Origin of the sequence: Escherichia sp. E2748 (assembly GCF_005781125.1) — a bacterium.
Taxonomy (GTDB): domain Bacteria; phylum Pseudomonadota; class Gammaproteobacteria; order Enterobacterales; family Enterobacteriaceae; genus Escherichia.
This window is the reverse complement of the sequence record NZ_VATP01000005.1, coordinates 1-57,671: the sequence shown is the minus strand read 5'-3', so window position 1 is coordinate 57,671 and position 57,671 is coordinate 1. Positions and strand designations below refer to the sequence as shown.

54 protein-coding genes (1 of these 54 running past the window's edge) are annotated in these 57,671 nt (G+C 49.9%); 18 read left to right on the top strand and 36 right to left on the bottom strand.

From position 1 onward, the window contains the following. From cpoB to cydA, 11 genes are all read right to left on the bottom strand, one after another. Window positions 1–511: the 5' portion of a cell division protein CpoB gene (gene cpoB / locus FEK42_RS08045; RefSeq protein WP_130209908.1), read on the bottom strand. The gene continues 278 nt to the left of window position 1, outside the view; the window shows 511 of its 789 coding nt (coding positions 1–511); the start codon lies at window positions 509–511; the stop codon falls past the left edge of the window. 9 nt (window positions 512–520) lie between these two features. Continuing rightward, a complete protein-coding gene (gene pal, locus FEK42_RS08040) occupies window positions 521–1,042 on the bottom strand; it encodes a peptidoglycan-associated lipoprotein Pal (protein ID WP_001295306.1) in 522 nt (173 codons plus the stop codon). A gap of 34 nt (window positions 1,043–1,076) precedes the next feature. After that, a complete protein-coding gene (tolB, locus tag FEK42_RS08035; RefSeq protein ID WP_010352214.1) occupies window positions 1,077–2,369 on the bottom strand; it encodes a Tol-Pal system beta propeller repeat protein TolB in 1,293 nt (430 codons plus the stop codon). Between the two features lie 132 nt (window positions 2,370–2,501). Beyond that, window positions 2,502–3,794 carry a cell envelope integrity protein TolA gene (gene tolA / locus FEK42_RS08030; protein ID WP_131161679.1) on the bottom strand — a complete coding sequence of 431 codons (1,293 nt, stop codon included), beginning with the start codon at window positions 3,792–3,794 and terminating at the stop codon, window positions 2,502–2,504. 63 nt (window positions 3,795–3,857) lie between these two features. Further along, on the bottom strand, window positions 3,858–4,286 hold the full coding sequence (gene tolR / locus FEK42_RS08025; protein WP_000090097.1) for a colicin uptake protein TolR: 429 nt from the start codon (window positions 4,284–4,286) through the stop codon (window positions 3,858–3,860). 3 nt (window positions 4,287–4,289) lie between these two features. Continuing rightward, complete coding sequence (tolQ, locus tag FEK42_RS08020; protein WP_000131310.1) at window positions 4,290–4,982, bottom strand: Tol-Pal system protein TolQ; 693 nt, start codon at window positions 4,980–4,982, stop codon at window positions 4,290–4,292. Beyond that, window positions 4,979–5,383 (bottom strand): tol-pal system-associated acyl-CoA thioesterase, encoded by a 405-nt coding sequence (gene ybgC, locus FEK42_RS08015; RefSeq protein WP_001098372.1) that lies wholly within the window; start codon window positions 5,381–5,383, stop codon window positions 4,979–4,981. The genes tolQ and ybgC overlap by 4 nt, the downstream gene beginning before the upstream one ends. A gap of 149 nt (window positions 5,384–5,532) precedes the next feature. Continuing rightward, window positions 5,533–5,826, bottom strand: a complete 294-nt coding sequence (ybgE, locus tag FEK42_RS08010) for a cyd operon protein YbgE (RefSeq protein ID WP_063096546.1) — start codon at window positions 5,824–5,826, stop codon at window positions 5,533–5,535. Continuing rightward, window positions 5,826–5,939 carry a cytochrome bd-I oxidase subunit CydX gene (cydX, locus tag FEK42_RS08005; RefSeq protein ID WP_000270283.1) on the bottom strand — a complete coding sequence of 38 codons (114 nt, stop codon included), beginning with the start codon at window positions 5,937–5,939 and terminating at the stop codon, window positions 5,826–5,828. Before cydX ends, ybgE begins: the two co-directional genes overlap by 1 nt. A gap of 14 nt (window positions 5,940–5,953) precedes the next feature. Beyond that, window positions 5,954–7,093: a cytochrome d ubiquinol oxidase subunit II gene (gene cydB / locus FEK42_RS08000; RefSeq protein WP_135404561.1), complete on the bottom strand. Its 1,140-nt coding sequence runs from the start codon at window positions 7,091–7,093 to the stop codon at window positions 5,954–5,956. A gap of 15 nt (window positions 7,094–7,108) precedes the next feature. After that, a complete protein-coding gene (gene cydA, locus FEK42_RS07995) occupies window positions 7,109–8,677 on the bottom strand; it encodes a cytochrome ubiquinol oxidase subunit I (RefSeq protein WP_010331061.1) in 1,569 nt (522 codons plus the stop codon). Between the two features lie 1,378 nt (window positions 8,678–10,055). Here cydA and glmS point away from each other — a divergent pair. The 8 genes from glmS to cobO all read left to right on the top strand — a co-directional run bounded on the left by glmS (window position 10,056) and on the right by cobO (window position 18,816). Beyond that, window positions 10,056–10,505, top strand: coding sequence for a methylaspartate mutase subunit S (gene glmS / locus FEK42_RS07990; protein WP_135492043.1), 450 nt, complete (start codon window positions 10,056–10,058; stop codon window positions 10,503–10,505). After that, the gene (gene glmL, locus FEK42_RS07985; RefSeq protein ID WP_135492042.1) at window positions 10,505–11,893 is read left to right on the top strand and encodes a methylaspartate mutase accessory protein GlmL; all 1,389 of its coding nucleotides are present in this window, start codon (window positions 10,505–10,507) and stop codon (window positions 11,891–11,893) included. Before glmS ends, glmL begins: the two co-directional genes overlap by 1 nt. Window positions 11,894–11,911: 18 nt before the next feature. Next, on the top strand, window positions 11,912–13,357 hold the full coding sequence (locus FEK42_RS07980) for a methylaspartate mutase subunit E (protein WP_135492041.1): 1,446 nt from the start codon (window positions 11,912–11,914) through the stop codon (window positions 13,355–13,357). After that, window positions 13,357–14,598, top strand: a complete 1,242-nt coding sequence (locus FEK42_RS07975; protein WP_135492040.1) for a methylaspartate ammonia-lyase — start codon at window positions 13,357–13,359, stop codon at window positions 14,596–14,598. Before FEK42_RS07980 ends, FEK42_RS07975 begins: the two co-directional genes overlap by 1 nt. Before the next feature lie 3 nt (window positions 14,599–14,601). Then, the gene (locus FEK42_RS07970; protein ID WP_130259802.1) at window positions 14,602–15,972 is read left to right on the top strand and encodes an acyclic terpene utilization AtuA family protein; all 1,371 of its coding nucleotides are present in this window, start codon (window positions 14,602–14,604) and stop codon (window positions 15,970–15,972) included. After that, entirely contained in the window at window positions 15,969–16,286 is a 318-nt protein-coding gene (locus tag FEK42_RS07965; protein WP_130214960.1) for a DUF4387 domain-containing protein, read from the top strand. Before FEK42_RS07970 ends, FEK42_RS07965 begins: the two co-directional genes overlap by 4 nt. A 265-nt stretch (window positions 16,287–16,551) precedes the next feature. Continuing rightward, window positions 16,552–18,204, top strand: coding sequence for a class I fumarate hydratase (locus tag FEK42_RS07960; RefSeq protein WP_135490974.1), 1,653 nt, complete (start codon window positions 16,552–16,554; stop codon window positions 18,202–18,204). 9 nt (window positions 18,205–18,213) lie between these two features. After that, a complete protein-coding gene (cobO, locus tag FEK42_RS07955) occupies window positions 18,214–18,816 on the top strand; it encodes a cob(I)yrinic acid a,c-diamide adenosyltransferase (protein ID WP_135492039.1) in 603 nt (200 codons plus the stop codon). A gap of 33 nt (window positions 18,817–18,849) precedes the next feature. On the opposite strand, the gene FEK42_RS07950 is transcribed toward cobO, so the two are convergent. The 7 genes from FEK42_RS07950 to hutU form a co-directional block, all read right to left on the bottom strand. Beyond that, complete coding sequence (locus FEK42_RS07950) at window positions 18,850–19,755, bottom strand: LysR family transcriptional regulator (protein ID WP_130209888.1); 906 nt, start codon at window positions 19,753–19,755, stop codon at window positions 18,850–18,852. Window positions 19,756–20,025: 270 nt separating this feature from the next. Further along, window positions 20,026–21,696: an aromatic amino acid ammonia-lyase gene (locus FEK42_RS07945; RefSeq protein ID WP_171022632.1), complete on the bottom strand. Its 1,671-nt coding sequence runs from the start codon at window positions 21,694–21,696 to the stop codon at window positions 20,026–20,028. A 50-nt stretch (window positions 21,697–21,746) separates the two neighbouring features. Further along, window positions 21,747–22,697 (bottom strand): formimidoylglutamase, encoded by a 951-nt coding sequence (hutG, locus tag FEK42_RS07940; protein WP_135492038.1) that lies wholly within the window; start codon window positions 22,695–22,697, stop codon window positions 21,747–21,749. Further along, window positions 22,697–23,908 carry an imidazolonepropionase gene (gene hutI / locus FEK42_RS07935; protein ID WP_135492037.1) on the bottom strand — a complete coding sequence of 404 codons (1,212 nt, stop codon included), beginning with the start codon at window positions 23,906–23,908 and terminating at the stop codon, window positions 22,697–22,699. Before hutI ends, hutG begins: the two co-directional genes overlap by 1 nt. Further along, complete coding sequence (locus tag FEK42_RS07930) at window positions 23,905–24,471, bottom strand: HutD family protein (protein WP_240783159.1); 567 nt, start codon at window positions 24,469–24,471, stop codon at window positions 23,905–23,907. Before FEK42_RS07930 ends, hutI begins: the two co-directional genes overlap by 4 nt. Before the next feature lie 25 nt (window positions 24,472–24,496). Beyond that, the gene (locus FEK42_RS07925; protein ID WP_130214974.1) at window positions 24,497–25,906 is read right to left on the bottom strand and encodes a cytosine permease; all 1,410 of its coding nucleotides are present in this window, start codon (window positions 25,904–25,906) and stop codon (window positions 24,497–24,499) included. Window positions 25,907–26,069: 163 nt separating this feature from the next. After that, window positions 26,070–27,767: a urocanate hydratase gene (hutU, locus tag FEK42_RS07920; RefSeq protein WP_135492035.1), complete on the bottom strand. Its 1,698-nt coding sequence runs from the start codon at window positions 27,765–27,767 to the stop codon at window positions 26,070–26,072. 763 nt (window positions 27,768–28,530) lie between these two features. Between hutU and FEK42_RS07915 the strand changes: the two genes are divergently transcribed. Together FEK42_RS07915 and FEK42_RS07910 are read left to right on the top strand one after the other, a co-directional pair. Next, window positions 28,531–29,127, top strand: a complete 597-nt coding sequence (locus FEK42_RS07915) for an RtcB family protein (protein WP_135492034.1) — start codon at window positions 28,531–28,533, stop codon at window positions 29,125–29,127. Between the two features lie 93 nt (window positions 29,128–29,220). Continuing rightward, window positions 29,221–29,415: a hypothetical protein gene (locus tag FEK42_RS07910; RefSeq protein ID WP_135492033.1), complete on the top strand. Its 195-nt coding sequence runs from the start codon at window positions 29,221–29,223 to the stop codon at window positions 29,413–29,415. An 89-nt stretch (window positions 29,416–29,504) separates the two neighbouring features. Here the strand turns inward: FEK42_RS07910 and FEK42_RS07905 are convergent, their stop codons facing one another. The 9 genes from FEK42_RS07905 to sdhC all read right to left on the bottom strand — a co-directional run bounded on the left by FEK42_RS07905 (window position 29,505) and on the right by sdhC (window position 40,754). Beyond that, window positions 29,505–30,662, bottom strand: coding sequence for a tetratricopeptide repeat protein (locus FEK42_RS07905; protein ID WP_171022633.1), 1,158 nt, complete (start codon window positions 30,660–30,662; stop codon window positions 29,505–29,507). Window positions 30,663–30,909: 247 nt separating this feature from the next. Further along, window positions 30,910–31,779, bottom strand: coding sequence for a succinate--CoA ligase subunit alpha (gene sucD, locus FEK42_RS07900; RefSeq protein ID WP_000025458.1), 870 nt, complete (start codon window positions 31,777–31,779; stop codon window positions 30,910–30,912). Next, window positions 31,779–32,945 (bottom strand): ADP-forming succinate--CoA ligase subunit beta, encoded by a 1,167-nt coding sequence (gene sucC / locus FEK42_RS07895; RefSeq protein ID WP_001048602.1) that lies wholly within the window; start codon window positions 32,943–32,945, stop codon window positions 31,779–31,781. The genes sucD and sucC overlap by 1 nt, the downstream gene beginning before the upstream one ends. Window positions 32,946–33,165: 220 nt before the next feature. Then, window positions 33,166–34,383, bottom strand: a complete 1,218-nt coding sequence (gene odhB, locus FEK42_RS07890) for a 2-oxoglutarate dehydrogenase complex dihydrolipoyllysine-residue succinyltransferase (RefSeq protein WP_000099822.1) — start codon at window positions 34,381–34,383, stop codon at window positions 33,166–33,168. 14 nt (window positions 34,384–34,397) lie between these two features. Beyond that, on the bottom strand, window positions 34,398–37,199 hold the full coding sequence (sucA, locus tag FEK42_RS07885) for a 2-oxoglutarate dehydrogenase E1 component (protein ID WP_130259811.1): 2,802 nt from the start codon (window positions 37,197–37,199) through the stop codon (window positions 34,398–34,400). Window positions 37,200–37,510: 311 nt separating this feature from the next. Then, window positions 37,511–38,227: a succinate dehydrogenase iron-sulfur subunit SdhB gene (sdhB, locus tag FEK42_RS07880; RefSeq protein WP_135492031.1), complete on the bottom strand. Its 717-nt coding sequence runs from the start codon at window positions 38,225–38,227 to the stop codon at window positions 37,511–37,513. 15 nt (window positions 38,228–38,242) lie between these two features. Continuing rightward, window positions 38,243–40,009, bottom strand: coding sequence for a succinate dehydrogenase flavoprotein subunit (gene sdhA / locus FEK42_RS07875; RefSeq protein WP_131161663.1), 1,767 nt, complete (start codon window positions 40,007–40,009; stop codon window positions 38,243–38,245). Further along, window positions 40,009–40,356 (bottom strand): succinate dehydrogenase membrane anchor subunit, encoded by a 348-nt coding sequence (sdhD, locus tag FEK42_RS07870; RefSeq protein ID WP_130209866.1) that lies wholly within the window; start codon window positions 40,354–40,356, stop codon window positions 40,009–40,011. Before sdhD ends, sdhA begins: the two co-directional genes overlap by 1 nt. Then, on the bottom strand, window positions 40,350–40,754 hold the full coding sequence (gene sdhC / locus FEK42_RS07865; RefSeq protein ID WP_165383175.1) for a succinate dehydrogenase cytochrome b556 subunit: 405 nt from the start codon (window positions 40,752–40,754) through the stop codon (window positions 40,350–40,352). Before sdhC ends, sdhD begins: the two co-directional genes overlap by 7 nt. A 380-nt stretch (window positions 40,755–41,134) precedes the next feature. Between sdhC and FEK42_RS07860 the strand changes: the two genes are divergently transcribed. The 6 genes from FEK42_RS07860 (at window position 41,135) to FEK42_RS07835 (ending at window position 48,041) form a co-directional block, all read left to right on the top strand. After that, window positions 41,135–41,242, top strand: a complete 108-nt coding sequence (locus tag FEK42_RS07860) for a hypothetical protein (RefSeq protein ID WP_130209864.1) — start codon at window positions 41,135–41,137, stop codon at window positions 41,240–41,242. A 204-nt stretch (window positions 41,243–41,446) separates the two neighbouring features. Then, on the top strand, window positions 41,447–42,730 hold the full coding sequence (gene gltA / locus FEK42_RS07855) for a citrate synthase (protein ID WP_064528891.1): 1,284 nt from the start codon (window positions 41,447–41,449) through the stop codon (window positions 42,728–42,730). Window positions 42,731–43,118: 388 nt separating this feature from the next. Continuing rightward, window positions 43,119–43,685: a fimbrial protein gene (locus FEK42_RS07850; RefSeq protein WP_130209862.1), complete on the top strand. Its 567-nt coding sequence runs from the start codon at window positions 43,119–43,121 to the stop codon at window positions 43,683–43,685. A gap of 89 nt (window positions 43,686–43,774) precedes the next feature. Continuing rightward, window positions 43,775–46,234, top strand: coding sequence for a fimbria/pilus outer membrane usher protein (locus FEK42_RS07845; RefSeq protein ID WP_167852514.1), 2,460 nt, complete (start codon window positions 43,775–43,777; stop codon window positions 46,232–46,234). 14 nt (window positions 46,235–46,248) lie between these two features. After that, window positions 46,249–46,983: a molecular chaperone gene (locus FEK42_RS07840; RefSeq protein WP_130209858.1), complete on the top strand. Its 735-nt coding sequence runs from the start codon at window positions 46,249–46,251 to the stop codon at window positions 46,981–46,983. Continuing rightward, on the top strand, window positions 46,980–48,041 hold the full coding sequence (locus tag FEK42_RS07835) for a fimbrial protein (RefSeq protein ID WP_138211791.1): 1,062 nt from the start codon (window positions 46,980–46,982) through the stop codon (window positions 48,039–48,041). Before FEK42_RS07840 ends, FEK42_RS07835 begins: the two co-directional genes overlap by 4 nt. Window positions 48,042–48,268: 227 nt before the next feature. Here the strand turns inward: FEK42_RS07835 and FEK42_RS07830 are convergent, their stop codons facing one another. The 8 genes from FEK42_RS07830 to FEK42_RS07795 are packed head-to-tail and all read right to left on the bottom strand — an operon-like array spanning window position 48,269 to window position 55,100. Further along, window positions 48,269–49,579, bottom strand: a complete 1,311-nt coding sequence (locus tag FEK42_RS07830) for a TRAP transporter large permease (RefSeq protein WP_130209854.1) — start codon at window positions 49,577–49,579, stop codon at window positions 48,269–48,271. Next, the gene (locus FEK42_RS07825) at window positions 49,579–50,040 is read right to left on the bottom strand and encodes a TRAP transporter small permease (protein WP_130209852.1); all 462 of its coding nucleotides are present in this window, start codon (window positions 50,038–50,040) and stop codon (window positions 49,579–49,581) included. Before FEK42_RS07825 ends, FEK42_RS07830 begins: the two co-directional genes overlap by 1 nt. Window positions 50,041–50,099: 59 nt before the next feature. After that, the gene (locus tag FEK42_RS07820) at window positions 50,100–51,068 is read right to left on the bottom strand and encodes a C4-dicarboxylate TRAP transporter substrate-binding protein (RefSeq protein ID WP_130259817.1); all 969 of its coding nucleotides are present in this window, start codon (window positions 51,066–51,068) and stop codon (window positions 50,100–50,102) included. Window positions 51,069–51,095: 27 nt separating this feature from the next. Further along, window positions 51,096–52,292 carry a UxaA family hydrolase gene (locus FEK42_RS07815; RefSeq protein ID WP_130209848.1) on the bottom strand — a complete coding sequence of 399 codons (1,197 nt, stop codon included), beginning with the start codon at window positions 52,290–52,292 and terminating at the stop codon, window positions 51,096–51,098. Next, the gene (locus FEK42_RS07810) at window positions 52,292–52,603 is read right to left on the bottom strand and encodes a UxaA family hydrolase (protein ID WP_001361279.1); all 312 of its coding nucleotides are present in this window, start codon (window positions 52,601–52,603) and stop codon (window positions 52,292–52,294) included. Before FEK42_RS07810 ends, FEK42_RS07815 begins: the two co-directional genes overlap by 1 nt. 14 nt (window positions 52,604–52,617) lie before the next feature. Then, complete coding sequence (locus FEK42_RS07805; protein WP_130259820.1) at window positions 52,618–53,373, bottom strand: SDR family NAD(P)-dependent oxidoreductase; 756 nt, start codon at window positions 53,371–53,373, stop codon at window positions 52,618–52,620. An 11-nt stretch (window positions 53,374–53,384) separates the two neighbouring features. Beyond that, the gene (locus FEK42_RS07800) at window positions 53,385–54,398 is read right to left on the bottom strand and encodes a zinc-binding alcohol dehydrogenase family protein (RefSeq protein WP_000646084.1); all 1,014 of its coding nucleotides are present in this window, start codon (window positions 54,396–54,398) and stop codon (window positions 53,385–53,387) included. A 12-nt stretch (window positions 54,399–54,410) separates the two neighbouring features. After that, complete coding sequence (locus tag FEK42_RS07795) at window positions 54,411–55,100, bottom strand: RraA family protein (RefSeq protein WP_240783092.1); 690 nt, start codon at window positions 55,098–55,100, stop codon at window positions 54,411–54,413. A gap of 259 nt (window positions 55,101–55,359) precedes the next feature. Between FEK42_RS07795 and FEK42_RS07790 the strand changes: the two genes are divergently transcribed. Then, window positions 55,360–56,073 (top strand): FadR/GntR family transcriptional regulator, encoded by a 714-nt coding sequence (locus FEK42_RS07790; protein WP_130209844.1) that lies wholly within the window; start codon window positions 55,360–55,362, stop codon window positions 56,071–56,073. Between the two features lie 39 nt (window positions 56,074–56,112). On the opposite strand, the gene FEK42_RS07785 is transcribed toward FEK42_RS07790, so the two are convergent. After that, a complete protein-coding gene (locus FEK42_RS07785) occupies window positions 56,113–57,261 on the bottom strand; it encodes a transposase (RefSeq protein WP_240783158.1) in 1,149 nt (382 codons plus the stop codon). 67 nt (window positions 57,262–57,328) lie between these two features. Here FEK42_RS07785 and tnpA point away from each other — a divergent pair. Beyond that, on the top strand, window positions 57,329–57,671 hold a 343-nt coding region (gene tnpA / locus FEK42_RS07780), incomplete at its 3' end, for an IS200/IS605 family transposase (protein WP_138211801.1).

Genomic DNA, 57,671 nt, shown 5'->3' with positions numbered 1-57,671 from the left:
TTTTGATGAAATTCTGAAATGCCACCATCGCGTCATCCTGGCGGGATTTATCCTGTACCAGCGCAATAGCTGCATTGTAATCAGTGTTTGCATCGCCGCTTTTCACCGGCGCACCAGCATTCGCAGTACCTGCATCAGCTGTTGGCGTCGTTGCCGCCGCCCCGCTTTGATCGCCGCCGGCTGATTGTGCCGCTGCACCACCGCTGCTAAGGCTATCGATCTGCAACAAGATCTGCTTCTGCCGCTCCACGACCTGATTCAATTGATACTGATTTTCCTGAATTTGACCACGCAGGGAATCAATATCGGACTGATTATCAGAGAGTTGCTGCTGGAGTTGGGTCAAAAGCTGGCTGTGAGCATTAGAAATACGCTCAAGTTGAGTGACGCGGTCTTCGACCGAGCCTGAGCCGACACTACTGATTGGTGCCTGAGCAAAAGCGGCCCAGGGGGCCGCTATACCAACCAGTAACGACAGACTCAATAGTTGATGTCTGAAGTTACTGCTCATGCAATTCTCTTAGTAAACCAGTACCGCACGACGGTTTTTGGAGTATGCCGCTTCGTCATGACCCAGTACTGCAGGTTTTTCTTTACCGTAAGAAACGATGGAGATCTGGTCTGCAGAAACGCCTTTACCCTGCAGGTACATCTTAACGGCGTTCGCACGACGTTCACCCAGGGAGATGTTGTATTCCGGAGTACCACGTTCGTCCGCGTGACCTTCTACGGTGACTTTGTAAGACGGGTTGCTACGCAAGAAGTTTGCGTGTGCATCCAGCATTTGAGCGAAGTCAGAACGGATATCGTATTTGTCCAGATCGAAGTAAACGATGTTGTTCTGCTGCAGCTGTTGCATTTGCAGACGAGCCTGCTCTTCGGAAGACATGTTGCCATTTCCGCCGTTCGCATCCATGCCAGTGCCGGCACCCAGCATGCCTTCGCTGCCGTCATTGCTGGCGTTCTTGTTGGAAGAACATGCCGCAATTGCCATAACAGGCAGAGCAATCATCAGCCCTTTCAGCACTTTGTTCAGTTGCATTTCAATGATTCCTTTACTATTCAATTAATTATTATCACAGATACGGCGACCAGGCAGGAAATTTGACCTGTCCATCAGTTGCCGGAAGACGCGCTTTGAAACGCCCATCTGTAGAAACCAAATTCAGCACGGATCCCATCCCCTGAGAAGAGCTGTAGATTACCATAGTGCCGTTAGGTGCCAGACTTGGCGTTTCATCCAGGAACGTTGAGGACAGAACTTGTACGCCTCCCGTTACCAGATCTTGTTTGGCAATGTGCTGCTGCCCACCATTGGAGCTAACCATTACCATAAATTTACCGTCGCTGCTGACATCCGCATCCTGGTTCTGCGAACCTTCCCAGGTAATACGTTGCGGCGCACCGCCGTTGATATTCACTTTATAAACCTGCGGACGACCGGCCTGGTCAGAGGTGAAGGCCAGGTTTTGACTGTCCGGGAACCAGGTCGGTTCGGTGTTGTTGCTGCGACCATCTGTTACCTGACGGATTTGACCAGAGGCTAAATCCATTACGTACAGATTCAGGCTACCAGTTTTCGACAGAGCAAAAGCCAGTTTGCTGCCGTCCGGCGAGAATGCAGGCGCACCGTTGTGACGCGGGAAGGAAGCAACCTGACGCACTGCACCGTTAGCCAGCGTCTGGATTACCAGCGCAGAACGACCGCTTTCGAAGGTAACATATGCCAGTTTAGAACCGTCCGGTGACCACGCCGGAGACATCAGCGGCTGCGGAGAACGGTGAACCACAAACTGGTTGTAGCCATCATAGTCAGACACGCGCAACTCATACGGGAACTGGCCACCATTGGTCTGAACAACATAGGCAATACGGGTACGGAACGCACCTTTAATGCCGGTCAGTTTTTCAAACACTTCATCACTGGCGGTATGGCCAGCGTAACGCAGCCATTGTTTGTTTACTTTGTATGAGTTCTGAGCAAGCACAGTACCCGGTGCACCGCCGGTATCAACCAGCTGATAAGCAACATTGTAAGAACCGTCCGGATTCGGAGTGACCTGACCTACAACGACAGCGTCAATGCCCAGCGCAGACCATGCAGCAGGTTGAACTTCCTGCGCGCTACCTGGCTGTTGAGGCAGACGAGCGCGATCTAACGGATTAAATTTACCGCTGTTACGCAAGTCAGCAGCAACGATGCCGCCAATATCTTCAGGTGCCGCACCTGGACCCGCCCACTGGAATGGAACGACACCAATAGGACGACCGGAATCTACACCACTGTCGATCACAATGCGGACTTCAGCATGCAGAACTGACGCCCACAGTATGAGAAAACCAAATGCTACTCGTAATGCCTGCTTCATCATATCTCCCTTATCTGGACAGATAGCCCACGATAATTTAGCAGAATGTTAACAAACTCAAATACACAAAACTACCAGAACCCTGCGACAACCGATGTCTGATGTTGACCGCCGTGACGACCAACATCGCGATTACGGTTTGAAGTCCAATGGTGCGTTCTTGAACACTTCATATACTGCCTGGCTTGGTGGTTTCGGGATCTTCGCAAGTTTAGCTGCTGCCAACGCAGCCTGACAAAGAGCGGGATCGCCACCTTCAGGTTTGATATCCAGTAACATGCCATCCGGTGCCAATTTTATGCGCAGCGTACAGGTTTTACCTGCATAGGACGATGCATCATAGAACTTACTTTCGATAGCAGATTTAATCTGCCCGGCATAGTTATTGATATCTGCGCCTGATGCGCCATTGTTTTTAGTATTACCACTCCCGGCAGGCGAAGCATTGTTCCCTTTCGCCCCTCCCCCCGTTTTCGGTGCATTCTTACCAGAGCTTAGCTCACCGAAAATATCATCTGCCTCCGCGGCAGCTTTTGCTGCAGCCGCTTTTTCAGCTGCTGCTTTTTCTGCTGCTGCTTTTGCCGCTGCGGCTTTTTTGTCTGCGGCGGCTTTTTCTGCCGCTGCTTTCTTATCAGCTGCTGCCTTTTCAGCAGCCGCTTTTTCTGCTGCTTTTTTGTCGGCTGCAGCTTTTTCAGCGGCGGCTTTCTTATCTGCAGCCGCCTTTTCAGCAGCCGCTTTCTGCTCAGCTTCGGCCTTCGCTTTTTCAGCAGCTTCAGTTGCCGCTTTCTTTCTTGCTTCAGCTGCAGCAGCTTCTGCCGCTTCCGCTTTCTTCTTCAGCGCCGCTGCAGCTTTGGCGGCTTCGGCCTCGGCTTTTTTCTGCGCTTCGGCTGCGGCTTTGGCGGCTTCTGCTTCTGCTTTTTTCTTCGCGTCCGCAGCCGCTTTCTTCGCTGCTTCTTCGGCAGCTTTGGCTTCCGCTTCAGCCTTCGCTTTAGCATCTGCCGCCGCTTTCGCTGCTGCCTCTTCCGCTTGCTTCTGCTTTAACTCGGCCTGTTTAGCGGCTTCTTCAGCCTGTTTCTTCTGTTCCTGAGCAGCTAACCGTTCTTTCTCAAGCTGCTTCAGGCGTTCCTGTTCAGCCGCTTGTTTCTCACGCAGTTCTTCAGCAGCCTGCTGTTCCTTCATCTTGCGCTGCTCTTCAGAACGCTTCGCGCTTGATTCCTGGCTTTGCATACGTTTGTACTGCTCAACTACCGCACCTGAATCAACCATTACAGCATCGATGGACGAACCACCGCCGCCTCCGGCTGAAGCTTCTATATTCTCATCGAACGAACTCCAGATCAGCGCTGCAAATAAGATGACATGCAGCACTGCTGAAATAATTATCGCCCGTTTGAGCTTGTCGTTTTGTTCGGTTGCCTTTGACACTCTCGGTTCCCAAAAACTGTTCGCCTGTTACCCGCTCTCTTAAAGCAAGGGAAACGCAGATGCTTAAATAGGCTGCGTCATTAAACCAACCGATTTCACACCCGCACTGTGTAACAAGTTCAGCGCTTTAATTATTTCATCGTAAGGCACATCTTTTGCGCCACCGATCAGAAAGACCGTTTTCGGGTTGGCCTTGAAACGGCTGGAAACTTCCGCCACCACCTGCTCTGGTGGTAAACGCTCCAGACGATCTTTCTCAACCACCACGGTGTACTGACCAATACCAGACACTTCAACAATCACAGGCGGATTATCGTTACTGCTCACCGCCTGTGATTCAGTAGCGTCTGGCAGATCGACCTCCACGCTCTGGGTGATGATGGGCGCTGTCGCCATAAAGATCAGCAACAGCACCAGCAGTACGTCCAGCAACGGTACAATGTTGATTTCGGACTTGAGATCGCGACGACCTCGTCCACGCGCTCTGGCCATGGCTTACCCCTTGTTGCTCTCGCTAACGGTAAACGCCTGGCGGTGCAGAATGGCGGTGAACTCTTCCATAAAGTTGTCGTAGTTCAGCTCCAGTTTGTTGACGCGCTGGTTCAGACGGTTGTAAGCCATAACCGCAGGGATTGCGGCAAACAGACCGATAGCCGTGGCGATCAACGCTTCTGCGATACCCGGTGCAACCATTTGCAGCGTCGCCTGTTTCACCGCGCCGAGCGCGATAAAGGCGTGCATGATCCCCCAGACTGTACCGAACAGACCGATATACGGGCTGATGGAACCTACCGTACCGAGAAACGGAATGTGCGTTTCCAGATTTTCCAGCTCACGGTTCATGGAAATACGCATCGCGCGCGACGCGCCTTCCACTACGGCTTCCGGTGCATGGCTGTTAGCACGATGCAGGCGCACAAACTCTTTGAACCCACTGTAAAAGATTTGTTCCGACCCCGAGAGATTATCTCGTTTTCCCTGGCTCTCCTGATAGAGGCGAGAAAGTTCGATTCCAGACCAGAATTTATCCTCAAACGCTTCGGCTTCGCGAGCCGCTGCGTTAAGAATACGGGTCCGCTGGATAATAATGGCCCAGGATGCGATTGAAAAACCAATCAAAATCAACATGATAAGTTTAACCAGAAGGCTCGCCTTCAGGAACAAATCAAGGATATTCATGTCAGTCACTGCTTAAACTCCGCGACAATAGACTTGGGAAGCGCACGAGGCTTCATTTTGAGTGGGTCAACGCAAACAATCAGAACCTCGGCTTCATTCAGCAGAGTATTCTCAGCGTTGACAATACGTTGCGTGAAAACCAAAGAGGTGCCACGCATTGATGTTATTTCAGTCTGTATTTCGAGCATATCGTCGAGCCGCGCAGGCGCGTAATATTCCACCGTCATCTTACGCACCACGAAGGCAACGCGTTCAGCCATCAGAGCCTGTTGACTGAAGTGATGATGACGCAGCATCTCTGTGCGTGCTCTTTCATAAAAAGCGATGTAACTGGCGTGGTACACCACACCACCGGCATCGGTATCTTCATAGTAGACGCGAACCGGCCATCGAAACAGCGTTGTATTCACTTTACATCCCAGTAATGCAACAAAAATTAGAACTTTTAAACGCTGCTACTATACGCGCGCGATTGAGGTTTGGGAATGAGGGCAAGTTAAGGGAGCGTAAAAATTTATGGACTGTTGAAGGTCCATAAATTTTTAAAGAGAATTCTGATTTAAAAGAAGAAGAAAATCAGCCCGACAATGAGAACGATATCGGCAAGCAGTGGGCAAAAAATCCCTTGCCAGAGAACCTTCTGCGGACGAAAACCCACGCCGTGAATTACGCCAGCACAGACGGCCCACATCAGCAATAAACCATGCCAGATTTCCAGTTCACTGGTCTTCGCGGCAAAACGTGATGGGTCCCAAAACATACATCCTGCTAACAGAAGCGCCATCACGAAGGAAAGCGCCCGCAGGGGGCGCTTGTCCATTACCGCATACAAAGTTGCGATAACCTTACTCATCAGCTGTCTTCTTGACCGGCTTTACCTGATTCGACGTGCTCAAGCGCCAGCGCGGTGATTACCCCAAACGAACAGGCAAGAAGCGTTCCCAGAATCCATGCGAAATACCACATTTTTAGCTCCTTACTTAGTACAGAGAGTGGGTGTTACGTTCAATATCTTCTTTGGTGATACGTCCGAACATTTTCCAGTAACACCAGGCGGTGTAGAGCAGAATGATCGGAACCAGAACCACCGCAACCCAGGTCATAACGTTAAGCGTCAGCTGGCTGGAAGTTGCATCCCACATTGTCAGACTTGCATTCATCATGGTGCTGGACGGCATCACAAACGGGAACATCGCGATACCGGCAGTCAGGATAATGCAGGCCAGCGTCAGGGAAGAGAACACAAACGCCCACGCGGCTTTATCCATACGTGCAGTCAGGATGGTCAGCAGCGGCAGAACCACACCCAGCGCCGGAATAGCCCACAGAATCGGCGTGTTGTTGAAGTTCGCTAGCCATGCGCCAGCTTCACGAACCACTTCTTTATTCAGCGGGTTAGAGGCAGCGTAATGGTCCATTGTCGATTTCACGACATAACCATCGATACCGTACATCACCCATACACCCGCCAGTGCGAAGCAGACCAGCGTCACCAGTGCCGCTACCTGTGCCGTTGCACGGGTACGCAGGTGCAGTTCGCCCACGGTACGCATCTGCAGGTAGGTCGCGCCCTGAGTAATGATCATCCCTACGCTCACCACGCCTGCCAGCAGGCCGAACGGGTTAAGCAGCTGGAAGAAGTTACCGGTGTAGTACAGACGCAGATATTCATCAACGTTAAACGGTACGCCCTGCAACAGGTTACCGAACGCCACACCAATCACCAGCGGCGGAACGAAGCTACCAATGAAGATGCCCCAGTCCCACATGTTACGCCAGCGGGTTTCTTCAATCTTGGAGCGGTAATCAAAACCGACCGGACGGAAGAACAGAGACGCCAGCACAAGGATCATCGCCACATAGAAGCCGGAGAACGCAGCGGCATAGACCATCGGCCAGGCAGCAAACAGTGCGCCGCCTGCGGTGATAAGCCAAACCTGGTTACCGTCCCAGTGTGGTGCGATGGAGTTAATCATAATTCGACGCTCGGTGTCGTTACGACCGAGGAAACGGGTGAGCATGCCCACCCCCATGTCGAAACCGTCAGTGACTGCAAAACCAATCAGCAGAATGCCAACCAGCAGCCACCAGATAAAACGCAATACTTCATAATCGATCATTTGACGACTCCTGTCTTAGCGTGCCGGCTGAGTAGTCGTGGAGGACTGCTCAAAGTGATAGCGACCGGTTTTCAGGCTGCTTGGGCCGAGGCGTGCAAACTTGAACATTAAGAACAATTCTGCCACCAGGAACAGGGTATACAGGCCGCAAATCAGCACCATCGAGAAGATGAGATCGCCTGCGGTCAGTGACGAGTTCGCCACAGCTGTCGGCAGCACTTCACCGATAGCCCACGGTTGGCGGCCATATTCAGCCACGAACCAGCCCGCTTCTACAGCAATCCACGGCAGCGGAATACCGTACAGCGCGGCGCGCAGCAGCCATTTTTTCTCGCCAATGCGGTTGCGGATGACACTCCAGAAGGAGAGCGCAATGATTGCCAGCAGCAGGAAGCCACACGCCACCATGATACGGAACGCGAAGTACAGCGGCGCTACACGCGGAATGGAGTCTTTGGTTGCCTGTTGAATCTGAGCTTCAGTCGCATCAGCCACGTTCGGCGTATAGCGTTTCAGCAGCAGACCGTAACCGAGGTCTTTCTTCATGCTATTGAACTGGTCACGAACCGCCTGGTCGGTAGAACCAGAACGCAGTTGTTCGAGCAGAGAGTACGCTTTCATCCCGTTACGGATGCGTTCTTCATGCTGAACCATCAGCTCTTTCAGGCCGATCACTGGCGTATCCACGGAACGCGTTGCAATGATGCCCAGCGCGTAAGGGATCTGGATCGCAAATTTGTTCGTCTGCTCATCCTGATCAGGAATACCGAACAGAGTAAAGGCAGCAGGCGCAGGTTGCGTTTCCCACTCGGCTTCAATTGCAGCCAGTTTGGTTTTCTGCACGTCGCCCATTTCGTAACCGGATTCATCACCCAGAACAATAACAGACAGAACGGCAGCCATACCGAAGCTTGCAGCGATAGCAAAGGAGCGTTTAGCGAAGGCGAAGTCACGGCCTTTCAGCATATACCATGCGCTGATACCGAGGATGAACATCGCGCCAGTGACATAACCAGAGGCTACAGTGTGAACGAATTTCACCTGAGCAACCGGGTTAAGCACCAGCTCGGAGAAGCTCACCATCTCCATACGCATGGTTTCGAAATTGAAATCGGACGCGATTGGGTTTTGCATCCAGCCGTTCGCAACCAGAATCCACAGTGCGGACAGGTTTGAACCGAGCGCCACCAGCCAGGTGACACACATATGCTGAACTTTACCCAGACGATCCCAACCGAAGAAGAACAGACCTACAAAGGTGGATTCGAGGAAGAAGGCCATCAGACCTTCGATTGCCAGCGGCGCACCGAAGATATCCCCTACATAGTGGGAATAGTAAGACCAGTTAGTCCCGAACTGGAACTCCATGGTCAGACCGGTTGCCACACCCAGAGCAAAGTTGATACCAAACAACTTGCCCCAGAACTTGGTCATATCTTTATAAATCTGTTTGCCGGAAAGGACGTAAACCGTTTCCATAATGGCCAGCAGGAACGCCATACCGAGCGTCAGCGGCACAAAAAGGAAGTGGTACATCGCGGTCAAGGCAAACTGTAAGCGCGACAGTTCGACTATATCTAACATCATGACTCCTTGCTCATCGCATGAAGACTCCGAGAGTGAACCCCGTTAGAAAGGGTCACACGCATGCCCCAATACAAAATTATTTGCTCGCCCCTATCGTTGCCATTTCATCAAAAGAGGAAAGACAATGATAAAAAAGTTACAAATATGTTAATGAATAAACCAAATTGATCCCGTAATTATATTACGCCGCAAAATCCTTACAATAAACAGGTTTTTATTGAGCAAATTTGCATTTTTCGACAGTGATCAATTTATAGTGAAATTGTCACCATCCCACCAATTTGATCTACGACAATTTATCGCGTTTTGCAGATTTTTTTCAAGAATTAAAAATTGATTTATATCAAAATCAACCAGATATGTTAACCATGTATAATCTATAGATCATTGGTAATTTTATTGTTAATTTATTGTAACCAAATAGCACAGTAAAATTACCACTATGGAAATGCATAGATAAAAAACCAGTATTTTATTTAACAGAACCGCCTTACCCACTTTTTATAAGACTAATTGGTTAGATTAGCCAATTTGTTGTCATTTTACATAACATATTTTTATCAAAGTTAATTGATTGTTGTCTTTATGAGCACCAACCTTTACCCCGGAATGTTATTGTTGCTTTGCTAATAATCACATTGAAGGATGGATTTGTAGAATTCAGGAAGAAGGGAAAGAGAGCTTTTAAGCTAAATTACATCTGATATAAGTATTTTTCCCCTTTTTATATTCAATGAACGGCTCAGTGCCCCAACATCAAACAACATGAGATTCAATAACTAAGTTTATCCTGTGTTGGTATATCTAAATTATTTTTATTAACCCAGCAGCAAGACGAGACAATGAAACGGTATTATATCTGGACGTTATTGAACACCAGCCCACTCGAAGTAATACGTTCCACTGCTCAAGAATAATCATTTGAGTAGAAGTGATTAATTAGGTCCAATGAATAGCACAACCCAAATGAGTTATTAACCATTTGTTACTTTAAACATTACCGTTACAATTCCATGTTAAGACGGCAGTAAATTGCATTAATAATGCGCACTAAACTTTATGAACTACTTTTATAACCAGTCTCCTCTTAAAAAATGCAAATCAGATGTTGATCACAAATATATCAATACATTAAATCAATATAATTTGAAAAATTAAAATCAATAACAGCCATATACGTAACCCATTGAAATAACCGTCATATTTAAAGCAATCACATAAACAAGCATTTTTCGAAAGATATTTTGAAAATAGATCAATTGCAACCAGACGACAGGACACAGACACTCCAGTGTTATTAATCATGTGCCACAGAAACGGCCATAAATACGACGTGTGTAACTTATTTTACTCTCTGTCTTACAAAGGATTACCCATGAAGAAAGCAACACTAGTGCTTGGCGTTATTGGTGCCGACTGCCATGCAGTTGGCAATAAAGTTCTGGATCGCGTTTTTACTTCTCATGACTTCAGAGTCATAAACCTGGGCGTAATGGTCAGCCAGGATGAATATATTGATGCTGCCATTGAAACTGGCGCTGACGCGATAGTAGTTTCCTCTATCTATGGGCATGGGGATATCGACTGTCTGGGTATGCGTGAACGCTGCATCGAACGTGGGCTGGGCGACATTCTGCTCTATGTAGGCGGTAACCTGGTGGTGGGTAAACATGACTTCGCTAACGTGGAAATCAAATTCAAAGAGATGGGTTTTGACCGCGTCTTCGCCCCCAGCCATGACTTAGAAGATGTCTGCCAGCTGATAGCCAACGATATCAACCAGCGTCATGGTGTTGAAACACGTATTTTCGAAGAGGCCATCTGATGCAAATCGTCTCTGTCGATATTGGATCGACGTGGACCAAAGCTGCCCTCTTTACCCGGGAGGGGGACGCGTTAACGCTGGTTAACCACGTTCTGACCCCAACCACCACGCATCATCTGGCCGATGGTTTTTTCTCAAGCCTGAATCAGGTGTTAAACGTAGATAACGCCCTCCCCCTGTTAAAAAACGGCGAAGTCGCATTGAAGTACTCCTCTTCAGCCAAAGGTGGACTGGCGGTTGCCGCAATGGGATTAGTGCCTTCTATTACCCTGGAATCCGCGAAAGTAACCGCTCACTCTGCTGGCGCTAAAATTGCGCAGCATTACTCCTACAAGCTGAACCGCCGTGATATTCAGGCGCTGGAAGAGTCACCACCCGATATCCTCTTATTCACTGGCGGCACCGACGGCGGAGAAGAGAGTTACGGGCTAAATAACGCCCGTGTGCTGGCGGAATCAAAACTCGATTGCGCCATTATATATGCCGGAAACAGGGACATTCAGGACAATATACAGGACATCCTCGGGCATAAAGATCTGACCATCGTCGATAACGTCCTGCCTGACCTTGAAAATCCCTCCCCTTTCGCCGCGCGACAGGCCATCTGCGACATTTTCCTCAACCGCATTGTTAAAGGAAAAGGACTGGATGTCATTGTTGATGAAACGGGCGAAGAGCCAATGCCAACGCCGTGGACAGTTTTTGAACTGGTTAAGGCAATCAGTAATGTCGATAGCCGTTGGAAAGAGTTCATGCTGATCGACATGGGCGGCGCAACCACCGATATGTATTCTGCCTGTGCCAATAATCTCTCACCCGACACCGTTTTACACGGCGTACCGGAACCCTTCGTAAAACGGACCGTTGAAGGCGATCTGGGAATGCGCGTCTCAGCAATGGTGGTTGGTGAAAGCGCAAAAGACTTAGTTAATGTGATCTTTTCTCAGCACCCCACGCAGCAGGACGCTTTTTATCATTATCTCCGTCATTTGGTTGCACATCCCGACCATTTACCCACTAACGCAGAAGAAAAATATTTCGATACTGTGCTGGCCGGACTGTGCGTAGGTTACGCCACTGAACGCCATGCCGGCACCAAAAAAGAGGTCTGCACCTGCGTCGGCAATGTCGATTTACAGATGGGACGCGACCTGACCACCGTGCGCAAAGTCGTTGGTTCCGGTGGATGGCTGTCGCGCGCCAGCCAGTTTGATATTCATCGTTGGTTGAAATACCGCGAGTTAAACGACGACGGCAAACGCATTCTCTTACCGACCGAATTTGAATATTACCGCGATTCACGGGGGCTATTTCCACTGCTGGCAAACGTCGCCAGAGTCGATCCGCAGGCCGCCGCGCGTACCAGTATTCAATGCTTAACCCTATAACAATTAAGGTAGCAATCAATGGAACTTCGAAATAAGAAATTAACCCATGACGAATTCATGACCGAGCGGCAACAGGTACTGAAAACCTGGGAAACTGGCAAGGATGTTGAAAACTTCGAAGATGGCGTTAAATATCAACAAACTATTCCTGATCACAAACGCTTCTCCCTTGCCCTACTGAAAGCAGACCTAGAAGGTAAAACGCTTAGCCAACCGCGCGCAGGCGTGGCGTTGATGGACGAGCACATCGAACTACTGAAAACACTGCAAGATGAGTGCGATTTGCTACCGAGCACCATCGATGCCTATACCCGTCTGAATCGTTACGAAGAAGCCGCGGTAGGGATTAAAAAATCCATCGAAGCCGGAACCTCTAAACTGAACGGTTTACCGGTGGTTAACCACGGCGTCGCAGCATGCCGTCGTCTGACCGAAACCTTGCAAAAACCGCTACAGATCCGCCATGGCACACCAGATGCGCGGCTGCTGGCTGAAATCTCAATGGCCAGCGGCTTCACCAGCTATGAAGGCGGCGGCATTTCCTACAATATACCGTATGCCAAACGCGTAACGCTGGAAAAATCGATCCGCGACTGGCAGTACTGCGACCGTTTAATGGGGCTGTATGAAGAGCACGGAATTCGCATCAACCGTGAACCGTTTGGCCCGCTTACAGGTACCTTGATTCCACCGTTTATCTCGCACTCTATTGCGATAATCGAAGGCTTGCTGGCACTGGAACAGAGCGTGAAATCTATCACCGTCGGTTATGGTCAGGTCGGAAGCCTGACGCAAGATATTGCGGCGATCCAGTCTCTGCGGGAACTCGCTCACGAATACTTCCAGAATCATGGCTATGCAGAGTACGAATTAAGTACGGTGTTCCACCAGTGGATGGGCGGTTTTCCGGAAGACGAGTCAAAAGCGTTCGCGATTATCTCCTGGGGCGCGGCGGTTGCTGGAATGTCGGGCGCGACCAAAGTAATCACCAAGAGTCCGCATGAAGCCTGGGGCATCCCTACCGCTGCCGCCAACGTGCAGGGACTGAAAGCCTCCCGCCAAATGCTCAATATGGTTAGCGATCAGAAATTCCCACCGTGTCCTGCGGTGGAACTGGAAGTTGAGCTGATTAAGAGTGAAGTTCGCGCCGTGCTGAATAAAGTGTTCGAACTGGGGAATGGGGATATCGCGCGCGGTACGGTGCTGGCATTTGAAGCGGGTGTACTGGATGTGCCGTTTGCGCCAGCCGCCTGCAACGCGGGCAAAATTCTTCCGGTTCGCGACAACACTGGCGCGATACGCGTGCTGGAAGCCGGCGCCGTTCCGTTGCCAAAAGACATTCTCGACCTTCACCACGATTACATTGCTGAACGCGCACGCTTTGAAGGACGCCAACCGACATTCCAGATGGTTGTTGATGACATCAATGCTGTATCCCACAGTAAATTAATAGGAAGACCATAATGAAAATAAAACAGGCCCTGTTCACCGCTGGCTACTCCTCATTCTATTTCGATGACCAGCAGGCGATAAAAAACGGAGCGGGCCACGACGGATTTTTTTATACCGGGGAGCCGGTTACGTCTGGTTTTAGCGCAGTACGTCAGGCTGGGGAGTGCGTTTCAGTTCAGTTGATTCTGGAAAATGGCGCGGTCGCGGTTGGTGACTGTGCTGCGGTACAGTACTCCGGGGCAGGCGGTCGCGATCCGCTGTTCCTCGCCGAGCATTTTATTCCGTTCCTTAATGACCATATCAAACCGTTACTGGAAGGCCGCGATGTGGATGCGTTTGTGCCGAACGCCCGTTTTTTCGACAAGCTGCGTATTGACGGCAACTTGCTGCATACCGCCGTGCGCTATGGATTATCGCAGGCGCTGCTTGACGCTACCGCGCTGGCAACGGGCCGTCTGAAAACTGAAGTAGTTTGCGATGAATGGCAGTTACCGCGCGTGGCGAAATCCATTCCTTTATTTGGTCAGAGCGGCGACGATCGGTATATCGCCGTCGATAAGATGATCCTTAAAGGGATCGACGTACTGCCCCATGCGCTGATTAATAACGTCGAAGAGAAGCTGGGCTTTAAGGGCGAAAAACTGCGCGAATATATCCGCTGGCTGTCAGATCGCATTCTGAGCAAACGTACCAGCGCTCGCTACCACCCTACGCTGCACATCGATGTATACGGCACCATCGGTCTGATCTTCGACATGGATCCCGTTCGCTGCGCGCAATACATCGCCAGCCTGGAAGAAGAAACACAAGGTCTGCCGCTGTACATTGAAGGTCCGGTCGATGCCGGTAACAAACCTGACCAAATTCGCCTGTTGACTGCCATCACCAAAGAGCTGACGCGCCTCGGTTCCGGCGTGAAAATTGTCGCCGACGAATGGTGTAACACCTACCAGGATATCGTTGATTTCACTGATGCAGCCAGTTGCCACATGGTGCAAATCAAAACGCCTGATCTGGGCAGTATTCACAACATCGTCGATGCGGTTCTGTACTGCAACGGCCACGGAATGGAAGCCTATCAGGGTGGCACCTGTAACGAAACCGATGTCAGCGCCCGAACTTGTGTCCACGTAGCTCTTGCCGCGCGTCCCATGCGGATGCTGGTAAAACCGGGGATGGGGTTTGACGAAGGCCTCGACATCGTGTTCAACGAAATGACTCGTACTATCGCGCTGATGCTGGCTAAGGATTAACAGATGGCTCGTTCTTTTAAAGTCTTATCACCTACTGCGATCCTCGGTTACGGCTTCCCTGAAGAGAGCTTCCGCAAAGCAATGGCGGAATCTCCCGATCTGATCGCCGTTGATGCCGGTTCTTCCGATCCTGGCCCGCACTATCTGGGGGCGGGTAAGCCTTTTACCGACCGCGCGGGAGTTAAACGCGACCTGCGCTATATGATCACCGCTGGCGTGCAAAATAATATTCCAGTGGTGATCGGGACGGCAGGTGGTTCTGGCGCAGCCCCGCATTTGGAGTGGTGTCGTCAAATTATTCACGAGATTGCGCAAGAGGAAAAACTTTCGTTTTCGATGGCGCTGATCCCGGCGGACGTTGACAAAGCCATCGTTCACCAGGCACTGGATAACGGCAAAATCATGGCGCTGGATTTTGTCCCGCCGTTAACGCACGACGCGATTGACGAAAGTACCTATATCGTCGCGCAAATGGGCATCGAGCCCTTCCAGCGGGCGCTGAAAGAAGGCGCACAGGTGGTGCTGGGCGGCCGGGCTTATGATCCGGCCTGCTTTGCCGCGCTACCCATCATGCAAGGCTTTGACGAAGGGCTGGCGCTGCACTGTGGGAAAATTCTCGAATGTGCAGCAATTGCCGCGACGCCAGGCTCCGGCTCTGACTGTGCGATGGGCATCATCGACGATAATGGCTTCACGCTGAAGACGTTCAATCCGCAGCGTAAATTCACCGAAACATCCGCAGCCGCGCATACGCTGTATGAGAAATCGGACCCGTACTTCCTGCCGGGACCAGGTGGTGTTCTGAATCTGAAAGGCTGCACCTTCAAAGCCGTGAACGACGGTGAAGTTTATGTCAGCGGTTCTAAGCATGAAGAAACGCCATATGCCCTGAAACTGGAAGGTGCGCGGCAGGTGGGCTTCCGCTGCCTGACCATCGCAGGCACTCGCGACCCAATAATGATCGCCGGGATCGACAAAATCATTGAAGATGTCAAAGCCAGCGTAACGCGCAACCTGTCGCTGACCGATGACAGCATTCGAATGACATTCCACCTGTACGGTAAAAATGGTGTCATGGGCGACCACGAGCCCATGGAAACTGCCGGACATGAACTGGGGATCGTCCTGGATGTGGTCGCGCCGACGCAAGAAATCGCCAACAGTGTTTGTTCACTGGTGCGCTCCACTATGCTGCACTACGGTTATGAAAATCGCATCGCCACTGCGGGCAACCTGGCGTTCCCGTTCTCCCCTTCTGATATCCAGAGCGGACCCGTATACGAGTTTTCTATCTATCACCTGATTGAAGCCAACGACGCACTGCGGTTTGATTTCCATATTGAACAGGTGACGCCAGAAGGAGTTCAGGCATGAAACAGTCAATTGTCTCACTGGCGCAAGTCATTCGTTCAAAAAATGCCGGACCCTACGAACTGGTTTTAGATATTTTATTTAAAACGAAAGAAAACTATGAGCGAGTTAAATCATCAGGGCAATTAACTCCAGAGCTGATTGCGCGCTTATATCATGTTGAACCTGACTTTATTCATCGTATTGTCTGGTTTGATCCTTCTAATGCAGTAAAAATCGTCATGCCACGAGATATTATCTCTGGGAATGTAGGCGATAATGATGTTTATGGTGCGCAGCAGCACGCACCTTTATTAAGCATTCATTTTGATATTTAATACTGTTTAGATTATCAACCCCATAAATGTACCTGCACAGATTCCTTTATGTCAGGTGCATTTATCTAAACATATCAATAAAATAGATTACAAAGCACGCCAGCATTTTCACAGCTGGAATAACTGGTGGCCTACGTTCCCCTAAAAACCATACAACCATCACTCGTAATTAAACAAAAAATACTTAAGTCAATACCGAATCTCTGCTGGAAAAACGACCTGCCTTATCATTCGGTAAAAAATAACCACAATGTGAGAACACATCATGTCCAAACCATTTATCTGGCAAGAACCGTTTTTACAATATAAAGACGCAACGGAATATAAATTAATCAGCGATCAATATATTACAGTAACGGAAATAGACGGCGAAGAAGTGATAAAAGTCGCTCCGGAAGCATTAACGTTGCTTGCCCGGGAGGCATTTTATGAAGCCTCTTTTTTCTTACGTCCCGTTCACCTGCAACAAGTCGCCAGCATTCTGAACGATCCGCAGGCCAGCAGTAATGACAGATATGTGGCCTTGCAGCTACTGCGCAATGCCGAAGTCTCAGCAAAAGGGATATTACCCAACTGCCAGGACACCGGCACCGCCACCATTGTCGCCAGTAAAGGGCAACACATCTGGACCGGGGGCAATGACGCCGAAGCCTTAAGCAAAGGTATTTACACCACTTTCCAGGAAAATAATCTGCGCTTTTCACAAAATGCGCCACTGGATATGTATACCGAAGTCAATACACAAACCAATCTTCCGGCGCAGATTGATATCAGCGCCGTCCCCGGCGACGAGTACCATTTTCTGTGTGTCAATAAAGGGGGTGGCTCCGCCAATAAAGCTGCGCTTTACCAGGAAACTAAATCTCTCCTGCAACCAGAAAAACTGACTGCGTTTTTAATCGAAAAAATGAAATCGCTGGGAACTGCCGCCTGTCCGCCCTACCACATCGCCTTTGTCGTCGGGGGACTTTCTGCCGATCAGGCGTTAAAAGTCGCCAAACTAGCGTCGACAAAATACTACGATAATCTGCCCACCAGCGGAAACGAGCAGGGACAAGCCTTCCGCGATGTTGAGCTGGAAAAAACCTTGCTCGACGCCAGCCAACAATTTGGCATTGGTGCTCAGTTTGGTGGCAAATATTTCGCTCATGATATTCGTGTTATTCGTCTACCGCGCCACGGCGGCTCCTGCCCAATCGCTATGGCACTCTCCTGTTCCGCCGATCGTAATATTAAAGCCAAAATTAACAAGCACGGCATCTGGCTGGAAAAACTCGAACATAATCCGGGGCAATATATTCCAGCCTCAATGCGGGAAGACAATCACACACATAACGTACAGATTGATCTAAATCGTCCATTGCGTGAGGTAATGCAGGATCTCGCCACCTTACCGATCGGCACCCGTGTGTCGTTAAGCGGCCCCATCGTAGTGGCGCGTGATATCGCCCACGCCAAAATAAAAGAACGACTGGATAACGGCGAACCGATGCCGGATTACCTGAAAAATCATATCGTCTATTACGCTGGCCCCGCGAAAACACCGGAAAATATGGCCTGTGGTTCTCTTGGACCTACCACGGGCGGTCGAATGGACGGTTATGTCGACGCCTTCCAGGCGGCTGGCGGCAGTCTGGTAATGTTATCGAAAGGCAACCGCAGCCAGCAGGTTACTGATGCCTGTCACAAACATGGCGGCTTTAATCTGGGAAGTATCGGCGGTGCAGCGGCGTTACTGGCGCAAGAATATGTCAAAAGCCTGCATTGCCTGGAATATCCGGAGTTGGGCATGGAAGCAGTGTGGATGATGGAGGTTGAAAACTTGCCCGCGTTCATTCTGGTGGATGATAAAGGCAATAATTTCTTTAGTCAGTTTGAGCAGCAACACCGTTGCGCCAATTGCCCCGCCGAGCATTAAGGAAAGTGAATGGAAGCGCGGATTTCAACTGAACGGCATATTCAGCGCCAGCAGAAACTGAAAGCACAGGTCGACACACGCATCGCGGCGGCGACGGAGAAAAAAGGAATATTGATTGTTTTCACTGGTAACGGAAAAGGAAAATCCACCGCCGCTTTTGGTACCGTGACGCGCGCCGTAGGTCATGGCAAAACGGTTGGCGTTGCGCAGTTCATCAAGGGACAGTGGGACAACGGCGAGTATAACCTTCTCCATCCACTGGGCGTTGAATTTCATATTATGGGAACAGGTTTTACCTGGGAGACACAGAATCGGCAAGCGGATATCGACGCTGCGAAAGAGGTCTGGTCTGAATGCAAGCGAATGCTGGCTGATGAGCGTTACGATTTAGTGCTGCTCGATGAGCTGACCTACATGCTGGCTTACCATTATCTGGATACCGAAGAAGTGATCGCTTCGCTACAAAATCGCCCGGCGCAGCAAAATGTCATTGTCACCGGACGCGGTTGCCATAGTGAAATAGTAAAAATGGCGGATACGGTAAGCGAAATCCGCCCCGTCAAACATGCTTTTGATAACGGTATTCAGGCACAGCCTGGTATCGACTGGTAATGACTGCGCCTGGCATCTCACCAGGCGCAGATTTTACATCTCTTCCGGTACGACCGATTTTGCCAGCAACCACTCACGAAAGAGTTGCAAGTGCGGATAATCAGCCTTCTCTTCCCGCCACGTCATAATAAAGCGATTGCCGGTACGAATAGGCACATCACACGGGATCACCATGTCACCGCTATCTAAATCGTGTTGAATTGCAAACCGGGGCAACAGCGCCACACCGAGATTAGATCGCACGGCGGCAATCAGCATTGAAAGTAAATCAAAACGTGGCCCGTTATTCACCAACGGACTACTAACGCCAGACAATGCAAACCACTCTTCCCAGCCAGTAATACGGGTGCTTTGATGCAGCAGTGGTAGCTCACTTAATAGCTCTGCAACAGACAGTTTTTGGTCAGGAAGTGAAAGTAAACTGCCGCTGCATACCGGCAGGATCTCTTCCTCAAAGAGATATTCTACCTCCGACCAGGGCGCACAAAAATTTTCGCGCATAATGACGGCATCGTATTCCCGATTAAGGAAATCCCCGTTATTAGCTAATGAGTGAATATTGACAATAATATCGGGATACAATTTATTGAACTCACGTAAATTGGGGATCAACCAGTGCGTGCTGAAAGTAGGATTGACAGCAAGCTCAATAACCTGAACTGTAGGCTGCCAGGTCATGATAGTATTTGTGTCACGTTCAAGCTTATTCAATGTTTCTTTAACAATGCCCAGATAATGCTTTCCGGCATCATTAAGAAATATTCTTTTTTTAGAATGCGCAAATAATGATATATGTAAAAAATCTTCCAGTGCGCTAACTTGCCTGAATACTGCGCTTTGGGTTAACGCTAACTCCTCTGCCGCTCTGGTATAACTTTCATGGCGTGCGACCACCTCAAAAGTTACCAACAGTTCCGTTTTGGGTATTTTTCCTCTCATAATGCCGTCCCTTAAAAATAGTTTAAACTATCAAAAAACCATTACTTATTACTAAGTAATGGCAACCAAAGCAGCAATAGATATTTTATAAAAATCATGATCGATATTTATAACCCAGCAAGCCCGGCGTGACAATTGTCTCAATCAGATAATAATAATCCGAAAAGCAAAACGCCCTTCGGATTATTATGATTCAAGTTAAGTGAAGATTATTAAATTGATAGCAATCATCATATCTATGGATATTATGATAAACAATCAACAAAAATTTTATTTTTGATTTATAGCATATCCTTCTAAGAATTTTTGCGAAGCTGCAATATCTGGGGTAAAGACCCGATCCTGGTCGACAAACGGCACGACTTTTCTGTATTCGGTAAACATTGCTTTGGTGGATTTTCCTAATGCCAGTTGTGGAGCGGCCTGCAACCGTAAATCGAGAGCCTGTGCGGAATGCATCAGTTCAATGCCATAAATCACGTTCAGATTATCGACAACCTGTTTCAATCTTCTGGCCGCGTGGTCATTATTGGCGCCGGTATCTTCTATACCTCCGGCAACCGGTTGAATATCGAAAGAAACAGGATTGGCGAGATCGACGTTTTCTGCATGCAGCGCGACAAACGGAATATGCAGTGAACCGAAGCCGTGACCTTTATTACCGGGTGCCGACAGGAAGCGCGTTAAACCGGTAAAGTGCTCATCTTCCAGGTGCAGCGAGCGACGCATACTGTTATGCGAAACATGTACCAACGCCACGGTCAGACGTTGAGTAGCAAGCGCTACAGGTAACGATTCGAAGTTCGCCGTCGGGAAGATCCCGCCGCTGATTGCGCCATCTTTAACAAAATATTGCGCGACCTGGCTGGAGTCCTGATATGCCTTGTCAGCATTCAGCACCGTTGCCGGGTTGTCATCGGAACTGTTGATTTGTACGGTTATGACCTCTTCAGCATCATGCAAAGCGCGTACTGATTCAGCAATGGTATATACCGTAGTTCTGAACGATAACGGATCTTGCAATGCACGTTTGTCATCTTTATGCCATAAATATGAACCGTTTAACGCATCGCGAATCTCTTTTGCAGAGTCAGCCAACTGCGGGAAAGGACGCACGGCAATTGACTGCGGCAGTACCGGTGCGACGTTACCATTCAACGCTTCCAGACTCATAGCGAAAACCACCGGGCTGACATTCAACAACTGACGTGCCGAACGAACTGCTTCGATAGCGTAGGCTGTCCCGACGCTGTTGTTCGACAAAATCGCCAGCATATCTTTACCCTGCGGCACCAGTGGCTTAAGTCCCACTTTCGCCAGCGCGTCACCACCGCTCATTTGCACGCCATTTACTCGGGCTTTCCATTCCCCCATCATCACCAGACCAACGTGCGAAGCGAGCATAATATCCGCTGCGCCTATGCTTCCCCGCGCCGGAATTAACGGTGTAACGCCGCGATTAATAAATTCGGCATACAACTCGGCAATATAAGGCTGCGCGCCGGTTTGCCCATGCAGCATGGTATTTAAACGTAATACCATTGAAAGGCGTGCCAGATAGTCCGGTAACATCGGACCAACGCCCGCAGAATGGGCGCGCAGCGCGGCAGCATTAAATTTTTTCGACGCGTCAATCACCTCAGGCGTTAAATTTCCTTTGGCATCAAATATCGGTTGGTCTTTATTTAGCCCCACGCCTACGGTTAAACCATAAACGGGTGTTCCAGAATGTGCGGCGGTCATCACCAGATCATAACTTTTTTCCATTCTGTCCAGAGCTTTCGGCGCGATTTTGACGTCGTTATCACCTAACGCAATTGACCAGGCCTGGTCAATTGAAAGATGTTCGCCATCCAGAGTAATGGTTGATTTCGCCATCGCGATGGAGCAAACGCTCCAGAGCACAACGGTGAAAGTGACTCTTCGTATCAATCCTTTCATTGTGTTTCCTTATCATGATGAGTTTAACAACGGGTTACTGCGACAACGTTTTAATTTGTTCTATCTGTTTTCCCCCGCCGGACAATACTGGTCACCAGGCGAGCGGCAACTTTCGCCGTCAAATTATCGCGGTCCAGTTCCGGGTTAAGTTCAGCAATATCCGCAGCAATCAACTTCTCGCTATTGGCGATTAAATTCACAATGGCTTCAGTAATATTTAACGGCACGCCTAACGGTGATGGCGCAGAAACGCCGGGTGCCTGATAACCAGGTAAAACATCGAGACAAATCGTTAAATAAATGGCGTCACACGCCTGAATATCTGCCGAGAGCGCATTAACGACCTCATGCAAACCACGTTCAAATTGCAGAGATTCGTCCAGCCAATAACGCACACCGAGATAATCAGCGCGATCAAATAACGCCTGAGTATTGGCAAAACGACTTATTCCCAGCACGCGATAATTAAACGGTTTGCCATTCTGCGCGTTCCACTCTTGCATCTGACGAAACGGCGTACCTGAATTGGCTTTTTCCGCCATCCGTAAATCAAAATGCGCGTCAAGGTTCACAATCAGTAACCGCTGAATATCAGGACGCGACTGCATAATCCCCTGAAACGTTCCCCACGCCACTTCATGACCACCGCCCAGAACCACCGGTAAACTGCCGCGCGCAATGGCTGTAGATACGTTGGCCGCCAGACGATTTTGTGCGGACTCCAGCGCGTGGTCCTCGCTTTGTACATCGCCCATATCGAAAATAGCGCCTTCACAGAGCACCGGCATATTTCCCAACATGCTGCGCAACGCGCCCGGTCCGCCTGCTGCACCCGCTCGCCCACCATTACGTTGCACCCCGTCATCAACGGCAAAACCAATCAGCGTACAACCGCCGTGGCTTTGTTCACTAAACGGTTGCACATGCTGATGCCAGCGAGTGCTGATGCCGGTTTCCTGCGAGTCAACACGCCCACTCCACGGCAATAATGTTTGCTTCATTACCAACTCCTTTTTCCGCCGACAATAAGCCCCTGGCAAGGCTGATGCCCAAACCAGTAAGCCAGTTCACGTGGATGGTTAAGATCCCAGACCGCCATATCCGCCCGTAATCCCGGTGCAAGTTCACCCCGGTCAATAAGTCCAAGTGCCTTTGCCGCATTACACGTAACGCCCTGAACGGCTTCCAGCGGCGTCATGCGAAACAGCGTACAGGCCATATTGATCATCAATGGCAATGACATATTGGGAGACGTTCCGGGGTTATGGTCCGTGGAGATAGCAATCGGCACGCCCGCTGCCCGCAAAGCGGCAATCGGCGGCAGATGGGTTTCGCGCAGGAAGTAATAAGCACCGGGGAGCAGTACCGCCACCGTTCCAGCCATTTTCATGGCGGCGATCCCCGACTCGCTAAGGTATTCCAGATGATCGCAGGAGAGTGCAGAAAACGCCGCCGCCAGCGCCGCGCCTTGCTGGTCAGAAAGCTGTTCGGCATGCAGTTTTACAGGCAATCCATAGTGTTGCGCTTTACTGAAAACGCGCCGTACCTGGTCTGGGCTAAAGGCAATGTTTTCACAAAAAGCGTCAACCGCATCAATCAGCCCCTGTTCATGTAAGACGCCCATCCAGTCGCAAAGCGCCGTAATGTAATCATCACTGCGCCCGGCAAACTCTGGCGGCAAGCTGTGCGCCCCAAGAAACGTAGACTGAATACGTAATCCTGTAGATTCCTGTAAGCGGCGGATAACGCGCAAACAGCGCGCTTCATCTTCCAGCGTCAAGCCATAACCAGATTTTATTTCCAGCGTACTGACGCCTTCACGCAACCAGTTTTGTAGTCGCTGCGCCGCCAGTTCAAACAGTTGTGTTTCGCTGGCCGCCCGCGTGGCATTGACGGTAGATAAGATCCCGCCGCCCGCTCTGGCGATATCTTCATAAGCCACGCCTTGCAGCCGCATCTCAAACTCATTCGCCCGCTGGCCGCCATACACCAGATGCGTATGGCAATCCACCAGACCGGGGGTCAGCAACTTACCCTGCAGGTCGTGTTCCTCTGTAATGTCCGCCATCAGTTCGCGAGGGATCTGCGTGGTCTTGCCAAGCCAGACAATAGTGTCGCCACGGCTGATTAATGCACCATTTTCAATCACTCCCCAATCGTTAGCGGAAAGCGTCGCCAGCGTGGTATTTCGCCAGAGCGTTAATGCACTCATAAGGATTTTTCCCCTCGTAGATAATAAAGCCACCAGCCCGCCAGCTCACCGACGGAGACTTTTTTCCGTGGTACGAAACGCCAGGGCTTGCCATCAGTCGCAACCAGCCATAACAACATATTTGCCGCGACAAACACCCTTTTCTCGCCGCTTACCCACTCCCCTTCACACAGCGTGAACAGGCCCGCTTGCGCAAGTGACGGAGGAAGCCAGTCAACGGCACTTTGCACCCGCAACATCCCCGTATCGCCTTCCCGCGCCATGACATTGAGATCGCGAACTGCACCGCCCATCAGCTGGCAATCTGGCCTGGCTTCTCCGGGAAAAATTAAGGCGGGATCGTGACGTTGCAGGTTGATTATCGAATCGGCAAACGTCAGCCTCACCCCTTCCCCATCGAGAATGGCGAGGCCACGTACCACGCCAGGCCACGTCGAAAAAGGGCCGTCCTGGCTGACATTGGCCATACTGATGCGTAACAGCCAGTTTTCATCATCAGGCCAGGCATGCAGTTGTCGCGTAAAACCCCCGCCGTTGCGCCACGGTTGCAAGGGCTTATCCATTGCAGATATCAGCATTGGTTCCATATTACGACTCGGGATAAATAGTCTGGGCAGGAACGCTGGTAGTACGTTTTGCCCACGGGTAATAAATAACGGCAGTCATTAACAAGCCGATAATCCAGGAAATATCCGCCCCGCCCATCAGTACAGAAATGGGTCCCTGATACAGTTTTTGATTCAGGAAGGGGATCTGCACCAGCACACCAATTCCGTAGCAAACCAACGCGGTTTTGTTATATGCGCCATAGCGTCCCTCCGGGGTATAAAGTGCTGGAATATCGGTTTTACCTTGTGAGATGAAGTAGTAGTCGATGAGATTGATGGCGCTCCACGGCACAAATACCGTCAACAGCAGCAGAACGAAGTTTTTGAAATTATTCAAAAAGTCTGCGCTTGCCGCCAACGCGACGACCATCGACAACAGCACGAAGCCCACAACGTAGGCAGCACGAACACGCTGTGAAACCTGGCTGCGATTGTTAAAGGCGCTGACGGTCGCCAGAATCGACATAAAGCCGCCGTAGGCATTCAAACAGTTAACCGTCAGTTTGCCGCAAACAATTACCGTATAAATCAGAATGGCAAACGTTGGTCCGGCTAAATCGCCCATAAAACCAACCTGATCTTTCAGGAAGTTAGCACCGCAAGCAGCAACAAGAACGCCAAAAGTCATGGCACATTGCGCGCCAAGCGTGGTTCCCAGAAAGGTGGCAAAGAAGATTGATTTTGCTGGTGTATCAGAGGGTAAATAGCGGGAATAATCAGAGGCGTATGGTGCAAACGTTAATTGCCATCCGGCTGAGAGTGCAATCGTTAATAAGAACACCGATAAGCTAAATGGCTTTTGACCAAATGCCGCAGCCACGTCGTAGTGACCGCTAAGTTGAGTGGCAAGGTAAATAAACCCCAGAATACTTAATATCCCTGCAACACGGCCAACGACGTGAATAAGTTTATAACCGACCAATGCGATCATCGCGGTAAGCATGCCGAAAATAATAATTCCGGTCGATGCTGACTCAAAACCAAATATCCGGTTAATCGCCTGACCGGATAATACCGTTCCAGTTGCAGCAAACCCGAGATACATAATAATCACCATCAGTAACGGTAGCGCCGCTCCTTTGACGCCAAAGCGGATACGACTGGAGATCATCTGTGGTAATCCCAGCTTTGCCCCCTGCGACGAGTGCAATGCCATAACTGCGCCACCAATAATATTACCGATTAATAAACCAATTATTGCTGACATGGCTTCAGAGCCAAAAATAATCGCTAACGCGCCGTCCACCACGGCGGTAATTTGTAAGTTAGCACTTAGCCACAAAGTAAACTGGCTGGAGGGCGCGCCGTGGCGAGCGGACTCAGGAACGGCGTTAATCGTATTTGATTCTAATACTGGTTTTTTACTGCGGATAGGGCTGCTTGATTCCATGAAAAAGTCTCCTGCAAAATGAGAGGTCATTTTTTGAAACAGCAATAGAGGGTCGAGAGATATTTCTCTCGACGATGTAATGAATATTTTTGATAATTATTGTTATACAGGCGGATAACTTACCGCCTGTATTAGCGCAAATATTAAATAACAGCGTTAATATTTAGCGAATCATCGGCAATTTCAGACCATAATTTTTGGCACATTCAATTGCCGCTTCATAACCCGCATCCGCGTGACGCATAACCCCGGAAGCACAGTCATTCACCAGCACACGCGCCAGACGTTTTTCGGCTTCTTCGCTACCATCGGCAACAATAACCATCCCGGCGTGTTGTGAATATCCCATCCCGACGCCGCCGCCATGATGCAGAGACACCCACGTTGCTCCACCTGCGGTATTGAGCAGACCATTGAGCAACGGCCAGTCAGAAACCGCGTCACTGCCATCGAGCATGCTTTCAGTTTCGCGGTTCGGGCTGGCGACAGAACCGGTATCAAGATGATCGCGACCAATCACAATCGGTGCTTTTAGTTCACCGTTGCGCACCATTTCGTTGAATGCCAGCCCCGCCAGGTGACGCTCACCAAGCCCCAGCCAGCAAATACGTGATGGAAGCCCCTGGAAGGCGATACGCTCACGCGCCATATCCAGCCAGCGATGGGTCAGTACGTTATTGGGGAATAGTTCTTTAATTTTGGCATCGGTTTTATAGATATCTTCCGGGTCACCAGACAGCGCCACCCAACGGAATGGGCCTTTGCCTTCACAAAACATGGGACGAATGTAAGCAGGAACGAAGCCCGGGAAATCGAAGGCATTTTGCAGACCTTCGTTGAAAGCCACCTGGCGGATGTTGTTACCATAATCGACAACCGGGATCCCCATCGCCTGGAAGTCCAGCATCCCCTGAACATGCGCCACGCAACTCTGTGCCGCTTCTTTTTGCAGTCTGGCGTGCTGTTGTGGATCCTGCTGTGCAGCACGCCATTGTTCTACGCTCCAGCCCATTGGCAGGTAACCATAGACCAGATCGTGAGCGGAGGTCTGGTCGGTCACCAGATCCGGTTTGATCGCTCCCTGATGCGCACGTTTCACCAGCTCAGGAACAATTTCCGCCGCATTGCCCAGCAGCGCGATAGAAACGGCTTCTTTGCGTTCGGTGTGGTATTTAATCAGCGCCAGTGCATCATCAAGATCTTTCGCTTGTTTATCGACATAACGGGTACGCAGACGGAAGTCGATGCTACTTTGCTGGCACTCGATATTTAATGAACAAGCCCCCGCCAGAGTCGCCGCCAGCGGTTGTGCACCGCCCATACCACCGAGCCCCGCGGTCAGGATCCATTTTCCACTTAGCGAATTGTTGTAGTGCTGGCGACCTGCTTCGACAAAAGTTTCGAACGTCCCCTGCACAATGCCCTGACTACCAATGTAGATCCACGAGCCAGCGGTCATCTGGCCGTACATGAACAGACCTTTGCGATCCAGTTCATTGAAGTGATCCCAGTTGGCCCATTGCGGCACCAGGTTAGAGTTGGCAATCAGCACGCGTGGCGCGTCAGTATGAGTTTTAAACACGCCCACGGGTTTACCGGACTGTACCAACAGCGACTCATCAGGCTCGAGATTTTTTAGTGATTCGAGGATCTGGTCGAAACATTCCCAGTTACGCGCCGCGCGGCCAATGCCACCGTATACCACCAGATGCTGTGGATTTTCGGCTACGTCGGGATCAAGGTTGTTCTTCAACATCCGATAGGCAGCTTCGATCTGCCAGTTTTTACAATGCAGTTGAGTTCCTTGTGGCGCATGGATAACGCGGCTGGTGTCAATACGAGGGTCTGAAGGCTTACTCATGAATCTTCTCCTGTTACTGGATAAAATTAAATGCTGTCATCGCCCAGAAAAAAATGAGCGAAGGAATACAGAAACGGTTTATATAATCTCCGTTTATAATTTCGCATTATCAATTCATTTGGTGAATTTCATTTGTTCTGGAATATTCACCCTGAATGTAATTTCAAAAAAACTGCCAACGCTTTGTATGCGATTTCAATATGCTTAATTTAACTTTTGGAAAAAGTGATATTGTTGGCAAAATATTTTCTCATTTGAACATATGAATATGATGAGATTGCAAGATGTCTATAATTTAATTATCTGAGAAATGCGTTAATAACAACCAGACATTAGCATAACACCAGGTAACCCGACACCACGCAGTGCGCATAACTCGATGATATTTAAAATAAGATCTTCATTATTTGTCATAAAAACATGTTGTATTATCATCAATAATTCATTTATTTTACTCCCACTTTGATAATTAAAAAACGGCAAGCAATGGATAGTTACCGCCGTAAGAACAGGCGTAAAAATAACTCTTAAAATATATATTCTGGGAATTATCATTTTTCATATTTTACAATCCGGTGTCGATAATTCACCTCCTTTATAACAACAACCCTCTTTGGCACTCGGCATTTTTATCTTGTATTCATCGTCATTGCTGAATACACTACGCGCGTTTTCTTTCCTTTTTGCTGGCTGCTGACCGGAAAGACAAAATTACCCGCGCAATACAGGGGGTTGATTAACGTCTATATTTCAGGACAGCGTTATGCATCATCTTTCGAGGCTTGATAAAGCCTTTCTGCGCAAAGGGATCCAACTTTCCCGCGCCAACAATATTGTTTCATTATCTCGTCCATCAGGAGCCAGAGCCCACGTACTGCTGCCGGATGAACTGCCGCTAGAAGAAAAAGCAGTGACACAACTGCTTGATTTTGCAGAAGTGAAGCTACCAGATCATCCAGGTTATGTACGCCAGACGTGCGCGACGCCAGATTTTCACCCCGGCAATGGCGTCCCCGTTGGCGCAGTGGTGGCCTCAACGCCGGCACACGCGGGCGATCTGGCATTAATCCCCGGTTCAATGGGCGATTATTCGTGGCTTGCGGTAGGTTGCGGCAACCCGGAGTGGCTGTGGTCTTGCAGTCACGGAGCTGGACGCAGCCAGCGTCGGCAGGCCATGCGCTCGCGCGCGACTGAAGAGTCAACGTTGCCGTGGCAATGCGTCACATTGCGCGAAGAACGACGTCTTGAAGAAGCGCCAGCTGCTTATAAAGATATTGGTCCGGTTATCGAAGCCCAACAAGAAGCCGGATTAATTCAGCCAGCGGTCAGATTTCGACCGTGGTTAACGTTTAAGGGGTAACGCAATTAACAAAACCCAATCGGATATAGAAGTATCTGATTGGGCATTGGGCCATTGATTACAGCCAACAGTGCGGAAAACGAGGAATTAGGCATGGGAAAATGGCAAACAGGCCTGGCGGCGGTAGCGGTTGATTGGTCGCCAAAATGGTTGAAGGTGGGTCTGGTGCAATGGCATAAAAGCTTTGCTGGCGATAACGATCGTGAGTCGGTGGCATCAACCACTTTTCAGCCCTTCATCATTTATAAAATGTCTAAAGGCTGGTTTTTACGCTCAAGCGGGATCTGAACGTTGAATGTTAAAAACGAAGATTACTATATTCCGGCGGGCCTGGGGGTAAGGAGGCTAAAACCACATAGCCTCCTGTTTGCTAACCGCTACATTTTCGCTTTTACCCGTGCGATAGCCTCTTCATAAGAGGGCTTATTTTTTTCCGCATAAGCGAGTTGATAATGCTGCAATGCATCGGCATTCTGGCCCGACGTTTCATATATTTTGGCAATGTTATAGTAGGAGTTAGCACGCGTTGTCGCCGCATTTGCTCCACTGGCTAACGAGATCGCTTTACGATTTGCCCAAATCGCTTCCGCAATGTTGCCATTTTTCTGATAAGCCAGACCCAGGTTACTAAATGCCTGACCGTAATTGCCGTCTAATTCTGTTGCCTGTTGGAAGAGTTGAATGGCTTGCTCAAGTTGACCGGTTTTGTAAACAGCTTCGCCTTCACGATTATATTTTCTTGCCAGTTGAGTATCTCCACTGTTTTGCATCGCAGGTGAAGCCTGAGTTGAAGACTCCGTCGCAGGCATTATCACAGTGGCTAGATCCCTGACGCCTAATGTGGTGTCGTTAAAATTGGCGCTGGTAACAGAGTTGATATCTTCAAACTCGCCGTTTGGATTGAGTTTAAACACGGTCCAGATGTTCCCTCGTTCTCCAGCTGGGACACTATAGCTACGCACCAGGGAGCTCCCTACATAGACAAACACTTTTGCATTACTGCCAGAGAGATAATTACTGTTGGGCAACCCTTTATTGCTATAGTCCTGCACGGCATAGATGTAACTTTCGCCAAAATGCTTTTTGCTGATGGTGATAGTTTCTGGTCCATAGCTATCCGTATCATCAACATCCAGATTGGCATCAGTCCCCCCTTTACTATCAAAATAGATATGTCCGCCAGGGAAGATCAAATGCGAATCAAGATCAAAAGGCCTTTCCCCCCAGCTCAATACGACACGCATGCCATCCAGATTAGTCATTACCGGACTAATAGCATAAGTCATGCCCGCACACGGGCATTTGACCACCAGATTGGAATAACCCTCTTTTTTGACGATTAACAAAGCATCTTGCTCATCAGCAAATGTAGAACCCAGACTAACGCTGCCCGATGCATTTGTGGTTCCAGAAACGGATTGTGCGCCATTGCGTTGCAGCGTCACCGATGCCCCCTCAATGCGTTTATCTTTCACTGTCGCACTTAAAATATCGATGCTTACATCGGCGGCATAAGCGCCCACATTGATACCCATCAGGGCCAGAGCAACCGGCAGAACAATTTTCTTCATGTATAAATCCTTTTACAGAACGGAGAGGAGATATTTCGCCGGGCATTATTGCGCAGAGGATGGGGAAAAAAAGCAGTGGGCAAACTTTTCAGATTAGCGCCCGACACACAACAAAAAAGGCCATCATACGATGGCCAACCATGTCGAAACCGACAGCCCTTCGCCATTCCTGTAGAGGGAAGCGGCGAGGGCTATTTCTTATTACAGATATTTATTTCAGAACAGTTTTCAGAGCTTCACCGATATCCGCCAGGCTGCGAACGGTTTTCACGCCTGCGGCTTCCAGAGCAGCGAATTTCTCATCCGCAGTCCCTTTACCACCGGCAATGATCGCACCCGCGTGGCCCATACGTTTGCCTTTCGGCGCGGTCACACCAGCGATGTAACCCACAACTGGCTTGGTAACGTGCTCTTTGATGTACGCAGCTGCTTCTTCTTCAGCGCTACCGCCGATCTCACCGATCATCACGATCGCTTCGGTCTGCGGATCTTTTTCGAACATTTCGAGGATGTCGATAAAGTTAGAGCCAGGGATCGGGTCGCCGCCGATACCGACGCAGGTCGACTGACCGAAGCCGTAATCGGTGGTCTGTTTAACCGCTTCATAGGTCAGTGTACCGGAACGGGAAACGATACCCACTTTACCCGGCTTGTGAATGTGACCCGGCTGGATACCGATTTTGCATTCACCCGGAGTGATAACACCCGGGCAGTTCGGGCCGATCATACGAACGCCTGCTTCGTCCAGTTTCACTTTCACAGTCAGCATATCCAGCGTCGGGATGCCTTCAGTGATGGTGATAATCAGTTTGATGCCTGCATCAATAGCTTCCAGAATGGAGTCTTTGCAGAACGGAGCCGGTACGTAGATAACAGAAGCGGTAGCGCCAGTAGCAGCAACAGCTTCACGCACGGTGTTGAACACAGGCAGGCCAAGGTGGGTTGTGCCGCCTTTACCTGGAGTAACGCCGCCAACCATTTTGGTACCGTATGCAATGGCTTGTTCAGAGTGGAAAGTCCCCTGGCTACCAGTAAAGCCCTGGCAGATAACCTTGGTGTTTTTATCAATTAAAATGGACATTATTTCCCCTCCACTGCGGCAACAACCTGCTGAGCTGCATCCGTCAGACCTTTTGCTGCAATAATATTCAGGCCGCTGTCAGCCAGTTTCTTCGCGCCGAGTTCGGCGTTGTTACCTTCCAGACGTACCACGACCGGTACGTTAACACCCACTTCCGCTACCGCGCCGATGATACCGTCAGCGATCAGGTCGCAACGAACGATACCGCCGAAGATGTTAACCAGAACGGCTTTCACTTTGTCGTCAGAGAGGATGATTTTGAATGCTTCGGTTACACGTTCTTTGGTTGCGCCGCCGCCAACGTCCAGGAAGTTAGCTGGTTCGCCGCCGTGCAGTTTAACGATGTCCATGGTGCCCATCGCCAGACCTGCGCCGTTAACCATACAACCGATATTACCGTCTAGCGCAACGTAGTTCAGTTCCCACTGTGCAGCCTGTGCTTCACGCGGATCTTCCTGCGACTGGTCACGCATTTCGCGCAGATCAGGCTGGCGGAACAGTGCGTTGCCGTCAGCGCCCAGTTTGCCGTCGAGGCAAATCAGATCGCCCTGTTTAGTGATGACCAGCGGGTTGATTTCGATCAGTGCCAGATCGCGCTCCAGGAAAATGGTCGCCAAGCCCATGAAGATTTTGGTGAACTGCTGAACCAGTTTACCTTCCAGACCCAGTTTGAACGCCAGCTCGCGTCCCTGATATGGCATCGGGCCAGTCAGCGGATCAAGCGCAACTTTGTGGATCAGGTGCGGAGTTTCTTCCGCCACTTTTTCGATTTCCACGCCGCCTTCGGTGGAGGCCATAAAGACCACGCGACGGGAACTACGGTCTACAACAGCACCAAGATACAGCTCTTTAGCGATATCGGTCGCCGCTTCAACCAGAATCTGGTTAACCGGTTGGCCATTGGCATCTGTTTGATACGTTACCAGACGCTTGCCCAGCCAGTTTTCTGCAAAAGCACGGATGTCTTCTTTGCTGTTTACAACTTTCACACCGCCCGCTTTACCGCGGCCACCAGCGTGAACCTGACATTTCACTACCCACGGACCGGCACCGATTTTTGAAGCGGCTTCTTCTGCTTCGCGCGGAGTAGTACAGGCATAACCCACCGGTGCTGGTAAGCCATAGCGGGCAAACAGTTGTTTTGCCTGATATTCATGTAAGTTCATGTGTTCTGTCCATCCTTCAGTAATCGTTATCTTTTAAACCGTAGACCGAATATTTCGTATCGCTTCCGGGCATTGTCGGATGCGGCGCAAGCGCCTTATCCGACCTACCCAGGTGGTCCCGTAGGCCTGATAAGACGCGTTAAGCGTCGCATCAGGCTTCAAATGCCGGAGAAGGCGATAATGTCTTATCCGGTCTACAGTGCAGGTGAAACTTAAACTACTATACGTCCAGCAGCAGACGCGTCGGATCTTCCAGCAACTCTTTGATCGTTACCAGGAAGCCCACGGATTCGCGACCATCGATCAGACGGTGATCGTAGGACAGCGCCAGGTACATCATCGGCAGGATCTCAACCTGACCATTCACTGCCATCGGACGATCTTTGATAGCGTGCATACCCAGAATTGCGCTCTGCGGCGGGTTGATGATAGGCGTAGACATCAGGGAACCGAACACACCACCGTTGGTGATGGTGAAGTTACCACCAGTCAGATCTTCAACCGTCAGCTTGCCGTCACGGCCTTTAATGGCCAGTTCTTTGATTTTCTTCTCGATGTCTGCCATGCCGAGGGTATCGACATCACGCAGTACCGGCGTCACCAGGCCGCGCGGCGTAGAAACCGCCATGCTGACGTCGAAATAGTTGTGGTAAACCACATCATCGCCGTCGATAGACGCGTTCACTTCCGGATAACGTTTCAGGGCTTCAACCACCGCTTTCACGTAGAAGGACATAAAGCCCAGACGGATGCCGTGGCGTTTTTCAAACGCTTCACCGTACTGCTTACGCAGATCCATAATCGGCTTCATGTTGACTTCGTTGAACGTGGTCAGCATAGCGGTGGAGTTTTTCGCTTCCAGCAGACGCTCTGCCACACGCTTACGCAGGCGAGTCATCGGGACACGTTTTTCGCTACGTGCAGCCAGGGCCGGTTGCGCCGCCGGAGCAGCCGCTGCCGGAGCAGACTCTTTCGCTGGGGCTTTCGCCAGATGTTTTTCCACATCTTCACGGGTCAGACGACCACCCACACCGGTGCCTTTAATGGCGCTGGCGTCAAGATTGTGTTCAGCCAGCAGGCGACGGATCGCCGGGCTTAACGCATCGTTGTTTTGCTCTTCCAGAGACGCCTGTTGGCGTTGTGCCGGAGTGGACGCTTTCTCTTCAGATTTGGCGCTGGTTTCTTTACCAGCACTGTTGCCTTCACGCAGGCGACCAAGGATCTGACGAGACGTTACCGTTGTACCTTCATCTTCCAGAACCGCATCCAGAATGCCGTCTGCTGATGCCGGTACTTCCAGTACCACTTTGTCAGTTTCGATTTCTACCAGCACTTCATCACGTACGACTGCGTCGCCGGGTTTTTTATGCCAGGTTGCGACGGTGGCATCGGCTACGGATTCAGGCAGGTCAGGGACCAGAATATCTACGCTACTCATTGTGTATCCTTTATTTATTCGACGTTCAGCGCGTCATTAACCAGATCTTGTTGCTGTTTCTGGTGAACGGACATATACCCTACCGCCGGAGAGGCGGAGGCCGGGCGGCCTGCATAACGCAGAGAGGCCCCAAACGGAATCACTTCACGGAAATGATGCTGGCTGCAGTACCATGCGCCCTGGTTGAGCGGCTCTTCCTGGCACCAGACAAAATCCTTGACGTGAGCAAACTGCTGCAACACTTCCTGCATCGCTTTATGCGGGAACGGGTAGAGTTGCTCGATACGCACAATGGCGACATCGTGTTGATTGTTCTTACGACGTTGTTCCAGCAGGTCGTAATAAACCTTACCAGAACACATCACTACGCGCTTCACGCCCTTCGGATCAAGCTCGTCGATTTCACCGATGGCTGGCAGGAAGGTGCCGTTCGCCAGTTCTTCGAGGCTGGAAACCGCCAGCGGATGACGCAGCAGGGATTTCGGCGACATCACGACCAGCGGACGACGCATCCCGCGCAGCGCCTGACGACGCAGCATGTGGTAAACCTGTGCCGGGGTAGACGGTACGCACACCTGCATGTTTTGCTCAGCGCAAAGTTGCAGATAACGTTCCAGACGCGCGGAGGAGTGCTCCGGCCCCTGCCCTTCGTAACCGTGCGGCAGCAACATCACCAGACCACACATCCGCCCCCATTTCTGTTCGCCAGAGGAGATGAACTGGTCGATAACCACCTGTGCGCCGTTGGCGAAGTCACCGAACTGCGCTTCCCAGATGGTCAGAGTGCGTGGTTCTGCGGTGGCATAACCATATTCAAACGCCAGCACGGCTTCTTCAGACAGTACGGAGTCCCAGACACGAAACGCGCCCTGGCCGTTATGGATATGTTGCAGCGGCGTGTAAGTGGAACCGTTAGACTGGTTATGGATCACCGCGTGGCGGTGGAAGAAGGTACCGCGACCGGAGTCTTCACCAGACAGACGAACCGGAATGCCTTCATCAACCAGCGTGGCGTAAGCGAGGTTTTCCGCACCGCCCCAGTCGAACAGTTTCTCACCAGCTGCCATCGCCTGGCGATCGCCATAAATCTTGGCAACGCGAGACTGCATTTCAACCGCTTCCGGCACCGTACTGATGCGTTTAGCCAGTTCCTGCAGGCGCTTCATATCAACTTTGTTCGGGTACTCTTCGTCCCATTCGTGGTTGAGGTACGGCGACCAGGTGAAAGAGTGCATGTTCATCGGACGCCACTCTGCCACTACGCAATCGCCAGCATCCAGCGCATCGCGGTACAGGTTAACCATCTCGGTGGCATCTTCCAGCGTCGCCACTTTTTCCTGCTCCAGCTTGTCAGCGTAGATTTTGCGCGGCGTCGGATGTTTTTTGATTTTCTGATACATCAGCGGCTGGGTTGCGCTCGGCTCGTCGGCTTCGTTGTGGCCGTGACGGCGGTAGCACACCAGGTCGATGAAGACATCACGTTTAAAGGTGTTACGGAAATCGAGCGCCAGACGGGTCACAAAGGCAACGGCTTCCGGATCGTCCGCGTTAACGTGGAAAATCGGTGCCTGAACCATCTTACCGATATCAGTACAGTACGGCGTTGAACGGGCATCCAGCGGGTTAGAGGTGGTGAAGCCAACCTGGTTGTTGATAACGATACGTACTGTACCGCCAACTTCATAACCACGCGCTTTCGACATGTTCAGGGTTTCCTGAACTACGCCCTGTCCGGTCACTGCGGCGTCACCGTGGATGGTAATTGGCAGGACTTTGTTGCTGCTCGGCTCATCCAACCTGTCCAGACGGGCACGAACAGAACCGATAACGACCGGGCTTACAATCTCAAGGTGAGACGGGTTAAACGCCAGCGCCAGGTGCACCAGGCCGCCATCGGTCTGGAAGTCAGACGAGAAGCCCATGTGGTATTTCACGTCGCCTGTGCCAAGGTGTTCTTTATGTTTACCGGCAAACTCGTCGAACAAGTCTTGCGGTTTTTTACCCAGCACGTTCACCAGCACGTTCAGACGACCACGGTGCGCCATCCCGAGAACCACTTCGCGGGTGCCGCTGTTGCCAGCGTGGCGGATCATCTCTTTAAGCATCGGGATTAACGCGTCACCGCCTTCCAGCGAGAAGCGTTTTGCGCCAGGGAATTTTGCGCCGAGGTAACGTTCAAGACCTTCAGCGGCGGTCAGTTCACTTAAGAAGCGTTTTTTCTCTTCGCTATTGAAAGTCGCGCGACCAGACTCGATACGCTGTTGGATCCAGCGTTTTTCTTCGGTGCTGGTAATGTGCATATACTCGGCACCAATCGGGCCGCAGTAGGTTTGCTTGAGGGCTTCCAGCAGTTCGCCAAGTTTCATGGTTTCTTTGCCGCTGGCAAATGAACCGACGTTGAAGGTCTCCTGGAAGTCTGCTTCGGTCAGATCGTGGAAAGAAGGATCCAGATCGGCCACTTTATCTTGCTGCCACAGTCCCAGCGGATCGAGATTCGCATGCTGGTGACCACGGAAGCGGTATGCGTTAATGAGCTGCAGGACTTTAACCTGCTTCACATTGGTGTCAGGGTCGGAGATCGTTGAAGAGTAACGTGAAGCGTCTTTCGCCAGGCGGCGGAAATATTCACGCGTTTGAGAGTGGAATTGATCCGGTTTGACTCCCGTACCAGGTAACTGCTGGAACGTCGAACGCCAGTTAGCGTCAACCGAGTCAGGATCGGTTAAGAAGTCTTCATAGAGCTGTTCTATCCAGCTCTGGTTTGCGCCAGAGAGGTAAGAAGAGTCCAACCAGGCTTTCAAAGCGCTGTTCTGCATCGTGATCCCTTAAGCATCTTTTTTATGCTTACTTCGCCGTGGATACTACCACGCACATTTCACATCAGATGTGCGTGCCGGGGTTCACTTGTTGCGGACTTGTCGTGTTTTCTGCGTCCGCTAAGGAACCTTTAAAAACTGTCTTAGTGTCAGGGGCAGTTTTTAAAGATTTCCTGCTTTTCTTTGTTACGCCTGATGCGCTGCGCTTATCAGGTCTACGGGTAATGACTTGTAGGCCGGATAAGGCGTTCACGCCGCATCCGGCTCTGGTTGCCTGATGCGACGCTTGCGCGTCTTATCAGGCCTACGGTTTATGCATTACGCTGCAATAACATCGACTTGATATGGCCGATGGCGCGCGTCGGGTTCAGCCCTTTCGGACATACACTGACGCAGTTCATGATGCTGTGACAGCGGAATACACTGAATGCATCACTCAAACCGTCGAGGCGCTCGTCAGTCTCGGTATCACGGCTATCGATCAGGAAACGATATGCCGCTAACAAGCCTGCCGGGCCGATAAACTTATCGGGATTCCACCAGAAAGACGGACAAGAGGTTGAACAACATGCGCAGAGAATACATTCATACAGCCCGTCGAGTTTTTCGCGCTGCTCTGGCATCTGTAAATGCTCGCGAGCTGGCGGATTTTGCTCATTATTCAACAGGTAAGGTTTGATTTTCTCATATTGCGCATAGAATTGTCCCATGTCTACCACCAAATCGCGGACAACCGGTAAACCAGGTAACGGGCGAATTACAATTTTCTTACCCGGCTGGTTGAGTGCCGAAATTGGGGTAATACAGGCCAGACCATTCTTACCGTTCATGTTCAGACCGTCGGAACCACATACCCCTTCACGGCAGGAGCGGCGGAACGACAGGCTGGGATCTTTCTCTTTCAACTGGATAAGCGCATCCAGCAGCATCATGTCGCGACCTTCATCCGCTTCCAGGGTGTAATCCTGCATACGCGGAGCATCATCAACATCCGGGTTATAGCGATAAATTGAAAACTCGAGTCTCATTTTCCTGTCTCCGCATTAGTAAGTACGAATCTTCGGCGGGAATGCCGGGCGCAGTTTCGGTTCCATGTTGACGCTTCGGCGCGTCATGGATTCCGACTCTGGCAGATACAGGGAGTGGCACAGCCAGTTTTCATCATCGCGATCCGGGAAGTCGAAGCGGCTATGCGCGCCACGGCTTTCGGTACGGAAGTTGGCAGAAACAGCCGTTGCATACGCCGTTTCCATCAGGTTATCCAGTTCCAGGCACTCAACGCGCTGGGTGTTGAACTCGCTGGAAGTGTCATCCAGGCGGGCATTTTTCAAACGCTCGCGGATAACTTTCAACTGCTCAAGACCTTTCGCCATCGCATCACCTTCACGGAAGACCGAGAAGTTATGCTGCATACATTCTTGCAGCGCTTTACGAATCGCCACCGGATCTTCACCGTTACGGTTGTTATTCCAGCGGTTCAGGCGATTGAGAGAAGCTTCTACATCAGACTCGCTGGCATCGCGCAGTGCGCCCTGCTCGGCAATAGACTCTTGCAGATGCAGACCCGCCGCACGACCAAATACCACCAGGTCCAGCAGCGAGTTGCCGCCCAGACGGTTTGCGCCGTGTACGGATACGCAGGCAATTTCACCTACCGCGAACAGCCCTGGGATCACCACATCTTCGCCTTTCTCGTTCACGGTCAGCGCCTGACCGGTCACTTTAGTCGGAATACCGCCCATCATGTAGTGACAGGTTGGGATTACCGGAATCGGCTCTTTCACTGGATCAACGTGAGCGAAGGTGCGGGAGAGTTCAAGGATACCCGGCAGACGGGATTCAAGAACTTCTTTACCCAGGTGGTCGAGTTTCAGTTTTGCGTGTGGCCCCCACGGACCATCACAGCCGCGACCTTCACGAATTTCGATCATGATGGAACGCGCCACCACGTCACGGCCCGCCAGGTCTTTGGCGTTCGGCGCATAACGCTCCATAAAGCGTTCGCCATGTTTGTTCAGCAGATAACCGCCTTCACCACGGCAACCTTCGGTTACCAGTACGCCCGCACCTGCAATACCTGTCGGGTGGAACTGCCACATTTCCATATCCTGCACCGGTACGCCTGCACGGATAGCCATGCCGACACCGTCGCCAGTGTTAATGTGGGCGTTAGTGGTGGACTGATAAATACGCCCTGCCCCGCCAGTCGCCAGCACGGTAGCGCGAGCTTTAAAGTAAACCACTTCACCAGTTTCGATACACAGTGCGGTACAACCAACCACCGCGCCATCGGCGTTTTTCACCAGATCCAGCGCATACCATTCGGAGAAAATAGTGGTGTGGTTTTTCAGGTTCTGCTGATAAAGTGTGTGCAGCAATGCGTGACCAGTACGGTCGGCAGCCGCCGCAGTACGTGCCGCCTGCTCGCCGCCGAAGTTTTTCGACTGACCGCCAAACGGACGTTGATAGATACGACCATCATCAAGGCGCGAGAACGGTAGGCCCATATGTTCCAGTTCCAGAATCGCTTCCGGCCCGGTTTTACACATATATTCAATCGCGTCCTGGTCACCGATATAGTCCGACCCTTTTACGGTGTCGTACATATGCCATTCCCAGTTATCTTCATGGGTATTACCCAGCGCAACGGTAATGCCGCCCTGCGCAGACACGGTATGGGAACGGGTCGGGAAAACTTTAGAGAGCAGCGCACAGGTCTGGCCGCTCTGGGAAATTTGTAGCGCCGCGCGCATACCTGCGCCTCCGGCACCAATCACAACTGCATCAAATTCTCTGACTGGCAATTTCATCACACACCCCACACCACAACGAATCCATAAATCACGTAAACCACCAGTGCAACGACAATCACCAGTTGCAGAATCAGGCGCAAGGCCAGCGGTTTAACGTAGTCGGTCAACACCTGCCACATGCCGATCCAGGCATGGATCAAAATGGAAAACAGTGCCAGCAGAGTGAAGACTTTAGTGAACGCAGAGGCAAAGAAACCAATCCAGACGTCATATGTCAGTTCGCCACTGATAGCAAAAAAACCGACCATATAAATGATGTAAAGCGTCAGGACGATAGCAGTAGCGCGAACGAGGATGAAATCATGTACGCCATTGCGTCCTAATGCGGAGGCGTTGCTTACCATACGAGGACTCCTGCAAGAATTGAAAGCACGACAGTAATGACAAAGGAGATTTTGGCAGAGCGTTTACCCGCTTCGAATGTTTCTTCCAGATAGCCAAAATCCATCATCATGTGGCGAATACCTACGACGACGTGATATGCCAGAGCGGTAAGGATGCCCCACATGATAAATTTCACGAAGAAGCTGCCCATAATGGCGGAAGCTTGCTCGAAACCTTCAGGGGAAGAGAGGCTGGTACCCAGAAGCCACAGCAGGATGCCCACTGCAACAAACGTAATCACACCGGAAACGCGATGAAGAATGGACGCTATCGCCGTGATGGGGAACCGGATGGTCTGTAGGTCCAGATTAACAGGTCTTTGTTTTTTCACATTTCTTATCATGAATAACGCCCACATGCTGTTCTTATTATTCCCTGGGGACTACGGGTACAGAGGATAACTTTCTGTTACCTGGAGACGTCGGGATTTCCTTCCTCCGGTCTGCTTGCGGGTCAGACAGCGTCCTTTCTATAACTGCGCGTCATGCAAAACACTGCTTCCAGATGCGAAAACGACACGTTACAACGCTGGGTGGCTCGGGATTGCAGGGTGTTCCGGAGACCTGGCGGCAGTATAGGCTGTTCACAAAATCATTACAATTAACCTACATATAGTTTGTCTGGTTTTATCCGGAACAGTGATCTGGGTCACGATAACAACATTTATTTAATTTTTAACCATCACATTTGACAATCATTCAACAAAGTTGTTACAAACATTACCAGGAAAAGCATATAATGCGTAAAAGTTATGGGGTCACTATTTCACCGAAGATTAACTTATGTAACAGTGTAGAAGTATTGACCAATCCATTCGAGACAGTTATTAGTGATAGACAGGTTTAATAATTCGGATTGCTAAGTGCTTGATTCGCCGTTTATTCGTCATCAATGAATTCTTTACCTGCAAGCGCCCAGAGCTCTGTACCCAGGTTTCCTCTCTTCCACAGAGCGGCGAGCCAAATAACAAACGGGTAAAGCCAGGTTGATGTGCGAAGGCAAATTTAAGTTCCGGCAGTCTTATGCAATAAGGCGCTAAGGAGACCTTAAATGGCTGATACAAAAGCAAAACTCACCCTCAATGGGAACACAGCTGTTGAACTGGATGTGCTGAAAGGCACGCTAGGTCAAGATGTTATCGATATCCGTACGCTTGGTTCAAAAGGCGTATTCACCTTTGACCCTGGTTTCACTTCAACAGCATCCTGCGAATCTAAAATTACTTTTATTGATGGTGATGAAGGTATTTTGCTGCATCGTGGCTTCCCGATCGATCAGCTGGCAACCGATTCTAACTACCTGGAAGTTTGCTACATCCTGTTGAATGGTGAAAAACCAACCCAGGAACAGTATGACGAATTCAAAACGACGGTGACCCGTCATACCATGATCCACGAGCAGATTACCCGTCTGTTCCACGCTTTCCGTCGCGACTCGCATCCGATGGCGGTAATGTGCGGTATTACTGGTGCGCTGGCGGCGTTTTATCATGACTCTCTGGACGTCAATAACCCGCGCCATCGTGAAATCGCCGCGTTCCGCCTGTTGTCGAAAATGCCGACCATGGCAGCAATGTGCTACAAATATTCCATCGGGCAGCCGTTTGTTTACCCGCGTAATGACCTCTCCTACGCTGGAAACTTCCTGCACATGATGTTCTCCACGCCGTGCGAACCGTATGAAGTCAATCCGATTCTGGAACGCGCGATGGACCGTATTCTGATCCTGCACGCTGACCACGAACAAAACGCCTCTACTTCTACCGTACGTACCGCAGGTTCTTCGGGCGCAAACCCGTTTGCCTGTATCGCGGCAGGTATTGCTTCTCTGTGGGGACCAGCACACGGCGGCGCCAACGAGGCTGCACTGAAAATGCTGGAAGAAATCAGCTCGGTTAAACACATTCCGGAATTTGTTCGTCGTGCGAAAGACAAAAATGACTCTTTCCGTCTGATGGGCTTCGGTCACCGTGTGTACAAAAACTACGACCCGCGCGCGACTGTAATGCGTGAAACCTGCCATGAAGTGCTGAAAGAGCTGGGTACCAAAGATGACCTGCTGGAAGTGGCCATGGAGCTGGAAAACATCGCGCTGAACGACCCGTACTTTATCGAGAAGAAACTGTACCCGAACGTCGATTTCTACTCTGGTATCATCCTGAAAGCGATGGGCATTCCGTCTTCCATGTTCACCGTCATCTTCGCCATGGCCCGTACCGTTGGCTGGATCGCTCACTGGAGCGAAATGCATAGTGACGGCATGAAGATTGCCCGTCCGCGTCAGCTTTACACTGGTTACGAAAAACGCGACTTTAAAAGCGACATCAAGCGTTAACCATTGATTGCATGACAGTAAATCCTTCTAACCCGTCTTTTCTATGGCGGGTTATTTTTATTTGCCTAAACACAAAAAATTGTAAAGATAAAATCCATTATCGGACCAACATAGATATTGTAAAAAAATAACACTGCTCATTTTGTGATCAGCCTGATGATTTTTTATTACACCCTCCAGATAGCAACATTTTTAACCTCATGAAAATGAGGGGAATCTCTAATAAACCTGCATCCTTTTCATTAAGCAATTAATTCACCACATCAATTAATTGGCCTTGTGTTTAATACAGTTAACAATGTTTTTAAGTAAAACTAAAAACATTTGATATTCAAGTAAGTTATTCTGGTACCGCTATACTTTTTCTATTTCCTTAAAGGACTCCGTTATGTTTAAAGGACAAAAAACACTGGCGGCGCTGGCCGTATCTCTGTTAATTTCAGCCCCTGTTTATGCTGCAAATGAAGGCTCTGGTGAAATTCACTTTAAAGGTGAAGTTATTGAAGCGCCTTGTGAAATTAAGCAAGAAGACATTGATAAACAAGTAAATCTTGGTGAGGTGACCAAGACCCGCATCAACCAGGATCATCACAGTGCATTAACGCCTGTCGATATTCATTTAGTTAACTGTGACCTGCCAAATTCCGATAACGGTTCTGGTTCCGTAGTATCAAAAGTCTCAGTAACCTTTGACAGTTCGGCGAAAACCACGGGAGCCTCACCAATGCTCAGTAACACCAGCGCTGGTGAAGCCACTGGTGTTGGCGTGCGCTTAATGAACAAAGACCAGTCCAACATCACTCTGGGTTCAGAAAGTCCAGATATTGGGCTGGAACCAACAGCCACAGAACAAACACTAAACTTCTTCGCCTGGATGGAGCAGATTGATAACGGCACTCCCGTGACGGCGGGTGAAGTCACTGCCAACGCGACCTATGTGCTGGATTATAAATAATCACCGCGTCGTCATTGATTAATCTATACATATGACAGCGACGTATTACGGCGGCAAGTTAGCCGCCTTTCTTCAAATATTTATCAGGTATGGATGCCGTGAATATTTACCGAGTTTCTGTTTTATCCTGCCTGACAATGGCTATCCCCTCTGCATTGGCAGTGGAGTTTAACCTTAACGTCCTTGATAAATCGATGCGCGATAGCGTTGATATTTCTCTGCTCAATGAAAAAGGCGCTATCGTCCCCGGTGATTATTTTGTTAGCGTCGTTGTTAATAATATTCAAATCAGCAGTGGGCAATCTATTCACTGGCAAAAAGCCAACGACAAAACAATTCCTTGTATCAATGATTCCCTGTTGAGTAAATTTGGCCTTAAAGAAAAAATCCGCCAGACATTGCCGCAGGTTAATCAGTGTTTTGATTTTAGCGGCCTGCCGGAAATCGTCTTTACGTTTGATCAGACCAACCAACAACTTAATATCTCGATTCCACAAGCCTGGCTGGCATGGCATTCAGACAACTGGGCGCCGCCTGAAACATGGGATGCCGGAGTTTCGGGTGTCCTGCTGGACTACAACCTGTTTGCCAGTACTTATCGCCCGCAGGAAGGGAGCAGTAATACCAATCTGAATGCTTACGGTACAACGGGTATTAACGCCGGAGCATGGCGGTTGCGTAGCGATTACCAGCTCAACCAGTCCGATAATGGTGATGTACATGATCAATCCGGGGCCATTTCCCGAACCTATCTGTTTCGCCCGCTACCACAAATAGGCTCCAGATTAACGCTTGGCGAAACCGATCTCAGTTCCAATATTTTTGACGGTTTTTCGTATACCGGCGCCTCCCTGACCAGCGATGACCGAATGCTTCCCTGGGAATTACGCGGATATGCACCGCAAATTAGCGGCGTGGCGCAAACTAACGCTACCGTCACCATAAGCCATACCGGACGCGTCATTTATCAGAAAAAAGTCCCACCTGGCCCGTTTATCATTGATGACCTGAATCAGTCAGTTCAAGGCACACTGGATGTTAAAGTGACGGAGGAAGATGGCCGGGTTAATAATTTCCAGGTATCCGCAGCATCAACGCCTTTTCTGACCCGCCAGGGGCAGGTGCGTTATAAACTTGCAGCGGGTCGTCCGCGCCCTTCTTTGTCTCATCATACTGAAAACGAAACGTTTTTAAGTAATGAAGCTTCCTGGGGGGTGCTCTCCAATACTTCACTGTATGGCGGGTTGATTCTCGCCGGGGACGATTATCATTCTGGCGCGCTGGGTATAGGGCAAAATATGCTGTGGCTGGGGGCGCTCTCCTTCGACGTCACCTGGGCTAAAAGTCGTTTTGATAATCAACCGGACGAGAAAGGTTACAGTTATCGCTTCAACTACAGTAAACGGATAGATGCCACCGACAGTCTTCTTTCGATAGCGGCATATCGTTTCTCCGACCGCCATTTCCATAGCTACGCCAATTATATCGATCATAAATACAATGACGCTGATGCTCAGGATGAAAAAAGGACAATCAGCCTTTCCGCCGGGCAACCCATTACGCCGCTGAATCTCAACCTGTACATCAACGTGTTGCGTCAAACCTGGTGGAATGCGGAGTCCTCCACAACCGCCAATATTACCGCTGGCTTTAACGTTGATATCGGTGACTGGAAAGATATTTCCGTCTCAACCTCATTTAACACCACACATTACGAAGACAAAGCTCGTGATAACCAGATTTACCTGTCCATTTCATTGCCTATTGGTGACGGTGGCCGCATTGGTTATGACATGCAGGACAGTAAAAATAGTACCTCGCACCGCATGTCGTGGAACGATACCCTGGATGACCGTAACAGTTGGGGAATATCGACCGGCCTGCAATCTGACCGCCCTGACAATGGCGCACAGGTTAGCGGCAATTATCAGCATCTTAGTTCTGCGGGCGAGTGGGATCTGTCTGGCACGTATGCCGCTAATGATTACAGCTCTGCCAGTACCAGCTGGAGTGGCTCCTTTACTGCTACACGCTATGGCGCTGCGTTTCATCGCCGTAGCTCCACCAACGAACCTCGTCTTATGGTTAGTACAGACGGTGTAGCCGACATTCCGATTCAGGGTAATCTCGACTACACCAACCGTTTTGGCATTGCGGTCGTACCGTTTGTCTCCAGTTACCAACCCTCGACTGTCGCGGTCAATATGAACGACTTGCCCGACGGCGTCACGGTATCCGAAAACGTGGTCAAAGAAACCTGGACGGAAGGTGCGATCGGCTATAAAGCGCTGGCTTCACGTTCTGGAAAAGATGTCAACGTCATCATCCGCGACTCCAGCGGTCATTTCCCACCACTCGGCGCTGATATCCGGCAAGAAGGAAGCGGAATCAGCGTCGGAATGGTGGGGGAAGATGGCCACGCCTGGTTAAGTGGTGTGGGTGAAAGTCAGCGATTCACAATACTTTGGGGTGATAAACAGCGTTGTTTAATTCAGCTTCCTCAGCACCTGGAAGATATGAGTAAACGTCTGATTCTCCCCTGTCATTAATTAAGGAAAAGACAATGACAATTTTTAAAGGAATGCCCCTTATTCTGCTGATCGTGAGCTTATGCAGCCATGCTGCGTTACAGCCCGATCGCACTCGCATCGTGTTTAACGCCAAAGATAAAGCGACCAGCCTGCGGATAGAAAATCGCAGCGATAAACTTCCCTATCTCGCATACTCATGGATAGAAAATGACAAAGGGGATAAAAGCGATGATTTCCTCGTAGCCTTGCCGCCAATCCAACGTCTGGAAGCGAAAGCGACCTCGCAGGCGCGTATCGTCAAGCAATCTTCAACCAGCCAATTGCCGACCGATCGTGAGTCGCTGTTTTACTATAATCTGCGCGAGATCCCCCCCGCTCCGGAAAAAGCAACCGGTCATGCCATTCTTCAAGTTGCTATCCAGAGCCGTATAAAGTTGTTCTGGCGGCCCGCCGGATTACGCAAAAAATCGGGCGAGCATGTGGAATTACAGTTACAGGTCAGCCAGCAGAATAATCAACTTACCCTGAAAAACCCGACCCCTTATTACCTGACCATCGCCTATCTTGGCCGCGATAAAAAAGGCATTCTGCCCGGCTTTAAAAGTACGCTCATAGCGCCTTTTACTTCGGCAATCGCCAGTACGGGTAACTATAACGGCAACCAGTTTTATCTTGGTTATATGGATGACTATGGCGCGTTGCGTATGACGACGCTCAACTGTCAGGGGCCATGCAAAATGCAGCGCGTGGTGGAGGATAAACAATGAGTATAAGTAAAGGACTGTTACTCATTGCCTGTTTGTTATTTCTGCCCTTAAAAAACGCGTTGGCGCTGGACTGTTATTTTGGCGCCTCAGGCGGCTCGGTGGAAAAAGCAGAAACGATTATGCCATTCGCCGTCCCGGCTAACGCCAAAACGGGAGATAAAATCTGGGAATCCGATGATATTAAAATCCCCGTCTATTGTGATAACAATACTAACGGTGATTTCGAAAGTGAGCACGTTTATGCATGGGTAAACCCCTACCCCGGTATGCAGGATCGCTACTATCAACTCGGTGTAACCTATAACGGCGCTGATTATGACGCCAGCCTCGGAAAAAGCCGTATCGATACTAACCAATGCATCGACAGTAAAAAAATTGACATGTATACGCCAGAGCAAATAATCGCAATGGGATGGCAAAATAAAATTTGTTCTGGTGATCCTGCAAATATCCGTAAATCGCGAACATTTATGGCACGTATGCGACTGTACGTCAAACTACGCGAAATGCCGCCGCACGATTACCAAAGCACCCTTAGCGATTACACTATCGTACAATTTGATGGCGCTGGCGGCGTCAACGAAGATCCCTCGGCCAAAAACCTGAAATATCACATCTATGGGCTGGAAAATATTCGCGTTCTTGACTGCGGTGTCGACTTCGCCATTACCCCCGATAATCAGGTCATCGATTTTGGTAAATTTAACGTGCTGGATATTCGCCGTCACAATATGACAAAAACGTTCTCCATCAAAACGACCAAAACCCAAAATGGTGAATGCACCGATGGCTTCAAAGTCAGTTCTTCGTTTTATACCGAAGAAACATTGGTGGAAGGCGATCAGGCGCTGCTCGTGGGGAATGGATTGCGGCTACGTGTGCTGGATGAAAATTCTTCACCCTATACATTCAATAAATATTCTGAATACGCCGACTTTACCAGCGACATGCTGGTCTATGAAAAAGCCTATACGGCAGAACTGTCATCTATAAGCGGCACCCCCATTGAGCCCGGCCCCTTTGATACCGTGGTGCTGTTCAAAATTAACTACAACTAAATTCTATTCACGCGGATAGAACGTTGTGTGTATCACTGTCGTTATATTGTTATCAACGTTCTGGCCTTCTGGTCAGAACGTTTTCTAACCAGCATATACTCTAAATTATTTTAAAAAACACCCCATCGGTTAACCATAGAAAGAAAATAGTGCAAAAGCCTATGGGTAAAATACCCCCGAAAAAATCACGGGGGTCATACTCAATAAAAGGGTATTACATTTATTGTTTAAACCAGCAGCAAAGATATTATCGGAATATAGGTAATGACCAACAGAAGTAAAATCAGACTTATCAGTAGTGGCACCGCTTCTCGCATAAATTGTCCGACTGAAACCTGTACGGTATTACACACCAGCAGCATCACCGTTCCGACAGGCGGTGATAACGTTCCTAACGATAAGTTGAGGATCATGATGATGCCAAAATGCACCGGATCAATGCCAAAATGCGCCACCACAGGTTTGAGCAACGGCACTAATATCAGCAGGATGGCGCTGCCTTCAAGGAACATGCCAAGCACCAGCAGCAATAGATTAATAATCAATAAAAAGACGTATTTATTATCGGTCAGAGAGGTCACAAACTCCGCAACTGTTATACCGGCCCGCTCAAGGGAAAATATCCAGCCCAGCGCGGCACTCGCCATAATGATTAACATGACTGACGCCGTGGAACGCGCCGTCTCAGAGAGCGCAGTAAATACATGGCTGATTTTCAGTTCGCGATAAATGACAAAACCAATAAACATCACCAATAATACTGCTACGGCTCCGGCTTCCGTTGGCGTGAAGATATTTGCCCGAATGCCGCCGATAACCGCAACGATTAAAAACAGTGCTGGCCAGGCCTGCACCAGAGCCACCGACACTTCTTTCGGTTTTGGCCAGTGTTCACTGGAAGGCTTTAAATCGCGACGAATAGCCACCAGCCAGACGGTGACAATCAACATCGCGGCGCACAGCAGTCCCGGAAGGATCCCGGCCATAAACATGGAACCGATGGAGACATCCGCCACCAGTCCGTAAAGGATCAGTGCAATACCCGGTGGGATAATAGGCGTGATCAGCGAGCCGCTGGCAGTTATCGCAGCGGCAAAGCCACGGGAATAACCTTTCTGTTCCATTTCCGGCACCATCATGCGCGACAACATCGCAGCATCCGCCAGGTTAGAAGCACTGACGCCGCCCATCATGGTACTCACCAGAATGTTAGCCCCGCCCAGGCCACCGCGCATTCTACCAACCAACACGTTGGCAATTTGCAAAATACGCGCGGCAATACCGGTATAGCTCATTAGCGTACCTAATAAGATAAAAAACGGAATAGCTAACAGCGAAGGAGTTTGCGTCGTGGCAATCAAACGCTGAATTGCCACCATTAACGGTACGTTTGAATAGCAAAGGAAGTAGGTCAGAATGCCGCAAAACATCGCCAGCCATACCGGCATATTAATAAATAAACAGATGAACATCAGCGGAATGATCATCAGCCAGTTATCCAGCCAACTTCCCGCCAGTAATTCACTCAATGCAGTCATTATTCACCTTCCTTGTTGGGTGTTTTCTTGATCAGGTGTAAGGCGGTAAAACAGGCAATACCAATAGCGCCAACCGTGACGGCAATATCGATCCAGAACCAGGATATTTTTAATATTTGTGTTGTTTTAAATGCTGTCCCGGCAGCTAATTTCCATGCAGACCAGGCCATAACAACCAGCAAAATAATAGATATCAGAGAGACAAATAAGGTTAATACGCGTTGCCAGCGAGGTGTAAGTGCATCAGCTAAAAATGGAATCGATAAATGAGTATTATCTCTTTCAGCAACAACGGCACCGAACATCACCACCCAAACCATTAATAAACCGGAGATTTCTTCTGTCCATTGTAATGGCATATTAAATACGTAGCGCATGATTACCGCGCCAATGGTTATTATCACTAATAAAAAGAGCGTTAATACTGCGGCAACTTCAATTACTTTCCCTAAAAGACGCATACACACCTCTGCTCTTAACGGTCGGTGCCGAAACACCGACCTGTCCTTGTGCCATGAAGTTATTTCAGCTGTTGCTGAATAGTGTCATATAACCCCGGGGTCCATTCCGGGAATTGTTGGTACACTTTTAAGGCTTTTTCTTTGAAAGGAGCCACGTCAGGATAGATGATTTCCACGCCCTGCTCCTGCATGGTTTTCAACATTGCCGCGTCCTGCTCGGTGGTAATTTTCTGGCTATATAAACCAGCTTCATACGCTGTCTGGTGAATAATATCTAACTGCGCAGGTGTCAGGGTACTGAAAAACGCTTCTCCACCCAACCATAATGATGTGTTGGTCAGATAGTTCACCATTGACAGATATTTCGCCTGCTCATGCAGTTTTTGCCCATACAGAACAGAAACCGGGTTTTCCACACCATCGATCATTCCCTGAGTCAGCGCCGGATAAACGTCTCCCAGCGGCATCGGCGTTGGCGTTGCGCCCATTGCTTCAATGGCCTTAATCTGCATGACGTTATTCGGTACGCGAATCTTCATTCCTTTCAGGTCTTCCGGTGTACGAATTGGTTTTTTAGCAATGATCTGCCGGGTACCGTACAGATAGTTGCTCATGACAATATGCACACCTTTTTCCCGCAGCTTTTGTTCTTTCTGTTTAAACCAGTCGCTGGCATAAATCGCAAACAGTTTCTGCGGATCGTCGGTTAAATAAGGCCCAAATAATATTCCCAGGTCTGCATCATAGTCAGTTAAAAAACCAACATCACTGATGGTGATAATATTCATCCCCATCAACGCTTGCTCTGTAATATCTTGTTTAGAACCTAACTGTGAACTTGGGTAAAGCTCGAAAACAATATCTCCATTGCTTTTTTTCTTCACAAGATCTGCCCAGTACTTCACTACTGTATCCGCGGGTTCGCCAGGGTTACTTTCATAGGCGATTTTGATAGTTACCGGTGCGGCATTCAGCATCGGACTTAATATAGCGAAAAGAAATAAAAATGACGTCAGTAATTTCTTCATTATTATTACCTGTGAGAGCTTTATTGATTAACGGGGATCTGCCCGACAGACTGCGTTTTTGTTGTAATCAAATGCTTTATACGTTAAAACAAACTCCTGATGTTCCAGTCGTTCTGCGGCACAATGTTGACCGTTGGCGACATTTTCAATCACCTGCATAATATCGTCCGCAATGTCGTCGAGCGTTGCGCCTTCGCTAATAACTCGTCCGGCATTTACGTCCATATCGTCAGATAAATGCTCCCACGTCTGCGGGTTATTACACACTTTAATAATCGGTGCGATCACAGAACCAATAACCGAACCGCGCCCCGTGGTAAATAACACCATATGACAGCCAGAGGCGATAAGTTCCAGCGCTTCTGATGAGTCATTAATATTCGGATAACCAAAACGTGGCTCACCATCAGGCACAACGTCCATCAACCAAAGTCCGGGAAAAGGTGTTTGTTGTGTCGGTAAAATAACACCAGCAATATGCGCATCACCCGATTTGGTATATGCCCCGAGGGATTTTTCTTCCTGCGTGGTTAAGCCACCTTCGGCATTACCATTGGAAAAACTCCCCAGCCCCATCAAACTGTAATAACGCTCTGCTTTTGTCATTGCCGCTTCGATGGCATCACGTGCCTGCGGACTGCCCGCTCGCGACATCATATGTTGCTCACAACCAAGCAACTCACCGCTTTCTTCAAAAATGCAGGTAGCCCCTTTCTCCAGCAACTGGTCAAAGGCACGCCCTACTGCCGGATTGCCCGTGATACCACTGGTGCCATCGGAACCACCGCAGATAGTGCCAACCACCAGGTCGCTCCAGTTCAGAGTACAACGCGGTGTATCCGCAAGCTGTTCCAGCATTTCAGCGACCAACTGCTTACCCTGAGTAATGGTGTTGGTCGTACCTTTATTTTCCTGAATCACCAGCGTATGACACGGTCGCCCGCTTTCGCGAACTTCTTGCTCCAGCCGACGGCGATCGAAATTCTCGCATCCCAGCGAAATAATCAGTACGCCGCCAACGTTGCTATGCGTCGCCAAATTTTTCACCAGCCGATAGCCGTAATCGCTGGGATAACAACCTGAAAAACCAAAATACTGCACATCGTGACAAGGAAATCCCTCGGCAATCTTTTTAGCGACGTGGCTGGCACACTCCACCATAAAGATTACCTGCACAGTATTACGAATACCCGGTCGGCCATTTTGCCGTACATAACCTTCCATTATGCTTTTTCCTCTGGCTGATAGCCGGCATCATCATGATGAAAAATGGCGATGGCATTGCTGGCAAGATTATGGGAATGCACATGTTCACCCATGGCAATATCACGAGTGGCATGTCCGATAATGGCGCCATATTTCAGAATCGAATCACCATTGTTCAGCGCTTCGCAGGCCAGTTTGTGACCCAGGGTAACGGAACTACAGGCCACCATTTCCCCCTCATCCCACCAGACAATATCGCCACTGGCGATGTCATTCAGCGCGACTACACAGTTATCTTTGGCATGTAGCTTTAACGCACGTTTGCGCATAATTCCTCCGTACATCAGAAGCCGATCAATGCGCCGCCATCGACCACCAGCACCTGACCACTGACAAATGCCGCTGCGTCTGAAGCCAGGTAAACCGCTGCCCAACCGATATCTTCCGGCTTACCGAATTTTTTCATCGGTGTACGACCAAGGATTTTGTTACGGCGTTCGTCATCGCCTTCAATGGCCTTACGCAACATTGGTGTATCGATCCAACCAGGCGCAATGCCATTGACGCGAATCCCGTGTCCGGCAAGCTCCGTGGTCATACCGCGAATCATGCCGAGATAGGCTGACTTCGCAGCGCTGTAGCCAGTAACCAGAGGCTGCCCAAGAAATGAGGTCATAGAGGCGGTAAACAGAACACAACCTTGACCGCGTTGTTTCATATGCGGCACAAGGGCTTTGGTTAACGCAAATGCACCGACCACGTGAACGTCGAGCACTGACTCAAAATCACTGACACTCATCTCTTCAATCGGTTTTTTGCAGTGATTGCCTGCGTTATTGACCAGGATATCGATAGCCCCGTGTTCGCTAATAAGCGCATCAACTTTTTCCTGCGCGGCTGCGGTATCGCCGACATCCATTTGTATCCAACTGGCCTGCGACCCCAATGTTCCGGCAGTAGCTTTTGCCAGCTCGCTGTTCATGTCAGCAATAATGACCTTCGCCCCGCTGACTATCATGCATTTGGCCATTGCCAGCCCCAGTCCACTGGCCGCCCCTGTAATCAGCGCGGTTTTGTTATGTAAAGAAAAAGCATTCATGGTGTCGCTCCTTAAAGGTCAATGAGGATTTTGGTATACGCGCCGGGATCACTTGCCCAGTCGCTAAAAGCGTGATCAGCCTGTTCCAGCGGATAGTGAGCACTCACCAGATTGCTGACCGGATAACGCCCGGACTCCATCAATGCCAGCACGGCACGAAAATCCGCCACGGTGGCATTGCGCGAACCACGGATATCCAGTTCTTTCATCAGGAACTGCGCACTCTGATAACTCACTGGTTGTTTGGCGTAACCGACATAAACCACACGACCGCTAAACGCCACCAGCCCTGTAGCCTGTTCAATGGTTTGTTGATTACCCACCGCTTCAATCACCACTTCCGGGCCGCGACCGTCATTTAACAGCGCCAGTTCTGCCGCCACGTCACATTGCTGCGAATTAAGAAAACGTTGCGCGCCGCACTCCTGGGCAATGTTCTGCTTGCGATCATCAATATCGATAGCAATTACGCGCGCGCCCATCGCGGATGCCGCAGCGATAGCGCCAAGGCCAATTACCCCACAACCGATAACTGCGACCCATTCACCGACATTAATTTGCGCACGTCTGGCTGCATGTAGTCCCACCGCCAACGGTTCTACCAGCGCTAACTCATCAACACTTAAGGCATTACAGACAATGACTTTATGTGCAGGCATCGTCAGTTGTTGCGCCATCCCACCCTGACGCTGTACACCGAGAGTCTGGTTGTTCTTACAGGCGTTAGGACGACCGCTCAGACAGGAGCTGCACACGCCACACTCAGTGCAAGGCAGAACGACCACCCGGTCACCAGGCTTGATCGCCCCCGCCATATCGCCAGTTGCCAGCACCGTGCCGCCAATTTCATGCCCCGGAATACAGGGGTAATTAACCAGCGGATTCAGCCCCCGCCAGGTATTGAGGTCAGAGCCACACAGCCCAACACGCTCAACATTGATAAGCACTTCTCCTTTCCCGCAGACCGGTTCGGGGATATCAACAAATCGCGCCTGACTTCCCTGCTCAATGGTTAATGCCTTCATTCGTTGCTCTCCTTACATTACGCCGAAGGTTTCAAAGGCCTGTACCGTGCTCATGCCATCACTGATGGCTTTGCGCACTTCACTTTCAGTTGCCACTTTTTCCAACGCCTGGGTAATAACTTCTTTCTCAACGGTCTGAGGAATAATCAGTAATCCGTCACGATCGCCAAACACGATATCGCCCGGATTCACCCGCACACCGTGAAATTCGATGGGTACGCCGAAATCGATAACTTTGCCGCGCGGACCTTGATCCTGTGCATAAGTGCCATGACAAAAGGTGGGAAATTTAAGTTCAAGAATTTCAGCAGAGTCACGGGCGTAACCATCAAGTACCGCACCTGCTGCTTTCAGATGCATGGCACGGGTAGACATCAACCCGCCCCATAACGCATAGCGCAGAGAGCTGCCCGTAGTGATGTAAACATCATTCTCTTTGAGGGCATCCAGCGCTTCAAACATGATGCCAAACGGTTTTTCGCCGATCGCCGTCTTACCCGACGTCGATTTGGTTTCGTAAACGTCGGACTCCAGCACCGGCATTGCCCGGCCTGCCACCACCATATTCACCTCCAGCGGCTTGATTGCCGGAGAAACAAACTGGTGCATATAGCCCAGCGTGTCGAGAATATCGCCAACCACGGCGGTAAATAGCCGGGTTTTCATCAACGCAAAAAGTTCGTTATCACTCTTCCACATCATATTTACCTATAAGCCTGTTTAACAGGTTTACAGGGTAAGGAGAAAAAGCGCACAATACTGCGATGGGCGTCACGAAAAAATTGGGGATTTACTATTTCTTCGCCACGCTTTGACGCAATATGTCTTTGATTCGCACTGTATGGCGGGCGCACAGGCGCAGTAGTCTATTGATAATCAAGGGTTCTGGAGGAAAATATGAAGGATACAGTCCCGGTATTCTGGATTTTACCGACCAGGAAAAAGTACAACAGGAGTAAAAATGAGTGAGAGTGCGTTATTGACCAGCGTAACGTTATCGTCACAGGTCAAAAATCATATTCTTAATCTGATCGCCGAACAAAAATTGACACCGGGGATGCCAGTTCCCAGTGAAGTTCAGTTGATTCAGAAATTGGGCGTCAGTCGGGGTATTGTGCGTGAGGCCTATCGTTCACTTGCCGCCCTGGGGATTCTGGAAACGCACAGCGGTAAAGTGCCACGAATCAAAAAATTTGATGATGAAGTGCTGCGCGTGGTGTTTGGATTTGCCCTGGCGACCGAACAAGTGACAACAGAGCAAATTCTTCAAGTACGCCGCTGGCTGGAGTTGGGCGTTGTGGAAGCGGCTGCCCGTAATGGCGAAGAGGAAGATTTTGCTAACCTACGGGCTGAAATGGCAAAAATCCGCGAACAGTTCGATGATGTTGAAAGCTTTATCACCCATGATATCCGCTTCCATCAGTTACTCGCCGTTGCCTCAAAAAATCCGCTTTTTATGATGTTATTGCAGGCATTACATCAGCAGTTGCGGCAATCCATCCAGGAGGGGTTAAACGCCCAAAGCGATCAAAAAGAGTATGGCAATCACATCATCACACTACACCAGAAAATCTGCGACGCGGTGTGTGCCAGAGATGTCGAAACGGCGACTCAGGCCATGAAATCACACTTCGACAGCCCGGTCAGTGCACTGATCAATAATTCCTCGCCTTGACATCCTCCACGCCCTGAATGACGAGGATCCCTGCTACGTTCAGCCTGTCGCCTGAATCATTTCGGTGGGTTCCTGCTTCAACGGGCGGCCTGACTGCACCATCCCTCCACAGGCAAGAACGGCGCGCCCCGCCGCTAAAATGTTACGAGCGCCGTTTACATCTGCGTTCGCTGTATATCCACATACCTGGCATCTGAATTTACTTTGTGACAGGCGATTTTCTTTCGCTGTATGACCACAGCACGCGCAACGCTGGCTTGTGTACGCTGGCGAAACCGCAAGCACCTGACCGCCACGCCAGAGCTCTTTGTACTCAAGCTGGCGGCGCATTTCATACCAGCCCTGATCCAGTATCGAACGGTTTAAACCTGATTTTGCCCGGACATTGCGCCCCGGCTGGCCGACCGTACCCGCTGCTGACTTTGACATGTTGCTGACCTTCAAATCCTCAATGACTATCATTGCGTGGTTTTTGCTGATTGTCGTTGTGACTTTGTGAAGGTAGTCCCTGCGGATATTTACGATACGGGAATGCAGACACTGTATTTTGCGTTTCTGCTTCTGCCAGTTGTTGCTGAATTTGACCTTGCGGCTTAACTGTCGCTGAAGTCTCGCCAGCTTTTTCTGGTTTTTCTGAAAACTGTTTACAGGCTCAAAGACTGTGCCATCTGACAGCGTGGCAAGTTTAGCCACGCCAGCATCCAGTCCGACCATTGATACTGAAGGGTGAATCGGAGTGGATACTTCACTTTCTGTCTGAATACTGATGTACCACTTACCGCAGGACTGGCTGACTGTGACATTTTTTACAACCCCCATGACCTGACGACTGTTCCGGTAGCGCATCCAGCCAAGTTTCGGCAGAAAAATACGGCTGTTTTCCTGATCGAGCTTAACGCCCTGTGGGTAGCGGAATGCATCATTCTGTCCCCGCTTTTTGAATCGGGGAAAAGCCGCACGCTTCTGGAAGAAATTTTTGTAGGCTCGCTCAAGGTCTTTCAGTGACTGTTGCAATGGCTGTGCTGGAGCATCTTTAAGCCATTGTGTTTCAGTGGCATTTTTCCACTCAACCAACCAGGAAGCCATTTTCGCGTAAGGGATGTATTTATTACCGGCCTCATGATTCTCATTCTGAAGCGCCAGAGCACGATTGAAAACGAAACGACACGCGCCTGCGAAGCGCCTCATTTCACGCTACTGTTGACCACCGGGTCTTAACTGGAATTTAAATGCCTGTAGTCGTTTCACCGGTCAAATTATATTTTGGTCTATGAAAAAAGAAACCGATATCCGACGCGGAAGGCACTGTGTTTTTCCCATGCATGTTCACCTGGTCTTTGTCACCAAATACCGACGTCAGTTTTTTGACTATGACGCGACAGGAAAACTACGCACTTACTTTTCAAATGTATGTGCTGATTTTGAAGCTGAACTGGTTGAAATGGATGGCGAACAAGATCACGTCCATTTGTTAATTAACTATCCACCCAAGCTGGCGATATCCAGTCTGGTAAACAGCCTCAAAGGCGTATCGAGTAGATTACTGCGACGAGATCGACCAGATATTGCAGTCAGGTATTACCACAAAGGCGTTTTGT

Excerpts from the sequence above, each read along its gene's own strand:
- FEK42_RS07785 (WP_240783158.1), bottom strand. The coding sequence starts at position 57,261 with ATGAGGCGCTTCGCAGGCGCGTGTCGTTTCGTTTTCAATCGTGCTCTG.
- sucC (WP_001048602.1), bottom strand. The coding sequence starts at position 32,945 with ATGAACTTACATGAATATCAGGCAAAACAACTGTTTGCCCGCTATGGC.
- FEK42_RS07860 (WP_130209864.1), top strand. The coding sequence starts at position 41,135 with ATGCGTAAAAGTTATGGGGTCACTATTTCACCGAAGATTAACTTATGT.
- FEK42_RS07815 (WP_130209848.1), bottom strand. The coding sequence starts at position 52,292 with ATGGAAGGTTATGTACGGCAAAATGGCCGACCGGGTATTCGTAATACT.
- FEK42_RS07975 (WP_135492040.1), top strand. The coding sequence starts at position 13,357 with ATGAAAATAAAACAGGCCCTGTTCACCGCTGGCTACTCCTCATTCTAT.
- FEK42_RS07800 (WP_000646084.1), bottom strand. The coding sequence starts at position 54,398 with ATGAAGGCATTAACCATTGAGCAGGGAAGTCAGGCGCGATTTGTTGAT.
- odhB (WP_000099822.1), bottom strand. The coding sequence starts at position 34,383 with ATGAGTAGCGTAGATATTCTGGTCCCTGACCTGCCTGAATCCGTAGCC.
- glmL (WP_135492042.1), top strand. The coding sequence starts at position 10,505 with ATGCAAATCGTCTCTGTCGATATTGGATCGACGTGGACCAAAGCTGCC.
- cydB (WP_135404561.1), bottom strand. The coding sequence starts at position 7,093 with ATGATCGATTATGAAGTATTGCGTTTTATCTGGTGGCTGCTGGTTGGC.
- hutU (WP_135492035.1), bottom strand. The coding sequence starts at position 27,767 with ATGAGTAAGCCTTCAGACCCTCGTATTGACACCAGCCGCGTTATCCAT.
- tolB (WP_010352214.1), bottom strand. The coding sequence starts at position 2,369 with ATGAAGCAGGCATTACGAGTAGCATTTGGTTTTCTCATACTGTGGGCG.
- hutI (WP_135492037.1), bottom strand. The coding sequence starts at position 23,908 with ATGAGTGCATTAACGCTCTGGCGAAATACCACGCTGGCGACGCTTTCC.
- FEK42_RS07945 (WP_171022632.1), bottom strand. The coding sequence starts at position 21,696 with ATGAAAGGATTGATACGAAGAGTCACTTTCACCGTTGTGCTCTGGAGC.
- FEK42_RS07835 (WP_138211791.1), top strand. The coding sequence starts at position 46,980 with ATGAGTATAAGTAAAGGACTGTTACTCATTGCCTGTTTGTTATTTCTG.
- sdhC (WP_165383175.1), bottom strand. The coding sequence starts at position 40,754 with ATGTGGGCGTTATTCATGATAAGAAATGTGAAAAAACAAAGACCTGTT.
- FEK42_RS07960 (WP_135490974.1), top strand. The coding sequence starts at position 16,552 with ATGTCCAAACCATTTATCTGGCAAGAACCGTTTTTACAATATAAAGAC.
- sdhA (WP_131161663.1), bottom strand. The coding sequence starts at position 40,009 with ATGAAATTGCCAGTCAGAGAATTTGATGCAGTTGTGATTGGTGCCGGA.
- FEK42_RS07790 (WP_130209844.1), top strand. The coding sequence starts at position 55,360 with ATGAGTGAGAGTGCGTTATTGACCAGCGTAACGTTATCGTCACAGGTC.
- gltA (WP_064528891.1), top strand. The coding sequence starts at position 41,447 with ATGGCTGATACAAAAGCAAAACTCACCCTCAATGGGAACACAGCTGTT.
- FEK42_RS07820 (WP_130259817.1), bottom strand. The coding sequence starts at position 51,068 with ATGAAGAAATTACTGACGTCATTTTTATTTCTTTTCGCTATATTAAGT.
- FEK42_RS07910 (WP_135492033.1), top strand. The coding sequence starts at position 29,221 with ATGGGAAAATGGCAAACAGGCCTGGCGGCGGTAGCGGTTGATTGGTCG.
- glmS (WP_135492043.1), top strand. The coding sequence starts at position 10,056 with ATGAAGAAAGCAACACTAGTGCTTGGCGTTATTGGTGCCGACTGCCAT.
- sucA (WP_130259811.1), bottom strand. The coding sequence starts at position 37,199 with ATGCAGAACAGCGCTTTGAAAGCCTGGTTGGACTCTTCTTACCTCTCT.
- FEK42_RS07925 (WP_130214974.1), bottom strand. The coding sequence starts at position 25,906 with ATGGAATCAAGCAGCCCTATCCGCAGTAAAAAACCAGTATTAGAATCA.
- ybgE (WP_063096546.1), bottom strand. The coding sequence starts at position 5,826 with ATGAGTAAGGTTATCGCAACTTTGTATGCGGTAATGGACAAGCGCCCC.
- sdhB (WP_135492031.1), bottom strand. The coding sequence starts at position 38,227 with ATGAGACTCGAGTTTTCAATTTATCGCTATAACCCGGATGTTGATGAT.
- FEK42_RS07930 (WP_240783159.1), bottom strand. The coding sequence starts at position 24,471 with ATGGATAAGCCCTTGCAACCGTGGCGCAACGGCGGGGGTTTTACGCGA.
- FEK42_RS07905 (WP_171022633.1), bottom strand. The coding sequence starts at position 30,662 with ATGGGTATCAATGTGGGCGCTTATGCCGCCGATGTAAGCATCGATATT.
- FEK42_RS07840 (WP_130209858.1), top strand. The coding sequence starts at position 46,249 with ATGACAATTTTTAAAGGAATGCCCCTTATTCTGCTGATCGTGAGCTTA.
- FEK42_RS07915 (WP_135492034.1), top strand. The coding sequence starts at position 28,531 with ATGCATCATCTTTCGAGGCTTGATAAAGCCTTTCTGCGCAAAGGGATC.
- sucD (WP_000025458.1), bottom strand. The coding sequence starts at position 31,779 with ATGTCCATTTTAATTGATAAAAACACCAAGGTTATCTGCCAGGGCTTT.
- FEK42_RS07795 (WP_240783092.1), bottom strand. The coding sequence starts at position 55,100 with ATGATGTGGAAGAGTGATAACGAACTTTTTGCGTTGATGAAAACCCGG.
- FEK42_RS07970 (WP_130259802.1), top strand. The coding sequence starts at position 14,602 with ATGGCTCGTTCTTTTAAAGTCTTATCACCTACTGCGATCCTCGGTTAC.
- hutG (WP_135492038.1), bottom strand. The coding sequence starts at position 22,697 with ATGAAGCAAACATTATTGCCGTGGAGTGGGCGTGTTGACTCGCAGGAA.
- sdhD (WP_130209866.1), bottom strand. The coding sequence starts at position 40,356 with ATGGTAAGCAACGCCTCCGCATTAGGACGCAATGGCGTACATGATTTC.
- FEK42_RS07830 (WP_130209854.1), bottom strand. The coding sequence starts at position 49,579 with ATGACTGCATTGAGTGAATTACTGGCGGGAAGTTGGCTGGATAACTGG.
- FEK42_RS07845 (WP_167852514.1), top strand. The coding sequence starts at position 43,775 with ATGGATGCCGTGAATATTTACCGAGTTTCTGTTTTATCCTGCCTGACA.
- FEK42_RS07805 (WP_130259820.1), bottom strand. The coding sequence starts at position 53,373 with ATGAATGCTTTTTCTTTACATAACAAAACCGCGCTGATTACAGGGGCG.
- FEK42_RS07980 (WP_135492041.1), top strand. The coding sequence starts at position 11,912 with ATGGAACTTCGAAATAAGAAATTAACCCATGACGAATTCATGACCGAG.
- pal (WP_001295306.1), bottom strand. The coding sequence starts at position 1,042 with ATGCAACTGAACAAAGTGCTGAAAGGGCTGATGATTGCTCTGCCTGTT.
- FEK42_RS07950 (WP_130209888.1), bottom strand. The coding sequence starts at position 19,755 with ATGAGAGGAAAAATACCCAAAACGGAACTGTTGGTAACTTTTGAGGTG.
- cydA (WP_010331061.1), bottom strand. The coding sequence starts at position 8,677 with ATGTTAGATATAGTCGAACTGTCGCGCTTACAGTTTGCCTTGACCGCG.
- cydX (WP_000270283.1), bottom strand. The coding sequence starts at position 5,939 with ATGTGGTATTTCGCATGGATTCTGGGAACGCTTCTTGCCTGTTCGTTT.
- FEK42_RS07810 (WP_001361279.1), bottom strand. The coding sequence starts at position 52,603 with ATGCGCAAACGTGCGTTAAAGCTACATGCCAAAGATAACTGTGTAGTC.
- cobO (WP_135492039.1), top strand. The coding sequence starts at position 18,214 with ATGGAAGCGCGGATTTCAACTGAACGGCATATTCAGCGCCAGCAGAAA.
- FEK42_RS07850 (WP_130209862.1), top strand. The coding sequence starts at position 43,119 with ATGTTTAAAGGACAAAAAACACTGGCGGCGCTGGCCGTATCTCTGTTA.
- tolR (WP_000090097.1), bottom strand. The coding sequence starts at position 4,286 with ATGGCCAGAGCGCGTGGACGAGGTCGTCGCGATCTCAAGTCCGAAATC.
- FEK42_RS07825 (WP_130209852.1), bottom strand. The coding sequence starts at position 50,040 with ATGCGTCTTTTAGGGAAAGTAATTGAAGTTGCCGCAGTATTAACGCTC.
- FEK42_RS07965 (WP_130214960.1), top strand. The coding sequence starts at position 15,969 with ATGAAACAGTCAATTGTCTCACTGGCGCAAGTCATTCGTTCAAAAAAT.